We start from the raw sequence: 57,008 nt of genomic DNA, 5'->3' as shown, positions 1-57,008 counted from the left end.
GAAGCCGATCACCCGCATGCCGGCGGCCTTGGCGCCGTGGATGCCGTGTACGGAATCCTCGATGACGAAGGTCTTCTCGGGGTTGGCGCCGAGCGTCTGCGCCGCGTGGAGAAAGACGTCGGGCGCCGGCTTCGTCCGTCGGCTGGGGGTCTCCTTGGCCGAGTAGATCCGACCATCGAAGAAAGGCTTCAGCCGTGTCCTGGTCAGCATCGCATCGAGCCGATGGGCGCTCGAATTGGAGCAGATGCAGCGCGGCGTGGTGAGGGCCGCCACCGCTTCGTGCACGCCCTCGATCGCCAGCACTTCGTTGGCGAGGCGGTGATCGTTGACCTTTTCGGCCTTGTCGATCAGGGAGGACTGCAGCGGAATCTGCGCCTTCTCCTCGACCCGCAGCAGGATGTCCTTGAAGGTCAGGCCGGCATAGGTCTCGGCCAGTTCCTCGGCCGAGATCGGATAGCCCGCCTCGGTCAGGAGTTCCGCTTCGACACGGGCGGCGATGATTTCGGAATCGACGAGCACGCCGTCGCAATCGAAAATGACAAGGTCGATCTGGGTCATGACGTTCCGGGAGGTGTGGGCGCCGGCGGATCGGCGACGCTTCATGCGGCAAGGCCGGCGGAATACACGATGATCACGCCGACCGCAAATTGGCAGGCCCGTTTCACCAAATCTTTACCCAGTCCGGTAACCATAACGGGACGTAAACCGTAACGCGTAACCTGGGTATCCCGCATGTCTGCCCTGCGTCTTGCCGACGAACTTTCCGCCGTTTCCGCACAGCCGGCCTGGCTCGACACGATCCTGAAGGGGGATTGCGTCGCCGCGTTGGAAAGGCTTCCCGAGAAGTCGGTCGACGTGGTCTTCGCCGACCCGCCATACAATCTTCAGCTCGACGGGGAACTGCATCGTCCGGACCAGTCGAAGGTCGATGCCGTCGACGACGAATGGGACCGCTTCGACAGCTTCGAGGCCTACGACGCCTTCACCCGCGCCTGGATGCTGGCGGTTCGCCGCGTGCTGAAACCCAGCGGCACGATCTGGGTCATCGGTTCCTATCACAACATCTTCCGTGTCGGCGCCACGATGCAGGATCTCGGATTCTGGATCCTCAACGACGTGGTCTGGCGCAAGACCAACCCGATGCCGAATTTCCGGGGGCGCCGTTTCCAGAACGCACACGAGACCATGATCTGGGCGTCCCGCGATCGGCAGGCCAAGGGCTACACCTTCAACTACGAGGCCATGAAGGCGGCCAATGACGACGTCCAGATGCGTTCCGACTGGCTGTTCCCGATCTGCACCGGCTCGGAACGGCTGAAGGACGGCAACGGTAACAAGCTGCACCCGACCCAGAAGCCGGAGGCGCTGCTCGCCCGGGTCATGATGGCGTCGACGCGTCCGGGCGACGTCGTGCTCGATCCGTTCTTCGGCTCGGGAACCACCGGTGCCGTTGCAAAACGCCTCGGCCGCCATTTCGTTGGCATCGAACGCGAGCAGGCCTATATCGACGCGGCCGCCGAGCGTATCGCCGCCGTCAAGCCGCTGCAGGCCGCGGAACTCGCCGTCATTTCCGGGAAGCGGGCCGAGCCGAGGGTGGCCTTCGTCAGCCTGATCGACAGCGGCCTGATGGCTCCCGGCACCCGTCTTTACGACGCCAGGAAGCGATGGTCGGCGACCGTTCGTGCCGACGGCACGCTGGCCGCCGGCGACGCGGTCGGGTCGATCCACAAGGTGGGCGCCGCCGTGCAGGGGCTCGACGCCTGCAACGGCTGGACGTTCTGGCACTATGAACGGAACGGCGGTCTCACCCAGATCGACGAGTTGCGCCGCATCGTCCGTGTCGGCATGGAGCGGGCCGGCGCGTAAGCGAGGACTGCGCCCAACGGACGGGGAAATTGACCGTTGGAGCGCGCGATCGCGCGGCCCAACCCCGTTGGCGCGAAAATCGAGCGGCCCGGATAGGCCTCGCTGGCGATCGAGATCCCGCGGATGAACGGCATCCACCTTCACTGGATGTGCCAATATCCAGTGCGATTGATTTCAGAGGCCGGCCCCTCCGGTCACGGCCTGATCCCGAAACGCGCGAGGTCCGCCTCCAGCGTTTTCGCGTCCTGGAACAGCACAGCCTGCCAGCCGGCGTGCCTGGCGCCGTCGACATTCTTCTGGCTGTCGTCGATGAAGATCGTGGCGGCCGGGTCGAGGTCGAAGCTCGCCATGTGGTGGTCGTAGATACCGCGATCCGGCTTGATCATGCGCACCTCGCCCGACACGGTCACCCCGCGCGGCCGGTCGAGGAACGGAAAGCGCTGCCGGGCTTCGACGAATGTGTCGGAGGCGAAATTGGTCAGCATCGTGACGTCATGGCCGGCATCGATCAGTTCGAGCATCACCGCGACGCTGTCCTCATAGGCATGAGGCACCATCTCGTGCCAGTGCCGGCGGAAGTTGCGGATGTTCTCCTCATGCGCCGGATGATCGGAGATGAGCAGGCTTTCGGCTTCCTCCCAGGTGCGGCCGCGATCCTGCTCCACATTCCAGTCGTGGGTGCAGACATTGTCGAAGAACCAGCGCCGTTCGTCGGGATCGGGGATCAGCCGGCTGAAGGGCAGGTCTGGATCGTAGTGGATCAGCACGCGGCCGATGTCGAACACGATGTGACGGATATCGGTCATGAACTCCTCTTGATGCTTCGGGAGGTTTTGGTCGCGCCCGATATCGCAGCCTCGATTGCCTTTTTCATGACAGTGGGCAGCGCCTCGTCGTGGATATCCGCCAGTCTCGCCCAGCGGTGCCCGGCCGGCGCCGCGCGGTCGCCGGCCTCTGCCCGGTAGACCACGAGCTCCAGCGCGAAATGCGTGAAGACATGCGAAATGCTTCCCGCTTTTCGCCACTCGGCGGGAAAGGGAGCCTCTCTGCTGCTCGTATCGCCGTCGTTGCGTGCCGTCCAGCCCGTCGTCGGCACCTCGCTCATGCCGCCGAGCAGCCCGCTCTCCGGGCGCTTGCGCAGCAGGATGGTGCCGCCTTTGCCGATGGCGACGAAGGCCGCGCCGTGACGCTGCGGCCTCTCCGCCTTCGGCGCCTTGACCGGATAGAACTCGGGGTCGCCCGCTCCCAGCGCGGCACAGCCGGCGTTGAGCGGGCAGAGCATGCATGAGGGACGGCGCGGCGTGCAGATCGTGGCGCCGAGGTCCATCATTGCCTGCGCGAAGTCGCCCGGGCGGGCGGCGGGCACGAGATCGCCTACAATCGCCCGTATCTCCCGCTTGGCCTCCGGCAACGGCGTGGCTATGGCGTAGAGCCTCGTCACGACGCGCTCGACATTGCCGTCGACGACCGCCGCGGGCCGGTCGAAGGCGATCGCCGCGATCGCGGCGGCGGTGTAGTCGCCTATGCCGGGCAGGTCGCGCAACCCGGCTTCCGTGTCGGGAAAGCGGCCGCCGTGGTTCGCCGCCAGCTGGTCTGCGCATTTCTTGAGATTGCGGGCCCTGGAATAGTAGCCGAGGCCGGCCCAGGCCCGCAGCACCTCCTCCTGGTCGGCCGCGGCCAACGACGCCGCGTTGGGCCATCTGTCGAGGAAGGCACGGAAATAGGGCTTGACCGCCTCCACGGTCGTTTGTTGCAGCATGATTTCCGACAGCCATACGCGATAAGGGTCGGGCCGCTTGCCGGCCGCCGCAGCACGCGGCGGCGTGCGCCACGGCAAGTCACGATGGTGCTTGTCGTACCAGGCGAGCAGGCGTGCTGCCATGCCGTCGCTTTGGGGAGTGTATTCGGATCGTGTTGCGGCTACCATCGAGCGGTGGCTGATCGATGCGGGAAGCAGGAATTGACAGGGGACCGGTCATGACAGGGAAACGGCCGGGCGGCAATCCCAAGCCCGTAAGCGATGTCGCCACCGAGATACTCGATCCGGTGCTGCGCAAGCGCGCCGGAATTTCGGTCGGTCTCGTGCAATCCTGGGAGGAAATCGTTGGACCTCGGCTCGCCGGCCGCACTCGTCCCGAGAAGATCGTCTGGCCGCGGCGGCTCGACGACGACGACCCTTTCGAGCCGGCCGTGCTGGTCATCGCATGCGAGGGCGCGGCGGCGCTCCATGTCCAGCACGAGACGAACGAGATCGTCAGCCGGGTCAACGCCTTCCTCGGCTTCGCCGCGATCGGCCGCATCAGGATCGTGCAGAAGCCGGTGAACACGGGGCCGGACAAGCCGAGGCCGCGGCTGCGACCGTTGTCGGAACTGGAGAAGAAACGCGTCGCCGGCACGGTCGCGAAGATCGAGGACGACGGTCTGCGCGCGGCCCTGGAGCGCCTCGGCACGACGATCCTGAGCGCGAAGAAACGACCGTAGCCGACGATTTCTCGCGTGAAATTGATCGCCTGCGGCTCTTTGCGTTGTTGGCTTGCATCGGGCCATGCCTTATTTCGCGCCAACTCTCGCCTTTGTGTGCCTTTTGACCGCAAGATTCCTCATTCGCCAGGTGATTCGATGATCCGTTCCATTCCGCGCCGGTCCGTTCTGACCTCGCTGGTCGTGCTTCCGACGGCGCTGATGCTTGCCGCGTGCAGCGATTCCACGGAGGAGGCCAAGGCGGAGACTTCAAAGCCGGCCGATGCGGCCACTCCCGCCGCGCCGGCCGTCAATGCGCCGAAGCCGGCGGGAACCGTCGACATGGCCAAGCTCCTGGAAGCAGGCGCGCTGCCTGAGAAGAGCCTCGGCAAGGAGGACGCGCCCGTCACCATCGTCGAATATGCCTCGATGACCTGCCCGCACTGCGCGCATTTCCATGAGACGACCCTGCCGGAGCTCAAGACCAGATACATTGATACCGGCAAGGTTCGGCTGATCCTGCGCGAGTTCCCCTTCGATCCACGCGCCGAGGCGGGTTTCATGCTGGCGCGCTGCTCCAACGACAACTATTTCGCGATGGTGGACGTGCTGTTCAAGCAGCAGCGGAACTGGGCCGCAGCCGAAAATGCCAGGGATGCGCTGCTCCAGATCTCCAAATTGGCCGGTTTTTCACAGGAGTCCTTCGAGGCCTGCTTGACTGACCAGAAGCTTCTGGACGAAGTGAGGGCGGTGCGCGAGCGAGGCGCCAAGGATTTCGGAGTGGACTCGACCCCAACCTTCTTCATCGATGGGGGCAGATATCCCGGAGCGTTGTCGATTGCGGAACTGTCGGCGATCATCGACCCGCTGCTTTCGTAACCGGCCCTTCTTTGCCGTGTGGAGGGGCGGGTCGCCCTTCCGCTCGTCCGGCGGTGACGGCGGATGAAGTTCACCCGACTCCGCCTTCTCGGGTTCAAATCCTTCGTCGAGCCGTCCGAGTTCGTGATCGAACGCGGCCTGACGGGTGTCGTCGGCCCGAACGGCTGCGGCAAGTCGAACCTCGTCGAGGCGCTGCGCTGGGTGATGGGCGAAAGCTCGTACAAGAACATGCGCGCGTCCGGCATGGACGACGTTATTTTCTCGGGCTCGGCAACGCGGCCCGCCCGCAACACGGCGGAAGTGACGCTGTTCCTGGAGAACGGCGACCGCACCGCGCCCGCGGCCTTCAATGACGCCGACGAACTGCAGGTCTCTCGCCGTATCGAGCGCGAGGCAGGCTCGGTCTACAGGATCAACGGCAAGGAAGCGCGCGCCAAGGATGTGCAGCTTCTCTTCGCCGACCAGTCGACCGGCGCGCGCTCGCCGTCGATGGTGGGCCAGGGCCGCATCGGCGAGCTGATCCAGGCGAAACCGCAGGCCCGGCGCGCTCTGCTCGAAGAGGCGGCGGGCATCTCGGGTCTCCACACGCGACGTCACGAAGCTGAGCTGAGGCTGCGCGCTGCGGAGCAGAATCTCGAGCGGCTGGACGATGTGGTCGGCGAGCTCGAAAGTCAGATCGACAGCCTGAAGCGCCAGGCGCGTCAGGCCTCGCGGTTCAAGAACCTGTCGGCCGACATCCGCAAGGCCGAGGCCATTCTGCTTCATCTGCGATGGACCGCTGCCAAGGCGCAGGAGGCCGAGGCAAAGTCCGCGCTCGCCTCGGCGACCATGCTGGTCGGCGACCGGGCCGAGGCCCAGATGGCCGCTGCCAAGGAGCAGGCGATCGGCGCCCATCGGCTGCCGGAACTGCGCGACGCCGAGGCGGCGGCAGCGGCGACCTTCCAGCGCCTCTCCATCGCTCGCGCTCAGATCGAGGAAGAAGCGGGGCGGGTGCAGGCCCGCCAGGCCGAGCTCGACAAGCGCATCGCACAGCTCGACGCGGACATGCGTCGCGAGGAGCAGATGGTCCGCGACAATGCGGACATACTGGAGCGCCTCGCCGAGGAGGAGGCGACGCTCGAGGACGAGAACGCCGTCGCCTCCGACCGCGAGATGACCACGCGAGCGGCTTTCGAGGAGGCCGCTGCCAAGCTTGCCGCGAGCGAAGGCGCCCTGGCGGCGCTGACGGCCGAGCGGGCTGAAGCGGCCGCGGCCCGCCAGCAGGCGGAGCGTGCGTTGCGCGATACGGCTGAGCGCCGTGATCGGCTGGCGCGCCAGCTCGCCGAGGTCGCGCGGGAAGCCGATGATATCGCCGCCCGGATCGGGGGGCTCGCCGACCCGGCCGAGAAACGCCTGCTGGTCGAGCAGGCAGCGGAGGCGGTCGAAGTCGCCGAAAGCCATGCCATCGGCGCCGAGAAAGCGGTCGTCGATGCACGTGCGGCCGAGGCCGCACTCCGTTCACCCTTGCAGGAGGCCCGTGCCGAACTCGCTCGCGTCGAGACCGAGGCGCGGACGCTGGCCAAGGTGCTGAACGCTGCGAGCGGCGACCTGTTCCCGGCCGTTCTCGAACAGATGCGCGTGGAGCGCGGCTACGAAACGGCGCTCGGCGCGGCGCTCGGCGAGGATCTCGACCTTCCGATGGATCCTGCTGCTCCGGCGCATTGGGCCGAAGTGGAACCGCAGCCCGACGATCCGGTGCTGCCCGCGGGCCTGCGCTCGCTGGCATCGGTCGTATCCGCGCCGCGCCGGCTCGAACGCCGCCTTGACCAGATCGGCATCGTCGAGGCGGGCGAGGGAGCGGCGCTCCAGGCGGCTCTGAAACCCGGCCAGAGGCTGGTCAGCCGGGAAGGCGCGTTGTGGCGTTGGGACGGCATGACGGCAAGCGCCGATGCGCCGACGCCGGCCGCGCAGCGCCTTGCGCAGAAGAACCGTCTGGCGGAACTGGACGCCGAAGCCGTCGCCGCGACGAAGAGGGTGCGAGCGGCCGAAGAAGAACTGGCCAGCGCCGAAGGGCGCGTGCGGCAGTCGGCCGAAGCCGAACGCGATGCGCGACAGGCCTGGCGCGGCGCCCAGCACGCTCTCGAAGCCGCGCGCGACGCGCTGGCAAAGGCCGAGAAGGCGGCAGGCGAGCTTTCGACCCGACGCGCGGCCCTCGAAGAGGCACGGCTGCGATTGGAGCAAGGCAGCGAGGAAATCGAGGCCGCCTATCAGGATGCCGAGGATGCGCTCGCCTCGGCCCCCGATCTCGGCGATCTCCAGGCGCGTCTCGACAGGATGGCGGGCGACGTCTCCGGGGATCGTGCCGCGCTTGCCGAAGCCCGAGCCGTGCATGAAGGCCTGAAGCGCGAGGCGGAGGCGCGGGTCCGCCGGCTCGCCGCGATCTCCGCCGAACGCAAGAGCTGGGTGTCGCGTGCCGAGAACGCCGATCGCCAGATCGCAGCGCTCGCGGCGCGCCGTGCCGAGGCGATCGAAGAGCGCGAGGCGCTCGCCGAAGCGCCCGACGAGATCGACGAGCGTCGTCGTTCCCTGATGAGCCAGCTCAGGGATGCGGAAGCATTGCGCAAGAATGCAGCCGATCGCCTTCAGGAGGCGGAGAACCGCCAGTCGGTCGCAGACAAGGCGGCAACCGCTGCGATCCAGGGGCTCGCCGAGGCGCGCGAGGCTCGTGCTCGCGCGGAGGAGCGTCTGACGGCAGCCGACGAGCGGCGCAAGGAAGTGGAAGCCCGTATCCATGAGGCGCTGAACACTCCCCCGCACCTGGTCATCCGCCACACCGGGCTCGAGGCCGACGATCCCATGCCCGATGCGGCGGAGGTCGAGCGTCAGCTCGAACGCCTCAAGATCGAGCGCGAGCGGCTGGGCGCGGTCAATCTGCGCGCCGAAGAAGAACAGAGGGAACTTTCCGAGCGGCTCGAGACCATCGTTTCGGAACGCGAGGACATCATCGAGGCGATCCGCAAGCTGCGCCAGGCCATCCAGAACCTCAACCGCGAGGGACGGGATAGGCTGCTGGCGGCGTTCGACGTCGTGAACAGCCAGTTCCAGCGCCTGTTCACGCATCTCTTCGGCGGCGGCACCGCCGAGCTTCAGCTCATCGAATCGGAGGATCCCCTGGAGGCGGGGCTGGAAATCCTGGCGCGTCCCCCTGGCAAGAAACCGCAAACCATGACGCTGCTTTCCGGCGGCGAGCAGGCGTTGACCGCAATGGCGCTGATCTTCGCCGTGTTCCTCACCAATCCGGCGCCGATCTGCGTGCTCGACGAGGTCGATGCGCCGCTCGACGACCACAATGTCGAACGCTACTGCAACCTGATGGACGAGATGGCGGCGACGACGGAGACGCGTTTCGTCGTCATCACCCACAATCCCATCACCATGGCGCGGATGAACCGGCTGTTCGGCGTCACCATGGCCGAGCAGGGCGTCAGCCAGCTCGTCTCGGTCGACCTGCAGACAGCCGAGCGACTGCGCGAGGCGAGTTGATCCGCCTGGAGCGCCCCGCGTCCAGTGGGACGCGCAAAGGACGTTCTGGCTTCGAATCCGAGCTTCGTGCTTTCCGAAAATCGAGTACGATCTTGGGAAAGCACGATGCGATTAGGAACGAATCTCATGACGGAAGAGGAACGCGCGCGAGGCGGAGAATTGGCAACGGCGCTGAAGGGGCTTCATCGCGCGCTGATCCGCGCCGAGGCCGGTGACGATCCGGAACTGCAGAACCCCTATACGCTGCTTTTCGCCGTCATCGGCGATCCGCGCTTCAGCTGGATGGGTGCCCTGTCGCAACTCATCGTGCAGCTTGAAGAGGCGCTCGACGACAAGGAGGACATTGCGGAACTCGCTCCCTTCCTGACCGCGGCCGGACAGTTGCTCGGCGAGGAGGAGGGCACACAGGCCGAGTTTCGCCTGCGCTACCTGATGGCCTTGCAGAAGGAGCCCGATGTCGCGCTCGCGACAGGCGCACTGAGACGTGTCCTCACCCGGCTCGCCCAGCCGCGATAGTGCGGCGGGTGGCTACCGGCCCGAAGAACGTACTCGATTTTCGGAAAGCACGATGCGTGGGTTCAAAGTGCTGGAGTGTCCTTTGCGCGTTCGGATGGAAGCGCGGCGCTCCACATCATGTCGCACGAAAAAGCATTCACGCGACGCGCTGCAGGTTCTTGATTTGCGCATGTCCTTATCCCGAAACCACGGCACCCTTTCGGGAGACATGTTCTACTGTCCCCAGACCGCCAGTTCGTTGCCGGCTGGATCGACGAAATGGAAGCGTCGTCCTCCAGGGAACGAAAAGATCGGCTTGACGATCCTGCCGCCGGCTTCCTCGACCGCTGTCAAGGTCGCTTCGAGTTCCCTGGAATAGAGGATGGGGAGCGGCTTTGCCTGCTCCTGGGTCTGGAACCCTCCTTCCAGACCTTCGTCGAACGCGGTGTAGTTCGGGCCGTAGTCGGTGAAGGACCAGCCGAAGGCCGCGCTGTAGAAGGCCTTGGTGCTGTCCAGCGTCGAACCCGTGGCGGACATTTCGATATAGTCGAGTTTGCCGGTCTCTTTCATCGCGCACCTCACTCGTTCTCTTTATGTTCTATACGGCCAGGAGGGCAGCCGCAAGCATGAATGTCATGGGTTGCGACGCTGTCGAGCGGCCTGCGCATAGGACATCGGTGCTTTCCCCCACGCCCGGCTGGCGCTGATCCCCGCGTTTTTCCAGTACTTTTTCTTCAACCGATTTTATCGTGGCGGCGTTCTCCACGAACGAATAAGAGGGCTGGACCGGAACCTTCAGAGGCGCGCGCGATGACGAAATGGGTCTATACGTTCGGGGATGGTGCGGCGGAGGGCAGGGCCGGCGACCGCACGCTTCTGGGCGGCAAGGGTGCCAATCTCGCCGAGATGTGCAGCCTCGGCCTTCCCGTACCGCCGGGCTTCACCATCACGACGGAAGCCTGCAACTGGTACTACGCGAACGGCCGTTCCTATCCGTCCACGCTCAAGGCCGGAGTCCAGTCGGCGCTCGATCATGTCGGCGCACTGACAGGCCGCAGCTTCGGCGATCCCTCGCGCCTGCTGCTGGTTTCCGTGCGTTCCGGCTCCCGCGCCTCGATGCCGGGCATGATGGACACGGTGCTCAATCTCGGCCTCAACGACGTGACGGTCGAGGCGCTGGCCAGGGATGCGGGCGACGCGCGTTTCGCCTATGACAGCTATCGTCGTTTCATCCACATGTATTCGGATGTGGTCATGGGCCTTGACCATGAGGTGTTCGAGGAGATCCTCGAGGAGGAAAAGGCCAGGCTCGGCCATGAACTCGACACCGAACTGTCGGCCGGCGAGTGGCAGGACGTCATCGCTCTCTATAAGGCCAAGGTCGAGGAAGAATTGGGCGAGCCCTTCCCCCAGGATCCGCAGGAGCAGCTCTGGGGCGCGATCGGGGCGGTGTTCTCGAGTTGGATGAACCATCGCGCCATCACCTATCGCCGGCTCCACGACATTCCCGAGAGCTGGGGCACGGCCGTCAACGTCCAGGCCATGGTTTTCGGCAATATGGGCGAAACATCGGCCACCGGCGTCGCTTTCACGCGCAACCCCTCGACCGGCGAGAAGATGCTCTATGGCGAGTTCCTGGTGAATGCGCAGGGCGAGGACGTCGTCGCCGGTATCCGCACGCCGCAGAACATCACCGAGGCCGCCCGCATCGCGGCCGGTTCGGACAAGCCGTCGCTGCAGAAGCTGATGCCGGAGGCGTTCCAGTCCTTCGTCGAGATCTCCCAGCGGCTGGAGACGCATTACCGTGACATGCAGGATCTCGAATTCACCATCGAGCGTGGCAAGCTGTGGATGCTGCAGACACGCTCCGGCAAGCGCACGGCCAAGGCAGCGCTCAGGATCGCCGTGGAGATGGCGGCCGAGAAGCTGATCACCCGCGAGGAAGCCGTTGCGCGTATCGATCCGGCGTCCCTCGACCAGTTGCTGCATCCCACGATCGACCCCAAGGCCGAGCGCAATGTCATCGGTATCGGCCTGCCTGCCTCGCCGGGCGCGGCCACGGGCGAGATCGTCTTTTCATCCGACGAGGCCGAGGAACTGAAGGCGCAGGGGCGCAAGGTGATCCTGGTGCGGGTCGAGACCAGTCCCGAGGACATCCATGGCATGCATGCGGCCGAAGGCATCCTGACCACCCGCGGCGGCATGACCAGCCATGCGGCCGTCGTCGCGCGCGGCATGGGCAAGCCCTGCGTCTCCGGCGCCGGATCGCTGCGCGTCGACTACCGCAACGGCACGCTGTCCACGCTCGGCACGACCTTCCGCAAGGGCGACGTCATCACCATAGACGGCGCTAACGGCCAGGTGCTGAAAGGCGCCGTCCCGATGTTGCAGCCGGAGCTTTCCGGCGATTTCGCTGCGATCATGGAGTGGGCCGATGCGATTCGGCGCATGAGGGTGCGCACCAATGCGGAGACGCCGTCCGATGCGCGCATGGCGCGGTCCTTCGGTGCCGAAGGAATTGGCCTTTGCCGGACCGAGCACATGTTCTTCGAGGACGACCGGATCGTGGCGATGCGTGAGATGATCCTCGCCGACACGGAGAAGGAGCGCCGCGCCGCCCTGTCCAAGCTGTTGCCGATGCAGCGCTCCGATTTCGTGGAACTGTTCGAGATCATGGCGGGCCTGCCTGTCACCATCCGTCTGCTCGACCCGCCGCTCCACGAATTCCTTCCGAAGACGGAGGAGGAGGTGGCCGAGGTCGCCGCGGCGATGAACGTGTCGGCCGAAAGGCTGCGCCAGCGCACCGAGGCGCTGCACGAGTTCAATCCGATGCTCGGTCACCGCGGTTGCCGTCTGGCGGTCTCCTATCCCGAGATCGCCGAGATGCAGGCGCGCGCCATCTTCGAAGCAGCGGTGGAAGCGGCGAAGAAGACCGGTGCGCCGGTCGTGCCGGAAATCATGGTTCCCCTGGTCGGGCTGAAAGCCGAGCTCGACTACGTCAAGAACCATATCGAAACCATCGGCAAGGAGGTGATGGACGAGGCGGGGGTCAAGATCGAGTTCCTGGTCGGCACGATGATCGAATTGCCCCGTGCCGCGATACGCGCCCATGTGATCGCCGAAGCGGCCGAATTCTTCTCCTTCGGGACGAACGACCTGACCCAGACCACCTTCGGCATTTCCCGCGACGACGCCGCATCCTTCCTCGAGACCTATCGCCGCAAGGGTATCATCGAACAGGATCCTTTCGTGTCGCTGGATGTCGACGGCGTCGGCGAACTGGTGCGCCTAGCGGCCGAGAAGGGGCGCGTCACGCGTCCCGCCATCAAGCTCGGCATCTGCGGCGAGCACGGCGGGGATCCCGCCTCGATCAGGTTCTGCGAAGAGGTGGGCCTCGATTATGTCTCGTGCTCGCCCTTCCGCGTGCCGATCGCCAGGCTGGCGGCGGCGCAGGCCGCGGTGCGCAAGCAGGCCTGAGCCGGCAGCGACGGCGCCGATTTCGCCGCGATACGGTCGTTGGGCGGAGCCGCCTGTGCGCGAAGGGTGGTCAAATGCCGTTTGGCCTCGAAGGAAGGGCTTCACCCTCGTGCGCCCGAGTGGAACGGGTGGGAGGGAACCGACGGCGTCATGACTGAGCGTCACGCCCCTGACGGGCAGGAGCATCAAGCGGCGTCGCACTTCTGTTCAGAGGCCTTCCGGAGGGGCCGGCCAATGCTCGGCCTCGATCAGGTCGCAGGCAACGTCGACGCCGGAATAGAGCTCCGGATTGGCGCCATAGGCAATGCCCCTGCGTGAAAGGTCCTCGTTGCCGGCGCCACCGACGTCACCAAGAAACCTGCTGAAGGTGTCGGCCGCGAAAGGGCCGGTCACGACCTTGCCGGCGCCAGCCTCCAGGATCCGCCCGGCAAAGCCGCATATATCAGTGGTCACGACAGGCAGACCGTTCACGATCGCCTCCAGAATCACGGCCCCTGCGACTTCGACTCGCGCCGGATGGGCGAGCACATCGGCCGCCGCGACTGCCTTGAAGAAACGGTCTCCCGAGATGTAGCCCATGCATCGGATGCGGTCGCCCACGCCGAGTTGCGCGGCGCGGGCGAGGGGTTTTCGCATCTTGTGATCGCCGGAGCCGAGGCCTCCGACCAGCAGGCGTGCGCGGGGATGGTCGGGAAGCGCTTCGATGACGCGGTCGAGGCCCTTGATTTCCGGCTGGAGGCCGAGCCAGAGCCAGGCCGGCTCGTCCGGCGCCAATCCCAGTTCTGCCCGTGCCGCCGGCCTCAATTGATCGCGAAGCTCGGGCCGCCGCCGCGTTTCCGCAATGGCGGGGGGGATGACGGCGACACGCTCGCGGCTCGAGGGATAGCGCTCCACGGCGGCTCGCATCTGGGAAAGGGCGACGCCGATGATCCGCGTCTTGGCCGGTGTGTCGAAACAGCCCTGTTCAAGCCGGGCAAAGGTCCGGAATCTGGGAGTCAGGCGCTTGAGAAAAGGCGTGTCCGCGCGGTTGCGCAGCGCATCGGCCAGAAACAGGATTTCGGCACCGGGCGCGGGCTGGAACGCGACGGTTCGGTCGAAACGTCCGTTCGTCGCATTGACGAAGGCTGTGGCGAAGGCCGCGGCGCGCACGTGATTCGATGATGGCTTGCGCCGCGGGGCGATCGATACGACAGGAAACTTCACATCCGGACAAGCGCCGGCTACGAACAACGTTGCCTCGTGGCCGCGGCGATCGAGTTCCGCCGCGATCCGAAGGCAGTTGTCTTCGAGCCCGCCGCGCGGCTGCAGCCGGTGGATGCCGAGGGCGATCCTCATTGACTGGCGGGGGCCGGCTTCGACGGCGGGCTGCAGTGCGTCATCGCCCGGCACATGGCGAACACCTGAACGAAATTCCCGTCCGTGCCAAAGAATGTCTGGACCACCTTGGGCGGACGGCCATTCGGAAACGGTGCCTTGAGATCGGCGGTGCCGGTCGCATAGACAAAGACGTCGATCTGCCCGTTCTTCTCGAACGCCGGACGGGGGAGCGAGAGGATCTCGGTGACCCCTGCCACATTCCGATAGGTGTGACCCGAGAAATAGGCGATACGCGGCTCGTTCATCCAGATGTTGGCGGTTGCCGGCACGTTCTCGCGGATCCAGGTCGCTGCATCCGTATATTGCCCCAGTCGTCCGTGCTTCGGGGTGTCCAGAACCCAGCTTATGGCGACCGCGATGACGATGGAGGGAAAGACCAGAAAGGCCCGGGGGCGCCCCATCAGCAGTTCTCGCCAACTCGCGGTCGCGCAGGCGACGGTCGCGAACATCGCGATCAGGGCGAAGCCCATGGCGTAGCGCCAGTCGAGCAGCGCCTTCATGAAGGTGAACAGGATCAGCATCGGCAACTGGCCGGCCGCGAACCAGACCACGGTGAGGTTGGCCTTTTGAGGCAGCAGGCGATGCGGCAGGAACGCGAAGAGGCCGAAGAGTGTATAGACCGGCGTCAACGCGCGCACGATCTGGATGAGCGCCAGTCCAACAGCGATGGCGACATAGGCCTGCCATCCGTGTCCGGAGCCGAGCACCAGCACATCCTTCTCGAGGATGTCGACGCGCTCGAGAATGGCGGGGCCGAAGATCGACATCTTCTGCGGCAGGACTTTGCCCTCGATCCATCTGGCGAAGGTACCGCTCGCCCATATGCCGAACATGAACGGCAGTATTGCGGATACCGCGATGACGAAGACGGCGATCGTGCTGGCCTGCTGGGTAACGGTCCTGAGCCGGATGAGGATGTAGTAGACGGCGACAAGCGCTGCCAGATAGAATCCTTCGATCCGGAACAAGGTCGCGGCGGCCAGTGCTGCGAGCAGGGCGAGCTTCCTGAACAGCGACGGCTGCTGGTTGTCGGCTACCGCGAAGTAGACGGCGACGAGGAAGAAACAGAGATAGCCGTTGTCGCGTATCACCCAGGATCGCAGTTCCGTGAGCTGAGGCTGGAAAACGATCATGATCGTTGCGACCGTCACAAAGGCCCGGTCGCCATTGGTCAGCCGATAGGCGAGCGCGACAAAAGTGACGGTCGTGCCGAGCGTCAGGACGCCGTTGACGACCTGCGCGGCGAGCAGCGCCGACAAGCCGGTGAGCGACATGACCCCTGAAATCAGCAAGCTGTAGAACGGCCAGCGATAGATGGCCATTCCGTCGGCGAAGCGACCTTGCGAGAAATACTCTGCCGCTCTCAGGTACAGCGAGGCATCGGGATTGGGAATCGACGTCGCGTAGGCGCCCCAGATCGACAAGGCAACGCTGGCCATCGCCGACAGAATGTAGTGCCACCGAAATGTCCGACAGCCCTCGCCATGGGAACTGCTCACCGTTGCGTCACCTGAATCAATGCACGTAGGGGCTCCGTCATGGGGAGGCTATGCACCAGAACAGCGCAGGCGTCCATGCGTTCGATATTGTCGATGGAAAGTTGCTGCACGCAAAAGCTTAATGCGCTGTGAAGAAGATGTTCAGATACCACCAAGGCAGTCTGCCGGGCATGGCGCCGTTGCCTCTCGATTCTGCTGTGAATGACGGGTGGGATTCCTTGGTTCGAGATCGACGAATCGCCTCGAGTCACCTTGTGGTGCTTCGAAGGCGCAGTCCCTCGCTGATCGTGACGCTTCGGCTCACCGCGTCTCGACCGTCACCCGGTCGGGATAGAACGCGCCATGATCCTTGATCTCCGCCATTTCGTCGAAGGGTGCCTCATAGGCCCACATCGCATCCTTCGCGCCGCCCTTGACGCTCCAGTAGCTCGCATCGCCCTTGTAGGGACAGTGGGTCGAGGTCGATGTCTTCTCCAGGGCGCCGAAATCGATATCGCCGAAGGGAACATAGAGGACCGGCGGATAGGGCACCTCCGTGAGCAGCTTCGCGCGTCCCGAATCGGCTATGATCCTATCCCCGGATCGAACGGTGACCGTGCCCTCGTAAGGCGCGACGCTGATCGACTTGCCCGGGTTGCGAGCGAAGCCAGGTGACGGATTCCCTGACGTCTTCATCTGCTGGCCCTCCTGAGGAAGCGACGTTGTCCCTCTGCGTCCGTGATGGACCTGCCGGCGCGGGACGGCACCAATCGCTTCTTTGTATGCCTGACGCAACGAGGTGGGCGCAACCCCTGCCTTTTATATCCCGCGCAGGAAGCTTCTGTTTCGCTTCGAACGTCGCGGCGGCGGCCCTTGCTGGAGTCAAGCCGCCGACTGGTACGCGTCGAGCACGCCGGCGTAGGAGCGAGCGAGCGCCGCAAGCGGGTTGGTGCTGCTCTCCACCGGTTCGATCCGCATGACACCCTCGGGCGGCAGAATGACGAGGGCGACCCGGCGATCGCCGCCTGTGCCCAACGTCACCGCGGCCACGTGCCGGCAATCGTCGACATTCTCCAGCCGCATCTGGAACAGGAGCTCCCCGCCGACGGCCGCGAGCGCCATGCGGACGGACTCCTCGAAATCCTCCAGGTCCGGCAGGTCGGGCAGCGCATCCTCGAATTGGGACGGTGTCAGGTCGATTTCGGACAGAAGTTCGCCCAGGGTCGAGGGATCGGGGTCTTCAGCCGCAGGCTGGATGTTTTCGCGCATTTCGATCGCGAAGCTTACTCCTGCCGCAACCGCAGGCAGCTTCACGGGGACGGCGGTCCGACGGACCTCGCTGGTCGCGTCCATGGGGAGCCTCTCGCTAGTTTACGCCTCTTACTCTTTGAGCCCCACCAACCTGGAAGGATTTCGCGCGAGAATGGCGGTATTGTGACGAGGCCCCTTTGCCGACTTTCATCGATGCCCCAAGGGAAGCCGCGTCATTCCTCTGGACAAAGCGCGCGTGTCGCTCTCAATTATCCGCGAGGTAATTTCGGGAGGATTCAATGCTCGGCTTGATGCAGGAATGGCCGCTGCTGTGCCACAAATTGATCGACCATGCGGCTTTGCAGCATGGCGATCGCGAGATCATATCGCGCTCCATCGAAGGCCCGATCGTCAGGACGAATTACGGCGAATTGCGCAGCCGGTCGCTGAAAGTCGCCCAGCGACTCGAGCGCGATGGCTTCGGGCTCGGCGATCGCATCGCTACGCTGGCCTGGAACACCGCGCGCCATCTCGAGGCCTGGTATGGCATCATGGGCATCGGCGCGGTCTATCACACGCTCAATCCGCGCCTTTTTCCGGAACAGATCCTATGGATCATGAACCATGCGGAGGACAGGGCCGTTTTCGTCGACCTGACCTTCCTGCCGCTGATCGAGAAGGTCGCCGGCGGGGTGAAGTCGCTCAAGCAGGTCATCGTGCTCACCGACAAGGCGCATATGCCGGCGACTTCGCTGCCGAACGCCGTCGCCTACGAGGAGTGGCTGGGCGAGGCCGACGGCGATTTCGCCTGGAAGAGCTTCGACGAGAACACCGCCGCAGGCATGTGCTACACATCGGGAACGACCGGCGATCCCAAGGGAGTGCTCTACAGCCACCGTTCCAACGTGCTGCACGCGATGATCGCCTGCATGCCCGATGCGATGGGCATTTCCTCGCGCGACGTGGTGCTGCCTGTCGTGCCGATGTTCCACGCCAATGCCTGGGGACTAGGCCAGAGCGCGCTGATGATCGGCGCCAAGCTCGTCATGCCCGGCGGCAAGATGGACGGGGCATCGATCTACGAGCTTCTCGATAGCGAGAAGGTGACTTTTACCGCCGCCGTGCCGACGGTCTGGCTCATGCTGCTGCAGCATCTGGAGGAGACGGGTAAGAAGCTGCCTCATCTCAAGAAGGTGGTGATCGGCGGTTCAGCCTGTCCGCGCGCCATGACCCAGAAGTTCCAGGACAACTACGGCGTCGAGGTGATCCATGCATGGGGCATGACCGAGATGAGCCCGCTGGGCACGCTCGGCACGATGAAGCCGGTTCATGACGGATTGGAGGGTAATGCCCGGCTGGACGTCCAGCAGAAGCAAGGGCATGCGCCGTTCGGCGTCGAGATGAAGGTGACGGACGATAACAATGTCGACCGGCCGTGGGACGGCAAGACCTTCGGACGATTGAAGGTGCGGGGTCCGGCAGTGGCCAGGGCCTATTACGGCGGGGCCGGCAAGGAGCAATTCGACGAAGAGGGTTGGTTCGACACGGGCGACGTCGCCCATATCGATGCCAGCGGCTACATGCAGATCACCGACCGGGCCAAGGACGTCATCAAGTCGGGCGGGGAGTGGATTTCGACGATCGATATCGAGAACCTCGCCGTCGGCCATCCCGATGTCGCCGAGGCTGCCGTGATCGGTGTCGCCCACCCCAAATGGGACGAGCGGCCGCTGCTGGTGGTGGTGCGCAAGGCTGGCAAGGAGCCGTCGAAGGACGACATCCTCGGCTACATGAACGGCAAGATCGCCAAATGGTGGATGCCTGACGATGTCGCCTTCGTCGCCGAGATTCCCCACACGGCCACCGGAAAGATCCAGAAGACTACGCTGCGCCAGCAGTTCCAGGACTATCGCTTGCCGACTGCCTGATACGGTCGCACAACCGTCCTTTCTGAAACCGCAGCGTCTTCGCCGTGCCCGCTTGAGCGGGCACGGCCGCTGTATCCCTTCGGACCGGCGCATCGTATTCCACCGAAATCGATTCCGATTCTCGGACCGATGCGTTAGAACGCGCCCGATGGTCTTGATGCGAAGTGGCATGGCGGTTCTGGTTGAGCGGCGCTCGTCGTCAGCCGCGGCTTGGTCGCGGCGACTCGCGTGGTTCGATGCGGTGCTTTTCGTCGTCGCTGGACTGGCGCATCGCTACAGCCTGCTCGAGACCGTCGCGTTGTTGTGGATCCTCGGGATCGTCGGCGCCCTGGCGGTCGCAGCCCTCATACTGGCGGCAACGGGTTTCTCCCGTGTCTGGGCGCTCGGTGAGCGGGGTGCCTCGAATGCTGTGTTGGGCGGCCTGATTGCCCTCGCCGTGCTGACGCCGTTCCTCGTGTCGGGTTACCGCGTATTCGTCTATCCGCAGCTCAATGACATCTCGACCGATCTTTCCGACCCGCCGCTGCTTGCGGCCGCGGCCGGGCTGCAAACCGATACGATGATTCCGGTCCCGACGATCGGCGCGGACGCCGCGGCGATCCAGCAGGAAAACTACCCGGAGATCACCGGTCGGCGCTACGAACTGCCGATCGACCGCGTCGAGCCGATCGTCGAGGGCCTTGCCGCCGCGCATGGCTGGACGGAAATCGGCAGATACTCGTCGAATGGGCCTAGCGAGTTCGATCCCGGCGCCGTCACGATCGTATTCGTCGCCCGTACGACGATCCTGGGTTTTGCGTCCGACGTCGCGATCCGCCTCGCGGACGAGGGCGGGTCCACCTATGTCGACATGCGATCGGCATCCCGGTTCGGCCGGCACGACCTCGGCGACAATAGCAGGCGGATCGCCGGGTTTCTCGACGAGACGGACAAGGAAGTCGAACTCCAGGCAGGCGTAGCCGCGCCGGAGTCCCCGGAGAACTGACGCCAGCGGTTAACGAGATCGACGCTGCGGCACGCCACCGCGCAACGCCACTGGTGCGAAAGCCAAGCGGCCCGGAGGGGTCGCGCCAGCGATTGGGGGCGGGTGGATGCGTCAGCATCACACCGACCGGATGTGTCAACATCCGGCGCCTTGCTATGAGAGCCGGCGAGACCGACGGGAATCGATCGAAGTTGTTTCGGCCTTGGCGCGACTATCTCAGCCAGTACTCCGCGTCGATGGCGACGGCTGCCGGCGTGGCGACGACATCGCGCGCGACGAGATCCTCGAGCTGGGCGAGCACGGACAGACCCGCAGCTCCGTGCAGCCGCGGGTCGGTGTCCCGGTAAATGGCCCTGACCATTTCGGAGATGGTGCGGTCACCCGCTGCCAGCCGCTCGACGATCGCCCTTTCCCGCATCTTCCGGTGCGCCTTCAGGCCGCGCATGAAAGCCTGCGGCGCGGTGACCGGCCCGCCGTGGCCGGGCAGGAATGATCGATCGTCGCGTTCCAGGAGCTTGTCGAGCGACGCCATATAATCCGCCATGGCGCCGTCGGGCGGAGCCACGATCGAAGTGGACCAGGCCATCACGTGATCCGCGGAGAACAGGAGGCCCGTGCCCTCGAGCGCGAAGACTGCATGGTTGGCCGCGTGGCCGGGCGTGTGGATGGCCCGCAACGTCCAGCCGTCGCCTTCCACCAATGCCTGATCGGCCAGCGCAACGTCGGGGCGGAAGCTCGTATCGGCGCTGGCATCGAGCGGATTGAGCTCGCCGATTCGCAGCGGCCGGGCGGGGCGATGCGGTCCTTCCGCATAGACCGTCGCGCCCGTGCGCTCCTTGAGGCGCGTGGTCAAGGGGGAGTGATCGCGATGCGTATGGCTGACGAAGATATGGCTGATCGGCCGACCGGCAGCCGCCCTCAATATGGCGGCAAGATGCGCCTCGTCCTCCGGACCCGGATCGATGACGGCCAGGGCGTGCTCGCCCACGATATAGGTGTTGGTGCCGTGGAAGGTGAATGGGCTCGGATTCTCGACCGTCAGCCGAAGCACATTGGGTGCTATCTGGACGGCGTGGCCATAAGCGGGGTCGAAGGTCATGTCGAATTCCAGAGCCACGGCCGTGCTCCTCCGTTGTGCGGTATTGCGCAGCAAAATCGTTTGCCGCTTAGCACGGAAGCCAATATACCGAAACCCGATCGCCGGAGGTTCCGGCCCGCACAGGAAGGGTTTATTCATGGCCGTCGCTGCAGTCTCACGTCCGCTCATCTCCCTTGCGTTCCCGCAGGACGGGGTAAGCCGCCTTCTGATGCAAGCGGTGGCGGTGATCGCGGGCACGGCCTTGCTCGCGCTCTCGGCGAAGGTGACCGTTCCCTTCTGGCCGGTTCCCATGACGCTGCAGGTCCTCGCCGTGTTCCTGATCGGCGCCGCCTATGGGCGTGATCTCGCCTTCGTGACGCTGCTCACCTATCTCGCCCAGGGTGCGGTCGGCTTGCCTGTCTTCGCGACCGGTGCCGGTCTCGCCTATATGGCGGGGCCGACGGGTGGCTACCTGGTCGGTTTCGTCGTCGCGGCCACGATCGCGGGCTGGGCCGCCGACCGGGGGCTGGACCGTCATCCCGTGAAGCTCTTCGCCGCGATGCTCGTCGGCGAGGTGGCTATTCTCGGACTAGGCGCGGCCTGGCTTGCTTATCTGTTCGGCGCGGAGAAGGCGATCGCCTTCGGCGTCGGGCCGTTCATCGTGACGGACCTCGTCAAGGTCGCACTCGCCGCGGCGATCGTGCCGGCCGCCTGGAACCTCGTCGAGCGCTTCCGCGGCTGAGGCGGCAAAGCGAGGACGATTGGAATACAGGCGCCGCTCCCGGCGCCTGATTCATTTGGGACGCCGCCGCGCCAGGCGTTCTTTTCCGGACGCAACAAATCGTCATTGCGATCGCAGCAAAAGCCCGACAGGCCGCTGGCAAAAAGCCTGACCGCGGTCTAGGGAACCTCCCGGCCCATGGCAGCCGCCACATCGGTTCCGTGGCCCGATCGAAATCGGGAACCATATTGGCATGAAGACTCCGATCCCTTTCATCGACCTTGCCGCCCAGCAGGCTCGCATTCGCGATCGTGTGGAGGCCGCGATGCGGCGGACGCTCGACCATGGCGCCTACATTCTCGGGCCGGAGGTAGGTGAATTCGAAACCCGGCTGGCCTCTTTCTGTGGCGCGCGCCACGCCATCGGCTGCTCGAACGGCACCGACGCGCTCGCCCTGGTTCTGATGGCCAGGAACGTCGGCCAGGGACAGGCGGTGTTCTGTCCCTCCTTCACCTTCGCCGCCACGGCGGAAGTCGTCGCCTGGCTCGGCGCAACTCCTTACTTCGTCGACATCGAGCCGGACAGCTACAATATGGATCCGGAAAGCCTGAAGGCGGCGATCCGCGAGGCGAAAGACGCTGGGCTGAAACCGGCCGGCATCATCGCTGTCGATCTCTTCGGCCTTCCTGCCGACTATGACCGGCTCGAGCCGGTCGCCGCGGAGAACGACCTCTGGCTGCTTTGCGACGCCGCACAGAGTTTCGGCGCCACCTACAAGGGGCGCAAGGTCGGCACGATCGGCATGGCGACGACCACCAGCTTCTTTCCGGCCAAGCCGCTCGGCGCCTATGGCGACGGCGGCGCGATGTTCACGAATGACGACGATATGGCGCAGCTCTTGCGGTCGCTGCTCTTCCACGGCAAAGGCGAAGACCGTTACGACAATGTCCGCATCGGCATGAACGGCCGGCTCGACAGCCTGCAGGCCGGCATTCTGATCGAGAAGCTGGCTATCTTCCCCGATGAGATCGAAGCCCGCAACCGGATCGCGGCCGCCTACGACGAAGGATTCGGCAACGTCCTGGTCACGCCTTCCGTGCCCGCTGGCTCGGTTTCGGTCTGGGCGCAATACACGCTTCGCGCGCCGGGTCGCGACCGCGACGCGATCGTGGCCGCGTTGAAGGACAAGGGCGTGCCGACTGCAATCTATTATCCGAAGCCCCTGCATATGCAGACGGCCTACAAGGGCTTCCCGTCGGTCGGCGGCAGTCTGCCTGTCAGCGAGAGCGTTGCGAAGGAAGTCTTCAGTCTGCCGATGCACGCCTATCTCGATGCCGAGACGCAGGGTTTCATCATCGATTCCGTGCGCGCGGTGCTCAAGGCGGCTTGAGCCGGAAACAGGCATCACCCGGAGCATCGGACCGGTTTCGAGGTAATTCGACTGAGCCGCAGCACCGATTCCACCGCTCCGGGCGTGTGTCGATTGTTGGGGCCGGCCACCGATCGCGCGCATTGATTTGCCCCGGCATTCGCGCGATAAGGACCGCGCGTCGCTCCGTGGCACCGCGGACGAGGGGAAACATGCACGATCGCGAACATTCCTCGCCGGGCAACACGGCGACCGTTCCAGCCACCCGCCACATGTGACGATAGGGCGACCGTGCTGAACGCATCCTCCACCTGGCTCATCTCGATGCCGCGGGCACGAAAGCGTGTGCTGCTCGGCATCTTCGATTTTTTCGTCCTGTTTCTGGCGCTCTGGCTCAGCTACTCGATCCGGCTGAGCGAGTTCTTCCAGCCAAGCGCGAAGCAGGTCGGACTGATCGCCGCCGCCCCGGCCATCGCGCTTCCGATCCTCTATCAGTTCGGCTTCTATCGTGTCGTGGTTCGTTACGTCACCGAAGCCACGCTTTGGACGATCATGAAGGCGTTGGCGCTTTCGATTCCGCTATGGCTCGCAGTGGTCTATATGACCGAGCTCCGCGGCATCCAAGGCGCGCCGCGTACTGTGCCGATCATCTATTTCATCGTCGGTACGGCGCTGTTGTCCGGCAGCCGGTTTCTCGCTAAGCGCCTGCTCGGCGCGGCAGTCGAAGACGTCGTCAATCAGAAGCGGATACTGATCTACGGCGTCGGTCCCGTGGGGCATCAGCTTTCGGCCGCCCTCAGACATGATCCGCGCAACCTTCTCCTGGGGTTTCTGGACGACGATGCGCCGCTTCACGGCGCCGAGGTCGGCGGGTTGCGCGTCTATGATCCCGCCAGGATCATCAAGCTGATCGCGACGCTCGACGTGCAGGAAATCATCGTCTGCTCCGACAAGGTCGCGAGCGCGTCGAAAGCGGCGATGTTCCGAACGCTTGCCAAGACGCCGGTCCGCCTCAGCTTCCTGCCGTCCGTGGCGAGCGGCTTCGGCGGGGATCTGGTGTCGAGGGTCAGGGACATCGGCATCGACGATCTTCTCGGCAGGCCCATGGTCCCGCCGGATCCGGCGATTCTAGAGGCCCCGATCAACGGCAAGACGGTGTTGGTCACAGGTGCCGGCGGCTCGATCGGGTCGGAACTCTGCAAGCAGATCGTCACGCTGCGGCCCAAGGCGCTGATCCTGTTCGACGTCGATGAATTCGCCTTGTACGAGATCGAACGTGCGCTGCGGGAGCAGCCGGGTTGCAAGCCCCTGCCCGTGCTGGGTTCGGTCACCGACGAAGCGGCGGTACGCCGGCTTTTCGAAAGCCATGCAATCGACACGGTGTTTCACGCTGCTGCCTACAAGCATGTGCCGATGGTCGAGATCAATCCGATCAGCGGTATCGCCAACAATGTCCTCGGCACCTGGGTGGTGGCGCGGGCCGCCCACGAAGCCCAGGTCGAGTATTTCGTACTCATCTCGACCGACAAGGCCGTGCGGCCCACCAATGTCATGGGCGCCACCAAGCGCTGGGCCGAGATCATCGTGCGCAGCTTCGCGTCTCATGACCAGACGGGCAATGGCAGGGGCCGCTTCTGCTCCGTACGTTTCGGAAACGTCATCGGTTCGCAGGGTTCGGTCGTGCCGCTGTTCAAGGAACAGATCGAGAAGGGCGGGCCGCTGACCCTGACCGACGAGAAGATGACCCGCTACTTCATGGCCACCAGCGAGGCGGCGGAGCTCATCATCCAGGCGGCGAGCCTATCGAAACAGGGCGAGATCTTCCTGCTCGACATGGGCGAGCCGGTACGCATCCGTGACCTGGCCGAGAACATGATCAGGCTGGCCGGGCTTTCCGTGAAGGACGACGACAATCCAGGCGGCGACATCGAGATCCGGGTTGTCGGCTCGCGACCGGGCGAGAAGCTTTTCGAGGAACTGTTCTACGATCCCGCAAATGTCGAGCGGACGGTCCATCCCAAGATAATGTACGGCAAGAAGCAGCCGCGCGAGAGCTGGCATCTGCGCGAGGAACTCGCCAGACTCGAAGCCGCCGTAAGGGATGGAGATCACAAGGCGGCCCGCGAGATCCTGTTCGCCTTCATAGAGACGACCTGACCGGCCTCCCGGTGAATCTTGGATTGCTGTGGCTCAATCCACCGCATTCTTTTGCAGGTCATTGTCTTGCCAGGATGCAGTGTGTATAGACGCCTGCGCCGGTCGGATGACCGGTCGTTGGGGCGTCGCCAAGTGGTAAGGCAGCGGTTTTTGGTACCGCCATTCCCAGGTTCGAATCCTGGCGCCCCAGCCAGCTGCCCTCTGATGTGCCTTGACGAGAGTGCTACCAGGTAGCACCATGTACAAGAAAGAAGGGCGCCCATGACCGTCAAATCCTCCATCTCGCTGACCGACAGCCAGGACGCCTTTGCGCGCGAGCTTGTTGAGCAGGGACGATATCCGAGTGTCAGCGCCGTGCTTCAGCAAGGGCTGGAATTGTTGCGCCTGCGGACAGAAGGCGAGGAGCTTGAAGTTGCGGCGCTCCGAAAGCTTGTTAAGGCGCGCCGGGAGGGCGAATTCGTCTCTGGCGCGACGATGAAGGACAGGATTTCCGCTATCGCCAACAGGAAGCGCGCCGCGCATGGCGCATAAGGTCACGTTCTCGGTGGATGCGGAGCGTGATTTCGAACTTATCTTCGACTTTCTCTTCGAGAGCCGTATCGAATTCGGTGAAGCGGCCGGCACTGCGGTGGAGCGCGCCGAAGAGCGTGTTCAGTCAATCCGCGCGGATATTGAAGCACTTCCAAGAGCACCCTATGGCGGGACCATGCATGACGACGTCCTTCCCGGCCTGCGCGACGTCACGCTTGGCCGGGCCGTCGTCTGGTTCGATATTGTCGAAGACAAGGGCGATGTCCGGGTCCTCGCGATCTTCTTCGGTGGTCAGGATCACATGAGACGAATGCTGGTGCGGTTGCTGAGGCAGCATTCGGCCGCCTGATAACAGGTGCGTTGCGTCAGATGACAGGCCTCGTTTCGATCAGCGGCAGCCTCAACCGCCCCGGGGTTTGGCGGAAGCTCCAAGCCTTAAGAAGGTGAAGCCTCCGGGGGCCCGGAGCGGTTCACATTCTCGTGGCCTGATAGGCGCCGTCAGGTGGCGATACCTCTTGTCGAATATTCGTAGCCGTCGCTCAGGAGGTCCAGGCTGTTCCTCCGTTGTTTCAGCGCAAGGCCCGCTTGCCGCCGGCCAGTGTGATGACGCCGATGATGATCAGTCCGGTCAGCACCAGGCGTATGCCGGCGCCGAAGCCGAAGGTGTTGAGCATGGTGACCAGCAGGAAGAGCAGCATCGCCGCGCCCCACAGGCCGGGGAGATTGGCCGAGCCGCCGGCGACGGAGGTGCCGCCGATGACCACGACCGCAATCGAAGCCAGCAGATATTCCTGCCCCATATTGAGCGCCGCACCTCCGGAGAAGCCCGAAAGCAGATAGCCGTTGAGGCCGGCGAAGGCGCCGCACAGCACATAGGTCGCGAAACGGGTCCAATCGACCGGCAGTCCGGCAAGCCTCGCGGCGCGCGCATTCTGCCCGATGGCGGTAACGGTCCGGCCGTAGATCGTACGATGAAGCACGACGCTCATGGCGCCAGTGACGAGGATCATGACGACGGCGAGCACCGGAACGCCCCAGAGGACCAGGGTCGTGAACTCGGCGAGCATGGGCGGCGGCTTGATCCGGATTCCGCGGCTGTAGGAGATGGCGGCCGAAAGCACCACGAAGCTCGACGAGAGCGTCGCGATGATCGGCGGAATGCGGAGCAGGCGGATCAGCGCGTGGTTGAGCATGCCGACGCCGGCGCCGCAGCCGACGGCGATGGCCAGACCAGGCAGGATCATCGAATCCTGCGTATCCATGATCTTCATGGCGACTGCGCCCGCGAGCGTTATCGTTGCCGGAATGGACAGGTCGACATTGCCCGGTCCAAGAGTGATCACATACATCTGGCCGATGGCGACCACGACCGAGAAGGTCGCGAAGGAGAGGGCGGCGGTAAGCACCTCGCCGCCGCCGCGGCCTTCGGTGAATGCGATCGTGGCGAGCCAGACGGCCAAGGCTCCGATATAGGCCCAGAGCCAGGGTCTGTCCGCAAGCCGACGGAGCCGTCCGGTCATGCTGCGCGCGCCTCCGTCCGGTTGATGAGGACCCGCAGCGCCAGCACGACGATCAGGATGATGCCCTGGGCGCCGATCTGCCAGTCCGGGTCGAGGCGCAGGAAGGACAGGAAGGAGCCTGCCAGGGTCAGCGTCATGGCGCCGATCACGGCGCCGACAGGCGAGACGCGGCCGCCGGTGAATTCACTGCCGCCCAGGATAACGCCGGCGATCGACAGCAGCGTGTAGCGCAAGGCTATGTTGGCGTCGCCTGATGTCGTCAGCCCGACCAGCGTCAACCCGGCGAACATGCCGAACAGGCCGGCGAGCGCGAACATGACGACCTTGGCGCGAAGCAGCGACCAGCCGGCGCGTTCGACGGATCGCGGATTGCCGCCGGCTCCGCGCAGCACCGCGCCGTAGGCGGAGCGCATCAGGCCGACATGGACGACAAGGGCGAGCAGGATCGATGCCCAGATCGCGAGGGGCAAAAGCGGCGTCTTGAAGGTCATGGCGGCACGCAGCCAGTCCGGCGCCTTCCCGCCGGGGGTCGGCAGCACCAGTATGGCGAGGCCGAGCCAGACGAAGGACATGCCGAGCGTCACCACGATCGACGGCAGGTTCCTGACATGGATCAGCGCGCCGACGGCGGCGTAGGCCAGCACGCCCCCGGCGAGCGTTGCAACGCCCAGTGCGGGATCGTCGCGCAGCCAGGTCGCGCCGACGCAGGCTACGAAGCCGACATAGGCGCCGATCGACAGATCGAGCTCGTTGATCGTGATCACGAACATCTGCGCGATGGTCGCGAAGGCGATCGGCAGCGCGAGGTTCAGCAGCAGGTTGAGCCCGACATAACTCATCGCCCGCGGTTGCATATAGAAGACCGCGGCGAGCAGCACCGCCAGCGACAGGGCGGGCAGGGCGACACGGATATGGCGCGCCAGCAACGACTGCGTCATGCGGCGGCCTCGAAGGATGATTGCAGGACCTTCTCTTCCGTCAGTTGGCTGCGTGGCAGATCGACCACGATCCGGCCGTCGCGGAACACGTAGACGTGGTCGCAGTGTTTCAGTTCGTCCATCTCCGTGGTGTACCAGAGGAAGGTCCGCCCCTTGTCCGCCTCGGCGCGCAGCATAGCGTAGACGTCCTGCTTGGTGCCGATGTCGACGCCGCGCATCGGGTCGTCCATCAGGATGATCTCGGCCGCCGAGCTGAGTGCGCGCGCGAACAGAACCTTCTGCTGGTTGCCGCCCGACAGCGAAAGCAGCGGGTTGGCGACGTCGTCGGTACGGATCCCCATGCGTTTGCGCCAGGCCTCGGCCATCGCCTTTTCCTGCGCGGGCTCGATGAGGAAATGGCGCGTCATGCCGGCGAGCGAGGCGATTGTCATGTTCTCGGCAATCGACCAGAGCGGAAAGACACCGTCCGTCTGTCGATCCCCCGCAACGATCGCAGCCGGGGCTGAGACGGAGACGCCGGCCACGCGTCGCCCGGCACCCTCGAAGATACGGAGCAACATTTCGGTCTGGCCATGGCCGCCGAGGCCGGCGAGTCCGACGATCTCGCCCCGATGGGCTATCAGCCCGCGTCCGCCGTCCTGTCCGACAGGAATTGCCGCGACAAGCGGCGTGCCGCCAAGCCGCTTCGAGGCGGCAGCGCCCGAACTGGTCTCGCGCACCACGCTGCCCATGCTTTCGACCAGCGTCGCGCGGCTGAAGGTGAAAGCTTCGCGCTCCGCCACCACCTTGCCGTCGCGCATGACCACGATGCGGTCGGCGGTAGACAGGATCTCGCCGAGAAGATGGGAGATCAGCACGACCGCACCGCCTTCGGCCACGAATGCCCTGACATGGGCCAGGAGTTGTCCCGCAAGCACCGCGTCCAGGGAGGAGGTCGGCTCGTCGAGGATGACGAGCTTGACCGGCCGGTCGGAGACCGAAAAGGCGCGGGCGATCTCCACCATCTGACGCCGGGCGATCGAGAGGTCGCCGACCGTGGCGTCGGCCGCGATACCGTGGCCGGGGAAGATCGCGTCGAGCCTGTCGAGAATGAGCCGGGCGGCCCGGCGCCGCCAGCCGAACCCTCTCAACGAGGGATGCATGATGCGCGCATTCTCGGCCACCGACAGGTTCGGACAGAGAGACAGCTCCTGGAAGACACAACGGATGCCGTGCGCGTTCGCGCCGGCGACGCCGTAGCTCCCGGTGAGGTCGAGCCCGTCGACCAGGATCCGCCCGCTATCGGTCGCGAGCGTTCCGGCCAGAATGTGCATCAGCGTCGATTTGCCCGCGCCGTTGTGGCCGACCAGGCCGAGGCAGCGCCCCGCGGCGATCTGCAGATCCACACTGGCCAGCGCCCGGACGGCGCCGAAACTCTTGGCCACGCGATCGAGATGGACGAGGGAGGCAGAAGGCTGCGACATGAGGCTACAGCATTTCCGAATTCGGAGTGACGAGGTGGAGCTCCCTCGCGCGCCCGATTCGCGGCCGGCTTCCCCCGGACGACGGGGAGAGGCGGGCCGCCCGCGGGTCTTGCCTCCGGCAAGCCCGAGGACAGGCTCCGTGGTCAGGCGAGGTGGCCTCCAGGGTCGGCAGCATCAATGGCAGCGCCCTCTGCCTATATCCGTCTATTTGGCGCCGGCGATCACCTTCTGCGCATCATCGAGCGAGTACTCGGTGTTGGCGACGCCGCCCTTTTCGGTCGTTTCGAGATTCGTCTCCAGTGTGTCCTGGTCGATGCGCAGGAAGGGAACCGTCAGGTCTTTCGGCACTTCCTTGCCGTCGAGAATCTGTTGGGCGACCCAGAATGCGAGGGTGGAAACCCCAGGTGCGATCGACACCGACATGGTCTCGTAGCCGCCGGCGTCCTTCTGCTCTTTCCACCACGCCAACTCGTCCTGACGATTGCCCATGATGATCAGCGGGGTCGGACGGTTGGCCGCCTTGAAGGCCTGCGCGGCGCCGTAGCCGTCGCCACCCTGCGTTACCACCGCATGGATCTCCGGCAGCGACGGCAAGATGCCGGCGACAGCCTTCTGCGCGACATCCTGCGCCCAGTCGCCATGCACGGAACCAACGATCTTGAACTGCGGGTTTTCCTTCACGCCCTCATGGATGCCCGAGGAAATGGCGTCATCGACGAAGACTCCGGCCAGGCCGCGGATCTCCAGCAGATTGCCGCCCTGCGGCATCTTCTGCGCGAGATAGAGCACCTCGTCCTTGCCCATCTGCTTGAAGTCGACGGCGATGCGCCAGGCGCAGGGCTCGGTGACGATGCCGTCGAAGGAGACGACGACGATGCCCGCGTCGCACGCTTCCTTCACCGCTCCGTTCAACGCGTCGGGCGACGCTGCGTTGAGCACGATCGCATCATAGCCCTGCAGGATCATGTTCTGGATCTGGGCGGCTTGCTCCGTCACCTGGTTTTCGGCCGTGGTGAAAGGATCGGCGGCGGCCACCACCTTGTCGGTGACGGCCTGCCCGGTCACTTTCTCCCAACTCTTCAGCATGGCCTGCCGCCAGGAGTTGCCGGCATAGTTGTTGGAGAGCGCGATCTTCTTGTCCGAGGTGTCGGCCTGGGCAACACCGGCGGCGATTGCCACGCCGGCCGCCAGGATAGCGGTCGTGAGAATTCTCTTCATGATATTCCTCCCTTTTGCTTCCCCTTGGTCTTCGACTTCTCCGTCCGGTCGCCCGACCGGGCTGCTTCCTCCCCGGTGCAGGCGGCTACATGACGGCGCCGATCTGCCAGGGGACGAATTCGTTGTCGCCGTAACCCAGTTCCTCCGACTTCGTGCGCTTGCCGGACGCGACGGCGAGAATCTCCTCGAAGATCTCCTGACCCTTCTCTTCCACCGGAACGCCGGCCAATATGTCCCCGCAATTGATGTCCATGTCCTCGATCATGCGCTGATACATCGGCGTGTTGGTCGCGAGCTTGATCGAAGGCACCGGCTTGCAGCCATAGGCGGAGCCGCGGCCGGTGGTGAAACAGAGCATGTTGGCTCCGCCGGCCACCTGGCCGGTCGCCGAGACCGGGTCGTAGCCAGGCGTGTCCATGAATACGAAACCCCTCTCGGTGACCGGCTCGGCATATTCGTAGACGGCATTGAGCGTCGTCGAGCCGCCCTTGGCTGCGGCGCCCAGGGATTTCTCGAGGATGGTGGTCAACCCGCCCGCCTTGTTGCCGGGAGAGGGATTGTTGTTCATCTCGCCCGCGTTGCGGCTTGTGTAGTCTTCCCACCAGCGGATGCGCTCGACCAGCTTCTCGCCGACCGCCTGGTTCCTGGCGCGTCGGGTCAGAAGATGCTCCGCACCGTAGATCTCGGGTGTTTCGGAGAGGATCGCCGTGCCGCCGTTGCGAACCAATATGTCGGCCGCCACGCCGAGTGCCGGGTTGGCCGTAATGCCGGAATAGCCGTCCGATCCGCCGCATTGCAGCGCAAGCATGATCTCCGATGCGGGAATGGTCTCGCGCCTTGCCCGGTCGGCGATCGGCAGCATCTCCTTGATCCGTTCCAGGCCCTGCTCGATGGTCTTCCTGGTTCCCCCCGTGTCCTGGATGGTCATGGTGCGGAACGTGTCGCTCTCCTCGATGCCGTAGAGCTGCTTCATGCGGCCGATCTGGAACACTTCGCAGCCGAGGCCGACGAGCAGGACGGCACCGAGATTCGGATTGGCCGAATAGCCCCATTGGGTGCGCTTCAGCACCTCGAAACCCTCGCCGGACCCGGCCATGCCGCATCCGGTGCCGTGGGTGAAGGAAACCACCCCGTCGACATTGCCGAACTGTTCGAGGATGCCCGACCGGGTCGCGGCTTCTGCCATGAAGCGCGCGACAGATGCCGAGCAGTTCACGCTGGTCAATATGCCGACATAGTTGCGCGTGCCGGCCTTGCCGTTCGCCCGGCGATAGCCCTGGAAGGTCGCCTGTTCCTCGACGGGCAGGATGTTCTCGGCCCGCGCCGCCGCCGCGATCTGATAGTCGCGCTCGAAATCATGCATGAAGACGTTGTGCTCGTGCACCCAGTCGCCCGGGGCGATCGGCTTGCTGGCGAAACCGATGATCTGGCCGAATTTGATCACGGCTTCGCCCTCGGCGATCGGTCTCGCCGCGATCTTGTGGCCGAAGGGGATGCGCTGGCTGGTCTCCGCGCCGGGACCGATGACGGTGCCGGGCTCGATACGGTCGGCCGCCACCACGACATTGTCTTCGCCGCTCAGCCGCAATGTCCGTGAGGCGGCCTTGTCAGAGTTCATCGATGGTTCCTGTTCGCTGGCTGGCCTCGCCGGGCGAGGTGGCTGGATTGACGGATCACGCCATCGAGCATACTAACATGTTAGCATGAATCGCAAGAGCGAAACAGGGTCACCGGCCGGGATGCGCGAGCCGTCATGACGATGCTTTCGAGGCCCGGACGATTGGGTGCCCGGCCACAGGGCGGGGCCACCGAGCGCGTCGTCGACGCGTTGCGCGAGGCGATCGTGGCGCTTGAGATCCGGCCAGGCGCTATCCTGGACAAGAACGAGCTCGCGGCGCGTTTCGGCGTGTCTCGCTTTCCGATCTCGGAGGCGCTCAACCGGCTGAAGGCCGAAGGACTTGTCGAGATCAGGCCGCAGAGCAGCTCGACGGTGTCGCTGATCCGTCTCGCCGATGCCAGGGAGAACATGTTCCTGCGCCGCGCCCTGGAAGGCGAGACCATGGCGCTGCTCGCAGCGCGGCGCGATCCGGAATTGCTTGTCGAAGTGGAGCGGAACCTTCGTTATCAGAAGGCGGCGATGGAGGCGGGTGACCGTCCCGGCTTCCACCGGCTCGACCTGGAGTTCCACGACCTGCTGGTCAGCGCCGCCGGCTTTTCCCGGGTTCGCGCGACGGTGGAGAAGGCGCGGCTGGCACTGGACCGGGCGCGTCGGCTGCTCGGATCACCGCGCCGGCACGCGCTCACCTTCGCCGAGCACACGGCGATCGTCGATGCCCTTCGCAGGGGCGACGTCGAAGGTGCGCGCGCGGCGACGGGCGCGCATATCGATTCCGTCATGGAGGAACTCGAGGTGTTCTCGCGCGAACACCCCGAGGTCTTTGCCGACGGGGCGCGCGTTCAGGCGGCGAGCCAGCACATGGACAGCGCAAGGCCGCCCATCAATTCGCCCGATGGGTAAGGCACATAGCCTTCGACCTTCTCGGAGACGGCATCGATCCAGTCGTTGTACATCGGAATGATGGCGCCGCCGTCGTCGCGGACCATCAGGGCGATGTCGCGGTACATCGCCTTACGCTTGTCCTCGTCCAGTTCGGCCCGGGCCGCCACGACCAGCTTGTCGAAGTCCTCGCGCTTGAAGCGGGTTTCGTTCCAGTCGGCCGTCGACAGATAGGCCGTCGAATATTGCTGGTCCTGCGTCGGCCGGCCGACCCAGTAGGAGGCCGAGAAGGGCTTCTTGTTCCAGACCTCGGCCCAATAGCCGTCGCCCGGTGCGCGCTGCACGTCGAGCGTGATGCCCGCCTTGGCGCAACTCTGCTGGAAGAGCTGGGCCGCGTCGACCGCGCCGGGGAAGGCGACATCGGACGTGATGAAGGTGATCGGTCCGCTGTGGCCCGACTTCTTGTAATGGAACGCGGCCTTCTCCGGGTCGAACTCGCGCTGCTCTATGCCTTCGGGGAAGAGCGGATAGGAGGCGTTGACGGGGATGTCGTTCCCGACCGTGCCGTAGCCGCGCAGCACCTTGTCGACCATCTCCTTGCGGTCGACGGCAAGTTTCAGCGCCAGCCGCAGGTCGTTGTTGTCGAAGGGCGGCGTCGTGCACTGCATGGCGAAGACATAGTGGGCAGCGCCCGCAACGTTCTGGATCTTCACGCCGGGAACGCGCTTGATCAGGTCGACGATCTTCGGCTCCACCCGGTTCATCATGTGGATCTGGCCGCCCTGCAGGGCGGCGGTCCGGGCAGTGGCATCGTTGATGACCAGGATCTCGATCTGGTCGGCATGGCCGCGCGCCGTGTCCCAGTAACCCTCGTGGCGGGCGCCGATCTCGCGCACGCCGGGCTCATGCGCGGCTATCTTGTAGGGCCCGGTTCCGATGCCGGCGTCGGGACCATCCTTGCCGCCGTTCGGTTGGATAATGAGGTGATAGTCCGACATCAGGAAGGGCAGGTCGGCATTGGCTTCCTTGAGCGAGACGACGAAGTCGCCACCCTCGACCTTCATCGAATCGATCCCCCTCAGAATGCCGAGCGCGCCGGACTTGCTGCCTTCGCCGGCATGACGCTCGATCGTGGCCAGCACGTCGCTGGCGTCGAGTTCCTTGCCGTTGTGGAAGGTGACGCCCTTGCGGATCCTGAAGGTCCACACCTTGGCGTCGTCGGACGCCCCGACCTCTTCGGCCAGCCGGTTGACGAGCTTGCCCTTGTCGTCGATGTCGGTGAGCTTCTCGCCCCAGCAACGGGCGAAGGCGCCCGTCACCTGATTGTTGATCTTCGCGGGGTCGAGACCGTCGGTCGATTCCCCGCCGACCAGCCCGGCCTTCAGCGTGCCGCCTTTCTGCGGTCCGGCGGCGCGCGCCGCGCCGCCGAGCAGCGAACCGGCGAAGGCCGTGCTCGCCCCCAAGGCGGCCGCGCGGCCGAGAAACGCGCGCCGGCTGATCTTGCCGACGGCGACACGGCGAGCCAGATATTCGAGCTCACTGGACATCAAATCTACTCCTCGCTCTTGCTTCGGCTGGTCAAGCAGCCTCTTCCATCCCGAACGCATTAGGCAGGGCCCATCCGACGCCCGGATGTCAGCCTGCGACATCAGGCGGCGTAAATATGCATGTGACGAGCGGTGTGGGAACAGCGCGGTTGATCGCCCGCACCGCATGGCAATTGTCGGGAGAATGCAGTCCAGTCGCGCGACCGCGCCATGGCGACCGATCCGTTTGATGAACACAAAGACCGCGCGCGACGGTTGCGATGTCGTTGAACCGCAGGGGTATTTCAGCGCAGCCGACGGCCGCATCGATGCCGATCACAACTCGCCTTGGGCGCGAAGGTCGGGCGAAGGATTATTCCCGTTCGTCTGAAAATGCGTCGAACACATGAGGTCCCGAGCGGGCGTTGTCGATCATCGGCAGGACGTGCTTGGGGATTTCGGGACTGTCGCTGTCGAACAGTCCGCATTTGCGCAGGGCTGCGAACAGGGGCATCCGCGGCATTGTCCGTTCCAGATAGGATCGTACGCAGCAGGGCACATGGTCGCGATTGGCCGAAACGCCGACCTTTACGCCATGCAGTCGCGTCCAGCGATGTGAATAGTCGGGATAAAGGACGGTCTGCGTGATTTCGATGCCGGCGCCGTATTCGTAGTCGTTCAGAAAGATCCTGTCCCCGGTCATCAATGCAACGCCCTGATAGCGGTAATGCCGGTCGCAGGGCCGGTCAAAGGCCCCCATGCGCTCCAGTCGCCGATAGAAGATATGATCTCCGTCCAGGGTAAACGCCACCAGCGCCCGGACGATCTGCCCGCGCGAGGACATCGAGTAGTAGTACTCGAAGAATGTCCCCACGAGGTTGAAAATCCGCGGGTCGTTCCGAGCGAGGATCCGGTCGAAGTGCTGGCGCAGCGTCCGGGCGAGCGTGTCGGAGGCGAGACCGCGCAGCTTGACGATCTGGGCGAAGTCATCCTCGGGCATGACGATCTCATGCGGCTCGACCCCGAAGTAATCACAAATCCGCCGCATGAGCGCGCCGCGCGGGAACGAACTTCCTGCGAGATAGCGGTTGAGCTGGCTCCGATTGATCTTGAGGTCCTGAGCCACGCGCGAAATCGACGGTCGGTAGCCGCAGAGCAGGCGCAGATTATTGCCGAAGGATTCCATGGTGCACTTTGGCTCTATTTATGCGCCTAAAGGCGCCTTGCCCAAAGTTGGAGAATTCCATGCAGGCGGACGAAAGCCCGAACAGCGGCGCGCGCGCGAGCATTGGCATTGTTGCCGGCTCTGGGCCGGAGGCCGGGCTCGATCTCTGGGCCAAGATACTCAAGTGCAATCAGGCGGCAATCGGCGCGGGCTTCCGCGGCGATCTCGACGCTCCGCGTGTCGTGGTCGTTTCGGAGCCGAGGCTCGGGCTGTCCATGGACCTTGCCACCAACGAGGAAGCCGTCTGGTCGGCGATGCGGAAGTCGCTCGCGGCGCTTGCGCCCCAGGTCGATGCCTATGCCATCGCCTGCAACACGCTGAATTGGTATGCGCCGCGCATCGCCCAACTGGGGCTGAAGGCGGAACTGGTTTCGTTCCAATCGGTCATCAAGGACTGGATCGTGCGGTCGGAGATCCGACGGGTGGCGCTCCTGGGCGCCGGACCGGTGACGGCAATGGGCGAATGGTCAGCCTATCGCGGCCTGGCCGATCGGGTGGAAGTCGAACTGCCAGGGGATCAGGCTGCGCTTCATCATCTGATTGAGGACGTCAAGCGGCTTGGAAGCGACTCACCCTCGCTTCGTCCGCGCTTCGCGCAGCTTGTGGAAAGTCTTGCATCGGACGTGGTGCTGCTGGCCTGCACCGAATTGCCGCTGATCTCCGACATCGAAACCGAAAAGTCGCTCGTTGACGTGACTGATCTGGTCGCCCACGCGCTCGTGGCCCGCTCGCTCGCGGGAAGGGCCGGCGCCGGATTCGGTGGCGGTCGGCGAGGCGACGCGGATCGCGGTCGATGACATCAACGCGAAGGGCGAACTCCCGGGCCGACGTGTCGGAAATAATGATCCTGCATTCCGGGGGCACCATCGGTATGCTCCCCGGGCCGGACGGGCTGACCCCGGCAACGGGCGCGGTAGAGCGGGCAGTGGACATGCTGGCGCCGGAGGGCGTCCGCGCCACGGTCCATGTCTTCGAGCCGCTGGTGGATAGTGCCGAGATGGGCCCTGCGCACTGGAACCGGATGATCGACGCGATCGCCGGCTTCCGGGGCACGGGGGTCATCGTTGCCCATGGGACGGACACGATGGCCTACACCGGGGCGGCTCTGTCGCAGGCGCTGGCCGGGATCGATCTACCGGTCGTCCTTTGCGGGTCCATGCACCCCCTCAACACCGGCGGCGACGCCGAAGGAAACCTCGCGGTTGCGATCGAGGCGGCGCAGCGTGCTGCGCCGGGGGTCTGGCTCGCCTTTGCCGGAAGGCTTCTGCCCGCCGCCGGACTGGTCAAGCATGACTCGCGCGGCGCGGATGCCTTTCGCTCAGTCCCCCAGCCGCCCATCCCGACCCCCCTTCGGACACGCCGCTTCGCCTCCCGTCGCCTTGCCATCCTGACATTGTCGCCCGGCCTGCCCGCCGGGGCGGTCGACGCGGTCCTCGACAAACTCGACGGGGCAGTGTTGCGGGTGTTCGGCGCGGGAACGGTCATGTCGGACCCCGGTCTGGAATCCGTTCTGGCCGCCGCAATCGCCCGCGGCTGCCGTATTCGCGCCGTCAGCCAGTGCGAGTCCGGCGGCCTGATGCCGGGCACCTATGCCGCCGGTGCCGCACTCTGGCGGGCTGGCGTCGAAAACGGCGGAGCCGAGACCCCCGAAGCCGCCCTTGTTCGGCTTTGGATCGAACTCTCGGACGCGCCGCGGCGAGGGGACTGAACCGGGATCGTCCAATTTCTGGGGAGGAGTGGTGCTGAACGATGCTTTAGGAGATTGCCAAAGGATCAATAGGATCCATTGTGCGCAATTGGGAAAGGCTGCAGCCGAACCCGTCATGCGTGCGCCATATGCAGCGGCTTCCGCCGCCAGTGAAAGGAGGGACAAATGGAATTCCTGAGATCGCTGTTCGGATATGTCGATAGCCTCACCTGGGGATGGTCGCTCATCCCCATTCTCGTGGTCTTCGGCGTGTTCATCACAATCATGTCGGGTTTCGTGCAGATCGAGTTCTTCGGCCGCATGTTCCGCGTGCTGTCGGGCAAGAACCAGAACTCCGACCCCAATGCCATCAGCGCGCGCGAAGCGCTGTTGGTTTCGGTGGGTGGCCGCGTCGGCGGCGGCAACATCGCCGGCGTCGCCGTCGCGATCACGCTCGGGGGGCCCGGCGCGGTCTTCTGGATGTGGTGCATCGCGCTCGTCGGCATGGCCACGAGCCTCGTGGAGTGCACGCTCGCCCAGCTCTACAAGCGCACCGACGGTGAAAAATCGTTCCGTGGCGGCCCGGCCGACTACATCCGCCGTGGCCTCGGGCACAACTACAACTGGCTTGCCATCGTCTATGCGGTCTGTCTGCTGGCGGCCTTCGGCCTTGGTTTCAACGCCTTCCAGGGCAACACCGTCGCCGGCGCAGTTCAGGATTCGCTCGGCATCAACCGGGTTATCACCGGCGCGGCCCTTGCCGTCGTCACCGGTCTCGTGATCTTCGGCGGCATCAAGCGCATTGCCAAGGCGGCGGACGTCGTCGTGCCGGTCATGGCGCTCGGCTACCTGGGGCTGGCAGTGATCGTCATACTCATGAACATCACCGAGATTCCCGGGGTGATCGCTCGCATCGTCTCGGGCGCCTTCGGCTATGAGGAAGCCATCGCCGGCGGCATGGGCGCAGCAATCGCCCAGGGCCTGCGTCGCGGGCTCTTCTCGAACGAAGCGGGCCTAGGCTCGGCGCCGAACGTCGCGGCGACCGCGCTCGTCCGCCATCCGGTCAGCCAGGGCATCACCCAGTCGTTCTCGGTCTTCATCGACACGATCGTCATCTGCTCCTGCACGGCCTTCATCATCCTGCTGGGTGATGTCTATGTGGCGGGCGCCGAAGGCGTGGACGGCGTGGTGCTGACCCAGCAGTCGCTGGCCAGCCACTTCGGCGACTGGTCGCGCTATGCACTGACGGCGGCGATCCTGCTCTTCGCTTTCTCCTCCATCATCTACAATGTCTATCTGGGCGAGAACGCGCTGGCGGCGATCACCGACGCACCGATGGCGATCACGGCGCTGCGCGTGCTGATCCTCGGCCTCGTCTTCCTCGGTGCGGCGGCGCCGTCGGCGACAGCGGTCTTTTTCTTCTCGGACCCGATGATGGGGGTCCTCGCGCTCGTGAACCTCGTCGCGATACTGATGCTCTTTCCCACCGCGATGCGCATCGTGAACGACTTTCGTTCGCAGTTGAAGGCGGGGGTGCAGAGGCCGATCTTCGATCCGGCGAAGTTCCCCGACCTTGCCCTGGATCGCGAGGCATGGAACCCCGGCCGCTGGAAATGACCGACAAAGGGCCGCCCATCCGGCGGCCCTCGCCATCCGTGAAGGCCCCGAGCCCGGCTGACCGGAATAGTATGGACGTTCATTTGCCGTTTGCGGCCACGCAGTCACCTCCGGGCCAACAGAGGATTCTTTGACATCTTCACACGAGGCCGAAAACAGGGAATCTAGCGCAAGCCGTCGGCCAAAAGCAGAGGGATTCGCGTGAAGACAGGCTTGCGATTTCTGGTGCTGGTACCTCTTCTTGCATCGCCCACCCTTGCCGCCGCCGCGGAATGGCAGGCGGTCGAGAAGGTCGATGCCTATGCGATCTCGGGCAAATCGGGGCTCGAACTCTATCGGTCGATCGGGGAGCGCGGGCCGAAGATCGGCGTCGGGCGCGCCATTGCCCACACCAATTTCAAGCTCACCTGGTCGAGGAATTACGAGCCGCAGGGCGGCGGCTGCACGCTCGTCTCCGCCAAGCCCAAGCTCATCATCACCTATACGCTGCCGAAACCGTCCCAGGAACTGCCCGCGGGCCTACGCCAATACTGGGAAACCTTCATCACCGGCGTGCGGGCGCATGAAAAGGTGCATGGCGACATCATTGTCGACATGGTGAAGCAGATCGAAGCCGTGAGCGTGGGGCTTTCCGTCCCCGGCGACCCCAAATGCAGCAAGATCAGGACAGAGCTGACGAAGCGCCTGGCAGAGCTGTCGCTTGAGCAGCGCCGGAAAAGCCGCGAATTCGACCGGATCGAGATGAGCGATGGCGGCAACGTCCACAAGCTCATCCTCGGGCTGGTCAACGAGCGCTGACTTCCCCGGGGAAGGCTGGGCCATCGATCCCGGGGACCATGCCGCGCCCGCCGGGCGCGGCTCGAACGTTCAGTGCGAGAGGAACACGAAGCGGGCGACGAACAGCGCCGCGACCAGCCATGTCGCGGGGTGCACCTTGCCGGGACGTCCGGTGAGCGTTTGCAGCACCGCATAGCTGATGAAGCCGAAGGCCAGGCCGTTCGCGATCGAATTCGTGAACGGCATCATCAGGGCGGTCAGTGCCGCGGGGGCGGCCTCCGTGACGTCTTCCCAGTTGACCTCGAGCAACTCGCGCATCATGAGGCCGGCGACATAGAGCAGCGCCGGAGCGGTCGCGTAGACCGGCACCGAGCCGGCGATCGGCGCGAAGAACAGCGCGGCAAGGAAAAGCGCTGCGATCACCAGCGCCGTCAGCCCGGTGCGGCCGCCGGCCTGCACACCCGAAGCGCTCTCGACATAGGCCGTTGTGCTCGACGTTCCGATCAGCGCGCCGGCCACGATGGCCGAACTGTCGGCGAGCAGGGCCTTGCCGAGCCTGCCCGATTTCTTGTCATGGATCAGCCCGGCGCGCTTGGCGATGCCGATCAGCGTCCCGGTCGCGTCGAAGACCTCGACCAGCACAAGCACCAGAAGTACCTGCAGCAGGCCGCCGCCGAGTGCGCCCATGATGTCGAGCTGAAGGAAGGTCGGTGCCAGGCTGGGAGGCATCGAGATGATGCCGTTGAACTGCGACACTCCCAGCAGCATCGACAGCACGGTGACCACCAATATGCCGATCAAAATGGCGCCGCGCACCTTGAGAAAGTCGAGCGCCGCCATGATGAAGAAACCCAGCATCGCCAGCAGCGGGCCCGTCTGGGTGATGTCGCCAAGCTGCACGAGCGTGCCTTCGGCTGGAACCACGATACCTGACGTCCTGAGCGCGATTATCCCCAGAAACAGGCCGATACCGGCGGCGATTGCGCTGCGCATGGAGTGCGGGATACCTGCAATCAGCCAGCTCCGCACGCCTGTCACCGTCAGGATCAGGAACACCACGCCCGATATGAAGACCGCTCCGAGCGCCTGCTGCCAGGTGAAGCCGAGCGTGCCGACGATGGTGAAGGCGAAAAAGGCGTTCAGCCCCATCGACGGCGCCATGCCGACCGGCCAGTTCGCCACCAGCGCCATGATGAGCGAACCGAAGGCTGCGGCGATGCAGGTCGCGACGAAGATCGCGTTGCGGTCCATTCCCGTCGACGACAGGATCTCAGGGTTGACGAAGATGATGTATGACATCGTCAGGAAGGTGGTGACGCCGGCGACGACCTCGGTGCGCACGGACGTTCCGTTTTCCTTCAGTTCGAAGAACTTCTCCAGCATTGACTATCCTCCCGCGCAACTAGCGGTCGCGATGGGCCGGGAATGCTGCGGGCAGTCCCCCATCGACGGTGGCGCGAGAGACCAGGCCCCTCGGCTGCCGCCTGTGCGCGGGGGAAGGCGCGATGGCGCGTTGCGACCCCTCCCGCGTCGACCGTTCGTTTGGCGCCAGCAGTGGTTGCCCGCACAAACGGGCGCCAACCTGTCGCCAACGCTTTGTCGGCACAAGACCGAGGGCATTGCCGATGCGGCGAAACTGTTTCGCCGCAAAGGCGGTTAGTTGCGGCAAGCGAAAACTGAAGAACTCGCGCAAATGCACTGTATTCGTTTGAAAATCGCCGTTCTGGGCAGGGCGATCTTCAGCCCGGCAACGCGTCGAAAGGCAGTTCTCGACGAGCGAGATCGTCTATGTCGCCGTATGACAGAAGCGATCAATTCGTGGAACCGGCTGGCGATTTCGTTCGGCTGCACGGCCGGACAAGCCGGCCGAGGAACGCCGGCCGCCTCGGCTCAGTAAGGCGTGTCGCCGCCGTCGACGCTGATCGATTGGCCGCGGATGATCTGCGCGGCATCCGAGAGCAGGAAGGCCACGACGCGGCCGACCTCGATCGGCTGGATGTGACGGCCAAGCTGGTGCGGGACCATGTTCTTCAGCATCTTTTCCGATTCGGATGCGTCTTCGCCGGTGATGAAATCCGCGACCGTCTTCAGCATGTCGGTGGCCACACCGCCCGGGCAGACGGCATTGACGTTGATCTTCTTCTCTGCCCATTCGAGCGAAAGCGAACGCGTCAGGCTGATCACGGCCGCCTTCGAGGCGTTGTAGCCGGCCATGTTGCGATAGCCGACCTTGCCGGCATTTGACGCGATGTTGACGATGGCGCCGCCATTGACCAGCCGGCGCGCCGCCGCCTGCGAGGCGAGCGCGACGCCCTTCACGTTGACGGCCAGTTCCAGATCGAGATTGGCCGGCGTCGCTGCTTCGGCCGGTCCCATGCGGATCACGCCGGCATTGTTGACCAGCCCGTCGAAGCGGCCGAACTTCTCCGCGATTGCGGCGAAGGCTCCGTCGAGGCTCGTCGGGTCGGTGACGTCGGCATTGACCGCGATCACATTGGTACCGCCCGCATCGAGCGCTTGTGCGACGGGAGCGAGCTTCGTCCCGGCGAGATCGAGCAGCGCGACCTTACCGCCGGCCTCCAGAATCGCCTCGGCGATGCCGCGGGCGATGCCTCCGGCACCGCCGGTGACGGCAATGACCTTGTCCTGAAGCGTCTTCATTCTTTTCGTCCTTTGTCTTGGCTTACCAGGTCGAACGGGCGCTGACGCCGCCGTCAACGATGAGATCGGCTCCGCTGATCCAGCGAGCCGCATCCGAGACGAGGAACAGCGCCGCGTCGGCGATGTCCTCCGGCCGGCCGAGCCGCCCGATGGGCGCCGCCTCCTTCCAGCGGCCGACGCCTTCCGGCCAGCCTTCCTCGATGCCGTCGCGATGGATCAGGCCCGGCGACACCGAGTTGACGCGGATGCCGAGCGCGCCGAGTTCGAGCGCGGCGGCCTTGGTGAACATCAGCAGCGCGGCCTTGGATGTCGCATAGTGCGAATGGCCGGGAGCCGGCTGATGGCCTTCGATCGAGGCGATATTGACCACGGCGCCGCCGCCGGAGCCGCTCGAGCGCACGTGCTTCGCCAGCGCCTGCGTCAGGAGGAAAGGCCCGCCGGCATTGATCGCCATCATCCTGGCGAAGCTTGCCTCCGAAACATCGATCAGCATTTCCACGGGCTGGTGGCCGGCATTGTTGATGATGGCATGGAGGTCGCCGAAACGGGAGACTGCATGCGCTACGAGCGCATCGACGCCTGCCGTGGTCGAAATGTCGGCCTGGCTGGCGACGGCCTTGCCGCCTGCCGCAGTGATGCCCTTCACGACGGCCTCGGCGGCCGCGCCGTTGGACTGGTAGTGGCACACGACATTGGCGCCTGCCTCTGCAAAGCGGCGGGCGATCCCGGACCCGATGCCGCCGCTGGCGCCGGTCACGATGACTGTGCGGCCGGACAAGTCGAGAAGGTCCGCGACGGGCGGGATGTTGCTCATTTCAATCTTCCTCAGTTCTTCGAAGCGGGCAGGGCCGGCAGGAGTTCGCGCAGGATGGCCTCGATCTTGCGGCCGCAGATTGCGGCATGGGCAAAGACGTCCTCGATCGTGTCGGGCTGCTGGTCCGGCCCGCCAGTCGCGGCATTGGTGATGGCCGAGATGCCGATGACGGGCAGGGCGGCATGGGCGGCTGCGACCACTTCGGTGACCGTCGACATGCCGACCGCGTCGCCGCCGCTGGCACGGAAGAAACGGCGCTCCGCGGAGGTTTCGAGCGCCGGACCCAGCACGCCGGCATAGATGCCCTGCCGCACGGGGATCGATGCGCGCTGTGAGGCCTGTTTCGCGAGCTTCAGCAGGTCGGGGGCGTAGGCCCGCGAAAGATCCGGGAAGCGCAGGCCGATCGCATCGTCGTTGGGACCGACAAGCGGGCTCACGCCGGTGAAGTTGAGATGGTCCTCGATCAACATGACGTCGCCGGGTTGATAGTCGGCATTGAGGCCGCCCGCGGCGTTGGTGACGACGAGCGTGCCGCTGCCGAGGCGCTTCAGAAGGTAGACGGCGAGCGCGATGTCGCGCGGCGCCCAGCCTTCGTAGAGATGGAGCCGGCCCTGCATCATGACGACACGCCGTCCGTACAGTTCGCCGAGGACAAGCTGGCCCTTGTGGCCGGGCGCGGTCGAGACCGGAAAACCGTCGATCTCGGCATAGGGGATGATCGTCGCATCGGTCACGGCATCGGCGAGCTGGCCGAGGCCGGAGCCCAGCATGATGGCGATCTCGCAGGGCGCACCGGCTCTTTGGCGAATGGATGCATGGGCGCGGTCGAGGCGCGCAAGCTGGTTTTCTGACATTGTCTTCCTTTCCTGGCTGCCGTCGCTCAGGCTACGCTGGCGGCAATTTTCGGGACGAGCCGCTCGACGGCTTCGATGGTGCGCCCGAGGTCGTGGCGAGTCAGCGTCCCGTCCCTGACCACCTGCTCGCCGCCGACGAAGACATGGCGAACATCCGACTTCGCCGTCGAGTAGACGAGGTGGGTGACGGGATCGAAGACCGGCACGGCATGGGCGCGCTTGACGTCGATGAGGATCATGTCGGCAAGCTTGCCGGGCTCGAGGCTGCCGATGCGATCCAAAGCCCCGAGCGCTTTCGCACCGGCGTGCGTGATCATGGCCAGCGCCTCGCTGGTGGAGACGGCGTCGGCACGGCCGCTGACGCCTTTGTGCAGCGTGGCTGCGAGGCGGAGCGCCATCCACATGTCGAGGTCGTTGCCGCTGATGGCGCCGTCGGTGCCGAGGGTGAGGTTGATGCCTGATGCCAGCATGTCGGGCACGCGCGCCACGCCAGAGGCAAGCTTCAGGTTGGACATCGGGTTGTGGGCGACCGAGGTTCCCGTGCGCGCCAGAATTTCGATCTCCTCGTCGTCGAGATGCACGCAGTGAGCCAACACCGTGCGGGCGTCGAGCAGATCCAGATGGTCGAGATGGCGGATCACCGAGCGGCCGTAACGGCCGGTGACGTCGGCCTGTTCGGCCCTGGTCTCCGCGGCGTGGGTCGAGAAAAGGGCGCCGTGGCGTTCCGCGATTGCCTTGGCCTTCTTCAGATTGTCTGGCGCCACCGTATAGGCGCCGTGCGGCAGCACCGTCGGGAAGACGTCGTCGGCGCTTCCGAATTCATCGAAGAAGTGTTCCGCCTCGGCGATCCGGCCAGCGAGGTCGTGTCCGGTGATGCCAGGCGGATCGAAGAAGATGCCTCCGGTCGCGACACGGACGCCGACAGAGCGGGCTGCCCGAACCGTCTCGGCGGGATACCAGAACATGTCCATGACAGAGGTGACGCCCGAGAGAAGCAGCTCGGCGAAGCCGAGCTCGCTGCCGAGACGCGAGGTCTCCGGCGTGAGAATCGCGCCTTCCGCCTTCCACACCGTCTGCAGCCAGGGCTCCAGCGGCAGGTCCTCAACCAGCCCGCGGAACAGGCTGTCGCCGGCATGGCAATGGGTGTTGACGATGCCCGGCATCAATATATGGCCGGAACCATCGATGACCCGCTTCGCGCTGCCTGCGAGGCCCTGGAGTTCGTTCGAGGCGGCAACGTGGGTGATGCGGCCGTTGTCGACGGCGACGCCGCCATCCCTGATCACGCTGCCGCTGCCGTCGCAGGTGACGACGGTCGCGTTCCTGATAACGAGATCGGCCATGGCGTCCTCCTTCTCCTCCTTGCCCTGCTCAGGCCGTCCGCTTGCGGCGCCACCAGGAGAGGGCCACCAGGACCACCAGCGTCGCGAGATAGGGCATCATGTCCGTGAACTGCTGCGGCATACCCAGCCCCTGGACACGGAAGGACAGGCTGTCGACCATGCCGAACACCACGGCGATCAGAAACAGCGGCAGCGGCCGGCCACGCGACAGAAGAACTGCGACGACCGCGATCCAGCCACGTCCGGCGCTCATGTTTTCAACGAAGAGATTGACGTTGGCGATCGACAGTTGCGCGCCCGCGAGGCCGCACAGCGCGCCGCAGCCGACAAGGGCGAGGAGTTGCACGCGGCGCGGGCTGACACCGCCTGCCTTCAGCGCCGCCGGGTTCTCGCCCGCCGCGCGCATGCGCAAGCCGAGCCGGTGTCGCGCGAAGAAGAAATGCATCGCTGGAACGGCGGCCAGCGCCAGATAGAACAGGATCGACTGGCCACTGAGAAGCTTGCCAACGAAAGCAATGGAGGCGACGAGCGGGATGTTCAGCGGTTCGAAGCCGAGGATGCCGGGGTCGCTGAAAGCGCCGGTCACGTTGAAGATCGCGCGAAGCAGGTAGGTGGTGAGACCTGCCGCGAGTATGTTGACGGCGATCGACACCACGATCGGGTCCCCGCCGCGCCGCAGGTTGAATTCGGCGAAGACGAGGCCCATCGCCACGCCGCAGAGCACGGCGGCGAAAGCACCGATATAGGGTGAGCCGGCGAAATAGGCGCCCAGGACGGCGGCGAAGGCGCCGGTCAGCATGAAGCCTTCGAGCGCTATGTTGAAGACGCCGGCGCGTTCGCACAGCGCCCCGCCGAGGGCGGCGAGCAGGATCGGCGTGACGAAGCGCGGAACCGACGCGGCGAAGGAGGGGTCGAACAGAAGTTCAAGCACCGTCGGCCCCCTTCCTGTCGGAGGAGGCGAGCAGCGCCCCTGAGACACGGCTTGCGACGAACAGGATGATGACGGCCTGCATGACCAGCGCGATCTCCTTGGGCACGCCGGCCGTGCGCTCCATGCCGGCTGCTCCGGTCTGGAGCGCTGCGAAGAAGAAGCCGGAGAGCGGCACGAGCCAGGGGATCATGCCGACGAGCAGCACCGCGATGATGCCTGTCCAGGCATAGAGCGGCTGTACCAGCATGCCGTCGATGTAGCGATGATGGATGCCGAAGACGGCGATGGCGCCGACCAACCCGGCAATGGCCCCGCTCATCATCAGGGTCTGCAGGGCGAGCTTGCGCACCGGCAGGCCGACGGCGCGGGCGAAATCGGCCGACAGGCCGTTCAGGCGCGTGTGGTAGCCGTGCACCGTGGTGTAGCTGTAGACGATCGCGAAGATGGCGGCGGCCGCGATGAAGAGGATGCCGATGTCGAGCCGCGTGCCGGGGAAATAGGGCAGCCATGTCGCCTGCGGCACGAGATGCGACTGCACCATGCCCGATTCCACGTCGCGGAACGGATGCGCGACCAGATAGGAGGCGATGTAGCGGACCGGATAGTTGAGCAGCAGCGAACCGACCAGCAGCGGCACGCCGACATAGAGCTGCAGCACGCCCGCGAGCAGCGCCCATAGGGCGCCGGCCGCCATCGCCGCGAGGATCGACACGATCAGCACGACGAGCGGCGGTCCCGGCAGCATGATTGCCACAAGCGCCGCGACCAGGCCGCCGGCGACGAGCTGGCCCTCGCCGCCGATGTTGAACAGCCCGGCCCGGAAACTGATCATGACCGAAACCGCCATGCCCACGATCAGCGCGGTGCGAGAGAGCGTCGCCATGAGATAGGCGAAGCGGCGACCGCCGAACGCGCCCGAGATGAAGCCACGCACCGCTTCGCCGAACGGGGCTCCGTCGAGCGCCATCAGCAGGAACAGGATGACACCGATCGAGGCGACGACGCCCAGCCAGGGCACGACCTCGCGAAAGAGGAGATTATCCCGGTCAGGCTGCATTTCCGGCACTCGGCATCAGTGGGCTTGCTCGTGTGGGACATGCGGGCGCAACGTGGCTAAGGCGACGTCTAAAATTAACTGAATCGCTTCGGCCAAATACTGGCGAATGAGGGGCGGCGCCAAGCGAAGCGGCTATTTTCCGATGTCTCCTAAGGCCCGTCGACGGCGAAAGGCGGAAAGTCGGCTGGGAGATAACGATCGGACCGGTGCTCATGCGACCTCAGCAAAGGCGGCATGCGTGCGCGACGTCATGAGATTGCCGATAAGATCCCGGTCTGCTTCGCCGCCCGAGACCTCGCCGGCGATGGTGCCGGAATACATGACGAGGATGCGGTCGGCGAGGGCGATGATCTCGTCGAGCTCGGTCGAGACGACGAGCACGGCATGGCCCTCGTCGCGCATGCGCATGAGCTCGCCATGGATGAAGTCGATCGCGCCGATGTCGACGCCCCAGGTGGGGTTCTCCGCGATCACCAGCGGCGTCTTGCGCGCCAGCTCGCGGCCGACGACGAGTTTCTGCTTGTTGCCGCCGGACATGGTCGATGCGCGCGCCGAAGGGCCGGCGACCCGGATGCGGTAGCTGTCGATGAGCGAGCGGGCGAACCGTCCCATTGCCGAACGCTTGAGGAAGGGACCGGTCGCGAATGCCGACCGATCGTCGCGCCCTGCATTGGCGTTCTCGCTCACCGTCGCGCCGAGCGCGAGGCCGACGCGTTGCCGGTCCTCCGGAATGTAGCTCATACCGAGGCGGCGCCTGTCGTCTACGTCGAGCGTCTCGATGCGCTTGCCGCCGAGCACGATCGCGCCCGATTGCTGACGCTTCAACCCCGTCAGAGCCTGGATCAGCTCGGCCTGGCCGTTGCCGCTGACGCCGGCGATGCCGACGATCTCTCCGGCTCGGACGGAGAAGGAAAGGGGGCCGACAGTGGTGCCGCGCCCCGGCACGGTGAGCGCTTCGACCGACAGCACCACGTCGCCGACGGGATGTGCCTTGCGCTGGCGGACCGGAGGCAGTTCTCCGCCGATGATGCCGCGTGCGATCTCTTCCTTGGACGTCTCCGAAAGCGGTCCCGAGCGGACCAGCCTGCCGCCGCGCATCACGCTCACCCGGCCGGCGATCTCCATCACCTCGTCGAGTTTGTGGGTGATGAGCACGATCGACTTTCCGGCGCTGCGGAAGCTTCTTAGGATGGCGAAGAGCTGATCCTTCTCGCGCGGCGTCAGCACCGCCGTCGGTTCATCCAGGATCAGCACCTGAGCGTCGCGATAGAGAACCTTCAGGATCTCGACGACCTGGCGCTCGCCGACCGACAACTGCGAGACCTCGGTGTCGAGATCGACGAGGATGCCGTGTTGCTCCGCGCCCTTGGCAAGGCGCTGCCTGGCTTCGTTGAAGTCGATGAAACCGAAAGCTCCGATCGGCTCGGCGCAGAGTACGATGTTCTCGAGAACGGTCATCGCTTCCTGGAGCATGAAATGCTGGTGCACCATGCCGAGGCCGTGGCGTATCGCATCGTGCGGCGAAGCCCAGCGCCGCTCCACACCGTCGAGGCTGATCATGCCTGATGCCGGCCGCACTAGCCCGAACAGGACGTTCATCAGCGTCGACTTGCCGGCGCCGTTCTCGCCAACGACGGCGTGGATCTCGCCCGGTGCGATCGCAAGCGAGACACCGTCGACGGCGGTCAGCGCGCCAAAGCGCACCGTGATGTCGGAAAGCGCGACATGCATCGGGTCAGGTCCGTTCAGAGCTTGATCGAAGAAGGAGCGCCCGCGCCTGGTACGCGGGCGCCAAAGTCCGTCACTTGGCGAACATCGGATCTTCGAGCTTCAGCGAGCCGTCGATGATGCTGGCCGCCACGCTGCGCATCTTGTCGACCACCTCGGGGTGATCGGCGACGACGCACTTGCTGGCGGCGAGGCCGTCCTTGTCGAGTGCGATCGCGGCCATGCCGCCTTCCTTCAGGCCGAGCGACGCCATGGTCTTCTTCTCGCCCTTGAGGATGTTGCCGATCGCCTGGACCATGGCGTTGTCGACGCGCTTCATGGTGATGTCGACCATCTTGCCCGGCAGTTCGGGGCAGTGGTTCACGTCGACCGAGAAGACTTGGAAGTTGCCGTCCTTGGCCGCTTCGAACACGCCGTAGTCGCCGCCCGCGGTGGCGGTGAAGATGAGGTCGGAACCGGCCGCGTTCATGGCGACGGCCTGCTCCTTGGCGCGGACCGGATCGGCGAAGGGGTTGTCGCCGCCGACCCAGCGCACGTCGACCGTCGCGTCGGGTGCCACCGACTTGACGCCCTCGGCGTAGCCGTCCGTGTAACGGTGCAGGAAGGGGATATCGAGCGCGCCCACGACGCCGACCTTCTTGGTCTTGGTCAGCATGCCGGCCGCCACGCCCATCAGGTAGCTGGCCTCGTGCTCGCGGAACACGGCACAGTGGACATTGTCCGGGCGCTCGTCGACGCACTGGTCGACGATCAGGAACTGCGTATCCGGCGCGGTCGGAGCCACCTGCTTGACGATGTCGTTGAACTCGAAGCCGAGCAGCACCACGATGTCGGCGCCTTCGTTGATCGCGGCGTTGACGTTCTCCAGCCGGTCGGCCGCCGTCTTGCTCTCATAGGTCTTGACGTCGGCGCCGTATTCCTTGCCGGCATTCTCGATGCCGGTCTTGCCCATCTGGAGGAAGGCATTCACGCCGATCGCGTCGGGGGAAACATAGACGAACAGCTTGTCGGCGGCCTTGGCCCCCGTCGTGATGGCGGCCACCCCCAAAGCGCCGGCCATCAGCCATGTCTTCCAGAACTTCATTGCAGTGTTCTCCCGTTGTTCGTCTTGCCCAGTCGCAGATATGCCCGCCGCTGCAGGAATTGGTTGATGGCGGACCGTTCAGCCCGTCATCACCATAGATCGAAGCCCGAGCCGGCGCGAAGGAAATCGACGAGCGAAGCGAACGCGAACACGTATCAGTTCCCTGTTTCTGCCGGCGATGGAAGGCGCGGTTCCACGCGCCCCCGCCATTTCGTTTGACAGATAACAGAGTGAATTTTAACATTTGTCAAGGTTGGTGATTTTTGTCGAAATTGATGGCGAGGCGTGTCGAATGGTTCTGGAAACGATGCCGGATTGGTTTGTCGCTAAGGCGGACAAGGGGGAGTTCTGGACCGACGAGCGCTGCTACATAACAGAGCTTCTGAACGACGCCGCCTCGCCGGAGGCGTCGCTTGCTATCGCCCGGGTCGAGCCCGGCGTCACGACGCAGCTTCACAAGCTGGTCGGCGTTTCCGAACGCTACATCGTGCGCAAGGGGCAGGGCATCGTCGAGGTCGATGGGGTAACCCAGCCGCTCGGACCGGGCGACCAGGCGGTGATCCCGCCGGATACCGCCCAGCGTATCACCAACACCGGCACAGAGGATCTCGAATTCTATTGCGTCTGCGTGCCGCGCTTCCGTCCGGGCAGCTACGTCAGCCTGGAATAGGCGAAATATCGCTCTGGCTACGCCCTGATGTCCCGCATGAGCCAGGCGGCGGCCGACCACCACAGCACGAAGGCGGCCAGCACCGCCGCCATGTGCCAGCCGATTCCGGCGCCGGCTGTCGCCAGCAGCGCGAACCCGGCGGCGGCACCCACGGTGGCCGTCGCGCCGATGACGACCAGTACCGGCCGGCCGGTGCGGAAGGCGCGCTGATAGACATGGGACGAATGGGCGTGGAGGATGTTCTCGCCCCTGAACGTCCTGCGCATGATTGTCACCAGCCCGTCGCACAGCATGTAGGCCGGCAGCAGCAGGGCGGCGATCGGACTGACCCGGCAGGCGACCACGACGGTCATGGCGCCGAGGATCAGGCCGAAGGGCAGGCTGCCGGCGTCGCCGAGGAACGCCTTGGCCGGCGGGCGGTTGACCGAGATGAAGGCGAGGAACAGGCCGGCGGAGACCGCGCCGGCCGGGCCGAAGGCGAGGCCGATCGCCCCGGTCATGGCGAGCAGCGCGAAAAAGACACCAGGTACGCCGATCGTCGCCACGGCCATCAGGTCGAGCCCGTCGAGGAAGTTGGAGAGATTGATGATCGCGACGAGCGCGGCGAAGGCAGCGAGCGCCGACAGCGCATAAGGCAGCCGTGCAGCGTCCAGCACGTCGCCCAGCGCCGTCACGGCGACCGCCGCGGCCAGGAACTGCAATGCCAGTTTCGGCAACGCGCCGAGGCTCACACGGTCGTCGAGGATGCCGGTTGCGAGAAGGATGAGTACGGCTGCCAGGAATCCCCAGTCCGAGAAGACGGGTATCGGTTCTCCGGCGAGCCGGAAGGCGATCATTGCCAGCACAAAGATCGGCACCAGCGCCAGCCCGCCGATCTGGGGCGTCGGACGGCTATGGTTCGAGCGTTCGTTGAAGTCGGCGGAGGCGAAGCCGGAGAACAGGCTAAGAACCACGAAAAGCGCCGCCAGGCCGAGGCAGAAACTGATGACGAAGGCAATGATCGTGTCGGTCATGAAGGATCCGTCGTCCAGGATAGCGGGCTTTCGCGCCGGGCCGCCTAGAAGAACGGCAGCAAGCGCGGTATTCCCCACATCACAGGTCAGGCGATCGGGCGCAAGGCCCGACATCGGAATGGATTTCGAATGGCGGACAGGCCGGCGAAGGTATTGCTGACCGGAGCGAGCGGTTTTGTCGGGCGCGCCACGCTCGCCGCATTGGCACGCCGTGGCCTTGCCGTGCGCGCGGTTTCGCGATCAAGCGTAACGCCTACGGCCGATGGTGTCGAATGGCGTCAGGGCGACTTGTCGGTTCCCGACGGCTGGGACCGCCTGCTGGATGGCGTCGACGTGGTCGTGCACCTGGCAGGCAATGCGGGGCGCGGAACCGAAGCCGAGCTGATGCGCGCCAATGCGGAAGCCACGGCGATGCTCGCAGGGGCTGCCGCCACGGCCGGTGTGTCGCGTTTCGTCTATGCAAGCACCATTCGCGTTTATGGCCATCAGGGCCACATCGGTGCAACGAGCCAGCCGGCGCCCGCGGACGCCTATGGCCGATCGAAATTCGAGGCGGAGGCCGCGTTGGACGCGGAGGTCCGACAGGACAGGATGGCCTGTTCGGTGCTGCGGCCCCCCTTCGTCTTTGGCGCCGACCGTGCCGGGCTTTTGTCCCTGATGGTTCGGGCCGCGCGTTACGGGCTGCCCCTGCCGCTCGCCGCATTGAAGAACCGGCGCAGCCTCCTCTATCTGGACAATCTGGCCGACCTGTTCGCCGCGGCGTCGTTGGAGCCTGCCGCGCTCGGCAGCTTCAGGCTGCCGGCGGGCGAGGGGCTGGACCTCACCTATGGCGAATTGTTCGCCCGGATCGGCGAAGCCCTGGGCCGAAGGGCAATGTCGTTTCCCGTCTCATCTGGCCTCCTCACATTCGGCGGAGCGCTCCTCCTGTCGCGCGAGACATTGCGGCGGATGACGGAGGATTGCGTAGTCGATGGCGCCGTCCTTGCGGACCGGCTCGGCTGGAAGCCGCCGGTGACGCCCACGCAAGCATTGCGCGAGGTGGCTTTGCGGAACTGAGCGGGTCTGTATCGTGCACTGCAAACTGCGCCGGTGCCATGCTTCCCACCGGTGGGACTGGCTTGAGAAACGGGATTTCCCGAAGGTTAACCTCCGCGCAAAATTCGTCTGCCATGGACAGGATTATTGGTCGCGCGCGCCTTGAGGTAAAAGGGTTCGGGTGCGATCTGTGGGCCTTCTGAACGATGCGCCGCTCATGCCCCGAAAATCGGGCGGCCCGGGTGAAAGTGTCCCTATGCTCGCAAAACTCTCGCATCTCGACCGGCTCGAGGCCGAGGCGATACACATCTTCCGCGAAGTGGCTGCGACCTTCTCCAGGCCGGTGATGCTCTATTCCGTCGGCAAGGACTCGTCCGTGCTGCTTCATCTGGCGATGAAGGCCTTCTATCCGGCCAAGCCGCCGTTCCCTTTCCTTCATGTCGACACGACCTGGAAGTTCCGCGAAATGATCGAGTTTCGCGATGCCATGGCGTCGAAGCTCGGCTTCGACCTTCTCGTCCACATCAACCAGGACGGGGTGAGGGACAATATCAATCCCTTCGATCACGGCTCGAACACCCACACCCACGTCATGAAGACGGTGGCGCTTCGCCAGGCGCTCGACAAATACGGCTTCGACGCCGCCTTCGGCGGGGCGCGCCGCGACGAGGAGAAATCGCGCGCCAAGGAGCGCATCTTCTCCTTCCGCAACGCCCAGCACGTCTGGGATCCCAAGAACCAGCGCCCGGAGATGTGGAAGATCTACAACACCCGCATCGCGCCGGGTGAATCGATCCGCGTCTTCCCGCTCTCCAACTGGACCGAACTCGACATCTGGCAGTACATCCTCCAGGAGGACATCCCGATCGTCCCCCTCTATTTCGCGAAGAAGCGGCCGGTCGTCGAGCGCGACGGGATGATGATCCTGGTCGACGACGACAGGCTGAAACTCAAGCCCGGCGAGGTTGTCGAGAACCGGCTGGTGCGGTTCCGTACGCTGGGCTGCTATCCGCTCACCGGCGCGATCGATTCCGATGCCGACAGTCTCGAAATGATCGTCAGCGAAATGCTGACGGCCCGCACCTCGGAACGGCAGGGTCGGCTGATCGACCGCGACGAATCCGGCTCCATGGAAAAGAAGAAGCGCGAAGGATATTTCTGACCATGCGGCACATCATGGCCAAGGACATCGCGCCGATCGAGGACATCCGTGACTATCTTGCCGCCCAGGAGCAGAAGTCGCTGCTGCGCTTCCTCACCTGCGGATCGGTCGACGACGGCAAGTCGACCCTCATCGGTCGCCTGCTCTACGACACCAAGCTGATCTTCGAGGACCAGCTCGCCGCGCTGGAGCGGGATTCGCGCAAGCACGGGACCACGGGCGCCGACATCGACTTCGCGCTGCTGGTCGACGGGCTGGAGGCGGAGCGCGAGCAGGGCATCACGATCGACGTCGCCTATCGTTTCTTCGCGACGCCGAAGCGCAAGTTCATCGTCGCCGACACACCCGGTCACGAGCAATATACGCGCAACATGGCGACCGGAGCCTCGACCGCCGATGTCGCGGTGGTGCTGGTCGATGCGCGCCAGGGCATCCTGCGCCAGACTCGGCGCCATTCGATCATCGCCTCGCTGCTCGGCATCCGCCGCATCGTGCTCGCCGTCAACAAGATCGACCTCGTCGGCTACGACAGGGTCGCCTTCGAGCGCATTCGCGACGAATATCTGGCTTTCGCGGCGAGCCTCGGCTTCGAAGGCATCGAGCCCATCCCGATGTCGGCGCGATTCGGCGACAATGTCACCCGTCGCTCCGACAGCATGGACTGGTATCGCGGTCCGACCCTGCTCGAGCACCTGGAAACCGTGCCGGTCGGCGAGACGGCCGGCGAGCGTCCGCTGCGTTTCCCCGTGCAATATGTGAACCGTCCCAATCTCGACTTCCGTGGTTTCGCGGGCACCGTCGCGTCGGGCTCCGTTGCCAGGGGCGACGAGGTCGTGGTGGCGAAGTCGGGTCGTCCGTCGCGGGTCAAGCGCATCGTCGCCCATGGCGGGGATCTCGAGCGGGCGGTCGAAGGACAGGCTGTCACGCTGGTGCTGGAGGACGAGATCGAGGTTTCGCGCGGCAACATGCTGGTGGCTCCGACGGACCGTCCGCATGTGGCCGATCAGTTCGCTGCCAATATCGTCTGGTTCGGTGAGACGCCGCTGCTGCCGGGCCGCTCCTACATCCTGCGGACCGAGACCGACCAGTCCAACGCCACGGTCACCGACCTGCAGCACCGTATCGACGTCAACAGCTTCGCGCATGAGGCGGCGAAGTCGCTCGAGATGAACGAAGTCGGCGTCTGCAGCCTTTCCGTGCAGTCTCCCATTGCCTTCGACAGTTTTGTCCGGAACAGGACGACCGGTGCCTTCATCCTCATCGACCGCATGACCAATGCCACGGTCGGCGCGGGCATGATCCTCAATCCACTGCGGCGGGCGGCCAACATCCATTGGCAGTCGCTCGACGTCGACAAAGCGTCGCGCGCTCTGATGAAGCAACAGAAGCCTTCGGTGCTGTGGTTCACCGGCCTGTCGGGCTCGGGCAAGTCGACCATCGCCAACCTGCTCGAAAAGAAGCTTCACGCCGCCGGCCATCACACCTATCTGCTCGACGGCGACAATGTGCGGCATGGCCTGAACCGCGACCTGGGCTTCACCGAAGCCGATCGCGTCGAGAACATCCGCAGGGTCGCCGAAGTGGCGCGGCTTATGGCCGATGCCGGACTGATCGTACTCGTGTCCTTCATCTCGCCGTTTCGTGCCGAGCGGGCCATGGCGCGCGAGAGGATGGCCGAGGGTGAGTTCGTCGAGATCTTCGTCGACACGCCGTTCGACGAATGCGCCAGACGCGATCCCAAGGGGCTCTATGCGAGGGCGCTCGCCGGTGAGATAAGCAACTTCACCGGACTGGATTCTCCTTACGAAACACCGGAAAAACCGGAGATCCATCTTGCGACGACAGGCAAATCGCCCGAAGAGATGGTAGAAACCATCGAGACTTGGCTTCGCGAGCGGGACAGTGCCGATCAACAATACGACGCCGGCGGCGGCATCTGACGACAGCGCGACCCTTGCCCTGTTCGAAACCCTCGCGCTCGCCGCAGGGCGCGCCATCATGGAGGTCTTCCATAGCGGCTTCGATGTGAAGCGCAAGGAAGACGCATCGCCGGTGACGGAGGCCGACCGCGCGGCCGAGCGGATCATCCTCGAAGGGCTTCGCCGGTCCTTCCCCGGAATTCCATGCGTGGCCGAGGAGGAGACGGCGGAAGGGCTGTGCCCGAAGGACCCCGGTCGCGTCTTCTTCCTTGTCGATCCGCTCGACGGTACGAAGGAGTTCGTCGGCCGTCGCGGCGATTTCACCGTGAACATCGCTCTGATCCGCGAGGGCGTTCCCGAGATCGGGATCGTCTATGCGCCCGCCAGCCGGAAATGCTTTGTCGGCCAGCCGGGCAGGGCGGAAGAAATCACGGTGTCGCCTGACCATCAGGCGACGGGACGCCGGGCGATCTCCGTCCGCGCCGGCAAGGAGCCGCTGACGGTGGTCGCCAGCCGCTCGCACTGCAATGCCGAGACCGAGGCCTATATCCACGATCTCGGGCCGACCACGATCGTGTCGGTCGGCTCGTCCCTGAAGTTCTGCATGGTCGCCAGCGGCGAGGCCGACATCTATCCGCGATTCAGCCGAACGATGGAGTGGGATACAGCCGCTGGCGATGCGGTGCTGAGAGCCG

49 protein-coding genes and 1 tRNA gene (2 of these 50 running past the window's edge) are annotated in these 57,008 nt (G+C 65.0%); 24 read left to right on the top strand and 26 right to left on the bottom strand.

What is annotated here, in order from left to right:
- Positions 1-558 carry the 5' portion of an HAD family hydrolase gene (locus JN280_RS30235; RefSeq protein WP_202307752.1) on the bottom strand. The gene continues 129 nt to the left of window position 1, outside the view, so only the first 558 of its 687 coding nucleotides appear in the window; its start codon is at positions 556-558; its stop codon lies beyond the left edge, outside the window.
- A gap of 174 nt (positions 559-732) precedes the next feature.
- Here JN280_RS30235 and JN280_RS30230 point away from each other — a divergent pair, with 174 nt between their 5' ends.
- Positions 733-1,866, top strand: a complete 1,134-nt coding sequence (locus JN280_RS30230) for a site-specific DNA-methyltransferase (protein WP_202307751.1) — start codon at positions 733-735, stop codon at positions 1,864-1,866.
- Between the two features lie 194 nt (positions 1,867-2,060).
- Here JN280_RS30230 and JN280_RS30225 read toward each other — a convergent pair whose 3' ends face one another.
- Together JN280_RS30225 and mutY are read right to left on the bottom strand one after the other, a co-directional pair.
- Complete coding sequence (locus JN280_RS30225) at positions 2,061-2,672, bottom strand: HAD family hydrolase (RefSeq protein ID WP_202307750.1); 612 nt, start codon at positions 2,670-2,672, stop codon at positions 2,061-2,063.
- The gene (gene mutY / locus JN280_RS30220; protein WP_202307749.1) at positions 2,669-3,793 is read right to left on the bottom strand and encodes an A/G-specific adenine glycosylase; all 1,125 of its coding nucleotides are present in this window, start codon (positions 3,791-3,793) and stop codon (positions 2,669-2,671) included. The genes JN280_RS30225 and mutY overlap by 4 nt, the downstream gene beginning before the upstream one ends.
- Positions 3,794-3,843: 50 nt before the next feature.
- Between mutY and JN280_RS30215 the strand changes: the two genes are divergently transcribed.
- The 4 genes from JN280_RS30215 to JN280_RS30200 all read left to right on the top strand — a co-directional run bounded on the left by JN280_RS30215 (position 3,844) and on the right by JN280_RS30200 (position 9,243).
- Entirely contained in the window at positions 3,844-4,347 is a 504-nt protein-coding gene (locus tag JN280_RS30215) for a DUF721 domain-containing protein (protein ID WP_202307748.1), read from the top strand.
- Between the two features lie 138 nt (positions 4,348-4,485).
- Positions 4,486-5,205, top strand: coding sequence for a DsbA family protein (locus JN280_RS30210; protein ID WP_202307747.1), 720 nt, complete (start codon positions 4,486-4,488; stop codon positions 5,203-5,205).
- A gap of 63 nt (positions 5,206-5,268) precedes the next feature.
- Positions 5,269-8,727, top strand: coding sequence for a chromosome segregation protein SMC (smc, locus tag JN280_RS30205; RefSeq protein ID WP_202307746.1), 3,459 nt, complete (start codon positions 5,269-5,271; stop codon positions 8,725-8,727).
- A 105-nt stretch (positions 8,728-8,832) separates the two neighbouring features.
- Positions 8,833-9,243 (top strand): hypothetical protein, encoded by a 411-nt coding sequence (locus JN280_RS30200; protein WP_202307745.1) that lies wholly within the window; start codon positions 8,833-8,835, stop codon positions 9,241-9,243.
- Between the two features lie 213 nt (positions 9,244-9,456).
- On the opposite strand, the gene JN280_RS30195 is transcribed toward JN280_RS30200, so the two are convergent.
- Entirely contained in the window at positions 9,457-9,792 is a 336-nt protein-coding gene (locus JN280_RS30195) for a VOC family protein (protein WP_202307744.1), read from the bottom strand.
- Between the two features lie 240 nt (positions 9,793-10,032).
- Between JN280_RS30195 and ppdK the strand changes: the two genes are divergently transcribed.
- Complete coding sequence (gene ppdK / locus JN280_RS30190) at positions 10,033-12,699, top strand: pyruvate, phosphate dikinase (protein WP_202307743.1); 2,667 nt, start codon at positions 10,033-10,035, stop codon at positions 12,697-12,699.
- 207 nt (positions 12,700-12,906) lie between these two features.
- Here ppdK and JN280_RS30185 read toward each other — a convergent pair whose 3' ends face one another.
- The 4 genes from JN280_RS30185 to JN280_RS30170 all read right to left on the bottom strand — a co-directional run bounded on the left by JN280_RS30185 (position 12,907) and on the right by JN280_RS30170 (position 16,907).
- On the bottom strand, positions 12,907-14,034 hold the full coding sequence (locus JN280_RS30185; protein ID WP_202307741.1) for a glycosyltransferase family 4 protein: 1,128 nt from the start codon (positions 14,032-14,034) through the stop codon (positions 12,907-12,909).
- Positions 14,031-15,575, bottom strand: coding sequence for a hypothetical protein (locus tag JN280_RS30180; RefSeq protein ID WP_202307739.1), 1,545 nt, complete (start codon positions 15,573-15,575; stop codon positions 14,031-14,033). Before JN280_RS30180 ends, JN280_RS30185 begins: the two co-directional genes overlap by 4 nt.
- Before the next feature lie 300 nt (positions 15,576-15,875).
- Positions 15,876-16,250, bottom strand: a complete 375-nt coding sequence (locus JN280_RS30175) for a DUF427 domain-containing protein (protein WP_202307737.1) — start codon at positions 16,248-16,250, stop codon at positions 15,876-15,878.
- A 186-nt stretch (positions 16,251-16,436) separates the two neighbouring features.
- On the bottom strand, positions 16,437-16,907 hold the full coding sequence (locus JN280_RS30170; protein ID WP_202307735.1) for a hypothetical protein: 471 nt from the start codon (positions 16,905-16,907) through the stop codon (positions 16,437-16,439).
- Positions 16,908-17,104: 197 nt separating this feature from the next.
- Here JN280_RS30170 and JN280_RS30165 point away from each other — a divergent pair, with 197 nt between their 5' ends.
- Both JN280_RS30165 and JN280_RS30160 read left to right on the top strand, forming a co-directional pair.
- Positions 17,105-18,733 (top strand): fatty-acid--CoA ligase, encoded by a 1,629-nt coding sequence (locus JN280_RS30165; RefSeq protein ID WP_202307733.1) that lies wholly within the window; start codon positions 17,105-17,107, stop codon positions 18,731-18,733.
- 169 nt (positions 18,734-18,902) lie between these two features.
- Positions 18,903-19,718 (top strand): DUF1499 domain-containing protein, encoded by an 816-nt coding sequence (locus tag JN280_RS30160; protein ID WP_202307731.1) that lies wholly within the window; start codon positions 18,903-18,905, stop codon positions 19,716-19,718.
- A 211-nt stretch (positions 19,719-19,929) separates the two neighbouring features.
- Here JN280_RS30160 and JN280_RS30155 read toward each other — a convergent pair whose 3' ends face one another.
- Positions 19,930-20,835, bottom strand: coding sequence for an MBL fold metallo-hydrolase (locus JN280_RS30155; RefSeq protein ID WP_202307729.1), 906 nt, complete (start codon positions 20,833-20,835; stop codon positions 19,930-19,932).
- Between the two features lie 118 nt (positions 20,836-20,953).
- Here JN280_RS30155 and JN280_RS30150 point away from each other — a divergent pair, with 118 nt between their 5' ends.
- The 6 genes from JN280_RS30150 (at position 20,954) to JN280_RS30125 (ending at position 25,923) form a co-directional block, all read left to right on the top strand.
- The gene (locus JN280_RS30150; protein WP_202307728.1) at positions 20,954-21,538 is read left to right on the top strand and encodes a biotin transporter BioY; all 585 of its coding nucleotides are present in this window, start codon (positions 20,954-20,956) and stop codon (positions 21,536-21,538) included.
- A 232-nt stretch (positions 21,539-21,770) separates the two neighbouring features.
- Positions 21,771-22,907 carry a DegT/DnrJ/EryC1/StrS family aminotransferase gene (locus JN280_RS30145; protein ID WP_202307727.1) on the top strand — a complete coding sequence of 379 codons (1,137 nt, stop codon included), beginning with the start codon at positions 21,771-21,773 and terminating at the stop codon, positions 22,905-22,907.
- A gap of 270 nt (positions 22,908-23,177) precedes the next feature.
- Positions 23,178-25,043, top strand: a complete 1,866-nt coding sequence (locus tag JN280_RS30140) for a polysaccharide biosynthesis protein (RefSeq protein ID WP_202307726.1) — start codon at positions 23,178-23,180, stop codon at positions 25,041-25,043.
- Between the two features lie 118 nt (positions 25,044-25,161).
- Positions 25,162-25,236: transfer RNA gene (locus tag JN280_RS30135), tRNA-Gln, on the top strand.
- Between the two features lie 68 nt (positions 25,237-25,304).
- Positions 25,305-25,574 carry a ribbon-helix-helix domain-containing protein gene (locus JN280_RS30130; protein ID WP_202307725.1) on the top strand — a complete coding sequence of 90 codons (270 nt, stop codon included), beginning with the start codon at positions 25,305-25,307 and terminating at the stop codon, positions 25,572-25,574.
- The gene (locus JN280_RS30125; RefSeq protein WP_202307724.1) at positions 25,564-25,923 is read left to right on the top strand and encodes a type II toxin-antitoxin system RelE/ParE family toxin; all 360 of its coding nucleotides are present in this window, start codon (positions 25,564-25,566) and stop codon (positions 25,921-25,923) included. The genes JN280_RS30130 and JN280_RS30125 overlap by 11 nt, the downstream gene beginning before the upstream one ends.
- A gap of 220 nt (positions 25,924-26,143) precedes the next feature.
- Here JN280_RS30125 and JN280_RS30120 read toward each other — a convergent pair whose 3' ends face one another.
- The 5 genes from JN280_RS30120 to JN280_RS30100 form a co-directional block, all read right to left on the bottom strand.
- The gene (locus JN280_RS30120; RefSeq protein WP_202307723.1) at positions 26,144-27,094 is read right to left on the bottom strand and encodes an ABC transporter permease; all 951 of its coding nucleotides are present in this window, start codon (positions 27,092-27,094) and stop codon (positions 26,144-26,146) included.
- Positions 27,091-28,032, bottom strand: coding sequence for an ABC transporter permease (locus JN280_RS30115; protein ID WP_202307722.1), 942 nt, complete (start codon positions 28,030-28,032; stop codon positions 27,091-27,093). Before JN280_RS30115 ends, JN280_RS30120 begins: the two co-directional genes overlap by 4 nt.
- Positions 28,029-29,495, bottom strand: a complete 1,467-nt coding sequence (locus tag JN280_RS30110; protein ID WP_202307720.1) for a sugar ABC transporter ATP-binding protein — start codon at positions 29,493-29,495, stop codon at positions 28,029-28,031. Before JN280_RS30110 ends, JN280_RS30115 begins: the two co-directional genes overlap by 4 nt.
- A 204-nt stretch (positions 29,496-29,699) precedes the next feature.
- Complete coding sequence (locus JN280_RS30105) at positions 29,700-30,713, bottom strand: ABC transporter substrate-binding protein (protein ID WP_202307718.1); 1,014 nt, start codon at positions 30,711-30,713, stop codon at positions 29,700-29,702.
- Between the two features lie 85 nt (positions 30,714-30,798).
- Complete coding sequence (locus JN280_RS30100) at positions 30,799-32,331, bottom strand: UxaA family hydrolase (RefSeq protein ID WP_202307716.1); 1,533 nt, start codon at positions 32,329-32,331, stop codon at positions 30,799-30,801.
- Between the two features lie 135 nt (positions 32,332-32,466).
- Between JN280_RS30100 and JN280_RS30095 the strand changes: the two genes are divergently transcribed.
- The gene (locus JN280_RS30095) at positions 32,467-33,231 is read left to right on the top strand and encodes a GntR family transcriptional regulator (protein WP_202307714.1); all 765 of its coding nucleotides are present in this window, start codon (positions 32,467-32,469) and stop codon (positions 33,229-33,231) included.
- Here JN280_RS30095 and JN280_RS30090 read toward each other — a convergent pair.
- Positions 33,171-34,757: an ABC transporter substrate-binding protein gene (locus tag JN280_RS30090; protein WP_202307712.1), complete on the bottom strand. Its 1,587-nt coding sequence runs from the start codon at positions 34,755-34,757 to the stop codon at positions 33,171-33,173. The genes JN280_RS30095 and JN280_RS30090 overlap by 61 nt on opposite strands.
- 352 nt (positions 34,758-35,109) lie before the next feature.
- Positions 35,110-35,922, bottom strand: coding sequence for a helix-turn-helix domain-containing protein (locus JN280_RS30085; protein ID WP_202307710.1), 813 nt, complete (start codon positions 35,920-35,922; stop codon positions 35,110-35,112).
- 59 nt (positions 35,923-35,981) lie between these two features.
- On the opposite strand from JN280_RS30085, the gene JN280_RS30080 reads away from it, so the two are divergent.
- The 4 genes from JN280_RS30080 to JN280_RS30065 all read left to right on the top strand — a co-directional run bounded on the left by JN280_RS30080 (position 35,982) and on the right by JN280_RS30065 (position 40,063).
- On the top strand, positions 35,982-36,758 hold the full coding sequence (locus tag JN280_RS30080; RefSeq protein WP_202307708.1) for an aspartate/glutamate racemase family protein: 777 nt from the start codon (positions 35,982-35,984) through the stop codon (positions 36,756-36,758).
- Positions 36,759-36,802: 44 nt separating this feature from the next.
- Entirely contained in the window at positions 36,803-37,669 is an 867-nt protein-coding gene (locus tag JN280_RS30075; protein ID WP_244742263.1) for an asparaginase domain-containing protein, read from the top strand.
- A 165-nt stretch (positions 37,670-37,834) separates the two neighbouring features.
- A complete protein-coding gene (locus JN280_RS30070) occupies positions 37,835-39,265 on the top strand; it encodes an alanine/glycine:cation symporter family protein (RefSeq protein ID WP_202307706.1) in 1,431 nt (476 codons plus the stop codon).
- A 201-nt stretch (positions 39,266-39,466) separates the two neighbouring features.
- Positions 39,467-40,063 (top strand): DUF922 domain-containing Zn-dependent protease, encoded by a 597-nt coding sequence (locus tag JN280_RS30065; RefSeq protein WP_202307705.1) that lies wholly within the window; start codon positions 39,467-39,469, stop codon positions 40,061-40,063.
- 69 nt (positions 40,064-40,132) lie between these two features.
- On the opposite strand, the gene JN280_RS30060 is transcribed toward JN280_RS30065, so the two are convergent.
- From JN280_RS30060 to JN280_RS30020, 9 genes are all read right to left on the bottom strand, one after another.
- A complete protein-coding gene (locus JN280_RS30060; protein WP_202307704.1) occupies positions 40,133-41,425 on the bottom strand; it encodes an NCS2 family permease in 1,293 nt (430 codons plus the stop codon).
- Positions 41,426-41,932: 507 nt separating this feature from the next.
- Positions 41,933-42,703, bottom strand: coding sequence for an SDR family NAD(P)-dependent oxidoreductase (locus tag JN280_RS30055; protein ID WP_202307703.1), 771 nt, complete (start codon positions 42,701-42,703; stop codon positions 41,933-41,935).
- Between the two features lie 22 nt (positions 42,704-42,725).
- Positions 42,726-43,517: an SDR family NAD(P)-dependent oxidoreductase gene (locus JN280_RS30050; protein WP_202307702.1), complete on the bottom strand. Its 792-nt coding sequence runs from the start codon at positions 43,515-43,517 to the stop codon at positions 42,726-42,728.
- Between the two features lie 11 nt (positions 43,518-43,528).
- Positions 43,529-44,371 carry a purine-nucleoside phosphorylase gene (locus tag JN280_RS30045; RefSeq protein ID WP_202307701.1) on the bottom strand — a complete coding sequence of 281 codons (843 nt, stop codon included), beginning with the start codon at positions 44,369-44,371 and terminating at the stop codon, positions 43,529-43,531.
- A gap of 26 nt (positions 44,372-44,397) precedes the next feature.
- Entirely contained in the window at positions 44,398-45,714 is a 1,317-nt protein-coding gene (locus JN280_RS30040) for an amidohydrolase family protein (protein WP_202307700.1), read from the bottom strand.
- Positions 45,715-45,742: 28 nt separating this feature from the next.
- Complete coding sequence (locus JN280_RS30035; RefSeq protein ID WP_202307699.1) at positions 45,743-46,645, bottom strand: ABC transporter permease; 903 nt, start codon at positions 46,643-46,645, stop codon at positions 45,743-45,745.
- Positions 46,638-47,702, bottom strand: coding sequence for an ABC transporter permease (locus JN280_RS30030; protein ID WP_202307697.1), 1,065 nt, complete (start codon positions 47,700-47,702; stop codon positions 46,638-46,640). Before JN280_RS30030 ends, JN280_RS30035 begins: the two co-directional genes overlap by 8 nt.
- A gap of 210 nt (positions 47,703-47,912) precedes the next feature.
- Positions 47,913-49,433 carry an ABC transporter ATP-binding protein gene (locus tag JN280_RS30025; RefSeq protein ID WP_202307695.1) on the bottom strand — a complete coding sequence of 507 codons (1,521 nt, stop codon included), beginning with the start codon at positions 49,431-49,433 and terminating at the stop codon, positions 47,913-47,915.
- Between the two features lie 70 nt (positions 49,434-49,503).
- Positions 49,504-50,514: a BMP family ABC transporter substrate-binding protein gene (locus JN280_RS30020; RefSeq protein WP_202307693.1), complete on the bottom strand. Its 1,011-nt coding sequence runs from the start codon at positions 50,512-50,514 to the stop codon at positions 49,504-49,506.
- Between the two features lie 292 nt (positions 50,515-50,806).
- Between JN280_RS30020 and JN280_RS30015 the strand changes: the two genes are divergently transcribed.
- Positions 50,807-51,184 (top strand): cupin domain-containing protein, encoded by a 378-nt coding sequence (locus JN280_RS30015; RefSeq protein ID WP_244742259.1) that lies wholly within the window; start codon positions 50,807-50,809, stop codon positions 51,182-51,184.
- A gap of 17 nt (positions 51,185-51,201) precedes the next feature.
- Here JN280_RS30015 and JN280_RS30010 read toward each other — a convergent pair whose 3' ends face one another.
- Entirely contained in the window at positions 51,202-52,197 is a 996-nt protein-coding gene (locus JN280_RS30010) for a glycoside hydrolase (protein WP_202307692.1), read from the bottom strand.
- A gap of 129 nt (positions 52,198-52,326) precedes the next feature.
- Here JN280_RS30010 and JN280_RS30005 point away from each other — a divergent pair, with 129 nt between their 5' ends.
- From JN280_RS30005 to cysQ, 4 genes are all read left to right on the top strand, one after another.
- A complete protein-coding gene (locus tag JN280_RS30005) occupies positions 52,327-53,253 on the top strand; it encodes an NAD-dependent epimerase/dehydratase family protein (RefSeq protein WP_202307690.1) in 927 nt (308 codons plus the stop codon).
- A 235-nt stretch (positions 53,254-53,488) separates the two neighbouring features.
- Positions 53,489-54,394: a sulfate adenylyltransferase subunit CysD gene (gene cysD, locus JN280_RS30000; protein ID WP_202307689.1), complete on the top strand. Its 906-nt coding sequence runs from the start codon at positions 53,489-53,491 to the stop codon at positions 54,392-54,394.
- A gap of 2 nt (positions 54,395-54,396) precedes the next feature.
- Complete coding sequence (gene cysN / locus JN280_RS29995) at positions 54,397-56,334, top strand: sulfate adenylyltransferase subunit CysN (RefSeq protein ID WP_202307688.1); 1,938 nt, start codon at positions 54,397-54,399, stop codon at positions 56,332-56,334.
- On the top strand, positions 56,297-57,008 hold the 5' portion of the coding sequence (gene cysQ, locus JN280_RS29990; protein WP_202307687.1) for a 3'(2'),5'-bisphosphate nucleotidase CysQ. The gene runs 113 nt beyond the window's last position; 712 of the gene's 825 nt are visible here — the first part of the coding sequence; it begins with the start codon at positions 56,297-56,299; its stop codon lies off the right edge, out of view. Before cysN ends, cysQ begins: the two co-directional genes overlap by 38 nt.

The sequence above is a fragment of the Mesorhizobium sp. L-8-10 genome (genome assembly GCF_016756635.1).
In the GTDB taxonomy this organism is placed as follows: Bacteria; Pseudomonadota; Alphaproteobacteria; order Rhizobiales; family Rhizobiaceae.
Note: the sequence above shows the minus strand (reverse complement) of the source record. Positions and strands in the feature narration are given on the sequence as shown.

What these genes read in the sequence shown, in the direction of transcription:
- JN280_RS30110 (WP_202307720.1), bottom strand. Translation starts at nt 29,495, where the DNA reads ATGTCGCAGCCTTCTGCCTCCCTCGTCCATCTCGATCGCGTGGCCAAG.
- JN280_RS30215 (WP_202307748.1), top strand. Translation starts at nt 3,844, where the DNA reads ATGACAGGGAAACGGCCGGGCGGCAATCCCAAGCCCGTAAGCGATGTC.
- JN280_RS30020 (WP_202307693.1), bottom strand. Translation starts at nt 50,514, where the DNA reads ATGAAGTTCTGGAAGACATGGCTGATGGCCGGCGCTTTGGGGGTGGCC.
- JN280_RS30145 (WP_202307727.1), top strand. Translation starts at nt 21,771, where the DNA reads ATGAAGACTCCGATCCCTTTCATCGACCTTGCCGCCCAGCAGGCTCGC.
- JN280_RS30225 (WP_202307750.1), bottom strand. Translation starts at nt 2,672, where the DNA reads ATGACCGATATCCGTCACATCGTGTTCGACATCGGCCGCGTGCTGATC.
- JN280_RS30010 (WP_202307692.1), bottom strand. Translation starts at nt 52,197, where the DNA reads ATGACCGACACGATCATTGCCTTCGTCATCAGTTTCTGCCTCGGCCTG.
- JN280_RS30090 (WP_202307712.1), bottom strand. Translation starts at nt 34,757, where the DNA reads ATGTCCAGTGAGCTCGAATATCTGGCTCGCCGTGTCGCCGTCGGCAAG.
- JN280_RS30030 (WP_202307697.1), bottom strand. Translation starts at nt 47,702, where the DNA reads ATGCAGCCTGACCGGGATAATCTCCTCTTTCGCGAGGTCGTGCCCTGG.
- ppdK (WP_202307743.1), top strand. Translation starts at nt 10,033, where the DNA reads ATGACGAAATGGGTCTATACGTTCGGGGATGGTGCGGCGGAGGGCAGG.
- JN280_RS30230 (WP_202307751.1), top strand. Translation starts at nt 733, where the DNA reads ATGTCTGCCCTGCGTCTTGCCGACGAACTTTCCGCCGTTTCCGCACAG.
- JN280_RS30075 (WP_244742263.1), top strand. Translation starts at nt 36,803, where the DNA reads ATGATCCTGCATTCCGGGGGCACCATCGGTATGCTCCCCGGGCCGGAC.
- JN280_RS30165 (WP_202307733.1), top strand. Translation starts at nt 17,105, where the DNA reads ATGCTCGGCTTGATGCAGGAATGGCCGCTGCTGTGCCACAAATTGATC.
- JN280_RS30130 (WP_202307725.1), top strand. Translation starts at nt 25,305, where the DNA reads ATGACCGTCAAATCCTCCATCTCGCTGACCGACAGCCAGGACGCCTTT.
- JN280_RS30025 (WP_202307695.1), bottom strand. Translation starts at nt 49,433, where the DNA reads ATGCATGTCGCGCTTTCCGACATCACGGTGCGCTTTGGCGCGCTGACC.
- cysD (WP_202307689.1), top strand. Translation starts at nt 53,489, where the DNA reads ATGCTCGCAAAACTCTCGCATCTCGACCGGCTCGAGGCCGAGGCGATA.
- JN280_RS30055 (WP_202307703.1), bottom strand. Translation starts at nt 42,703, where the DNA reads ATGAAGACGCTTCAGGACAAGGTCATTGCCGTCACCGGCGGTGCCGGA.
- JN280_RS30015 (WP_244742259.1), top strand. Translation starts at nt 50,807, where the DNA reads ATGGTTCTGGAAACGATGCCGGATTGGTTTGTCGCTAAGGCGGACAAG.
- JN280_RS30150 (WP_202307728.1), top strand. Translation starts at nt 20,954, where the DNA reads ATGGCCGTCGCTGCAGTCTCACGTCCGCTCATCTCCCTTGCGTTCCCG.
- JN280_RS30175 (WP_202307737.1), bottom strand. Translation starts at nt 16,250, where the DNA reads ATGAAGACGTCAGGGAATCCGTCACCTGGCTTCGCTCGCAACCCGGGC.
- JN280_RS30100 (WP_202307716.1), bottom strand. Translation starts at nt 32,331, where the DNA reads ATGAACTCTGACAAGGCCGCCTCACGGACATTGCGGCTGAGCGGCGAA.
- mutY (WP_202307749.1), bottom strand. Translation starts at nt 3,793, where the DNA reads ATGGTAGCCGCAACACGATCCGAATACACTCCCCAAAGCGACGGCATG.
- JN280_RS30210 (WP_202307747.1), top strand. Translation starts at nt 4,486, where the DNA reads ATGATCCGTTCCATTCCGCGCCGGTCCGTTCTGACCTCGCTGGTCGTG.
- JN280_RS30115 (WP_202307722.1), bottom strand. Translation starts at nt 28,032, where the DNA reads ATGACGCAGTCGTTGCTGGCGCGCCATATCCGTGTCGCCCTGCCCGCC.
- JN280_RS30160 (WP_202307731.1), top strand. Translation starts at nt 18,903, where the DNA reads ATGGCGGTTCTGGTTGAGCGGCGCTCGTCGTCAGCCGCGGCTTGGTCG.
- JN280_RS30125 (WP_202307724.1), top strand. Translation starts at nt 25,564, where the DNA reads ATGGCGCATAAGGTCACGTTCTCGGTGGATGCGGAGCGTGATTTCGAA.
- JN280_RS30120 (WP_202307723.1), bottom strand. Translation starts at nt 27,094, where the DNA reads ATGACCGGACGGCTCCGTCGGCTTGCGGACAGACCCTGGCTCTGGGCC.
- JN280_RS30095 (WP_202307714.1), top strand. Translation starts at nt 32,467, where the DNA reads ATGACGATGCTTTCGAGGCCCGGACGATTGGGTGCCCGGCCACAGGGC.
- cysN (WP_202307688.1), top strand. Translation starts at nt 54,397, where the DNA reads ATGCGGCACATCATGGCCAAGGACATCGCGCCGATCGAGGACATCCGT.
- JN280_RS30200 (WP_202307745.1), top strand. Translation starts at nt 8,833, where the DNA reads ATGCGATTAGGAACGAATCTCATGACGGAAGAGGAACGCGCGCGAGGC.
- JN280_RS30195 (WP_202307744.1), bottom strand. Translation starts at nt 9,792, where the DNA reads ATGAAAGAGACCGGCAAACTCGACTATATCGAAATGTCCGCCACGGGT.
- JN280_RS30045 (WP_202307701.1), bottom strand. Translation starts at nt 44,371, where the DNA reads ATGTCAGAAAACCAGCTTGCGCGCCTCGACCGCGCCCATGCATCCATT.
- JN280_RS30080 (WP_202307708.1), top strand. Translation starts at nt 35,982, where the DNA reads ATGCAGGCGGACGAAAGCCCGAACAGCGGCGCGCGCGCGAGCATTGGC.
- JN280_RS30040 (WP_202307700.1), bottom strand. Translation starts at nt 45,714, where the DNA reads ATGGCCGATCTCGTTATCAGGAACGCGACCGTCGTCACCTGCGACGGC.
- JN280_RS30105 (WP_202307718.1), bottom strand. Translation starts at nt 30,713, where the DNA reads ATGAAGAGAATTCTCACGACCGCTATCCTGGCGGCCGGCGTGGCAATC.
- JN280_RS30185 (WP_202307741.1), bottom strand. Translation starts at nt 14,034, where the DNA reads ATGAGGATCGCCCTCGGCATCCACCGGCTGCAGCCGCGCGGCGGGCTC.
- JN280_RS30170 (WP_202307735.1), bottom strand. Translation starts at nt 16,907, where the DNA reads ATGGACGCGACCAGCGAGGTCCGTCGGACCGCCGTCCCCGTGAAGCTG.
- JN280_RS30050 (WP_202307702.1), bottom strand. Translation starts at nt 43,517, where the DNA reads ATGAGCAACATCCCGCCCGTCGCGGACCTTCTCGACTTGTCCGGCCGC.
- JN280_RS30060 (WP_202307704.1), bottom strand. Translation starts at nt 41,425, where the DNA reads ATGCTGGAGAAGTTCTTCGAACTGAAGGAAAACGGAACGTCCGTGCGC.
- JN280_RS30005 (WP_202307690.1), top strand. Translation starts at nt 52,327, where the DNA reads ATGGCGGACAGGCCGGCGAAGGTATTGCTGACCGGAGCGAGCGGTTTT.
- JN280_RS30085 (WP_202307710.1), bottom strand. Translation starts at nt 35,922, where the DNA reads ATGGAATCCTTCGGCAATAATCTGCGCCTGCTCTGCGGCTACCGACCG.
- JN280_RS30070 (WP_202307706.1), top strand. Translation starts at nt 37,835, where the DNA reads ATGGAATTCCTGAGATCGCTGTTCGGATATGTCGATAGCCTCACCTGG.
- smc (WP_202307746.1), top strand. Translation starts at nt 5,269, where the DNA reads ATGAAGTTCACCCGACTCCGCCTTCTCGGGTTCAAATCCTTCGTCGAG.